58 protein-coding genes, 1 tRNA gene and 1 other RNA gene (2 of these 60 running past the window's edge) are annotated in these 55,626 nt (G+C 68.0%); 31 read left to right on the top strand and 29 right to left on the bottom strand.

What is annotated here, in order from left to right:
• The 4 genes in view from CA982_RS07545 to CA982_RS07530 are tightly spaced (at most 14 nt apart) and all read left to right on the top strand, a layout consistent with a single transcriptional unit that may run on beyond the window.
• Positions 1 to 1,256 carry the 3' portion of a propionyl-CoA synthetase gene (locus tag CA982_RS07545; RefSeq protein WP_086534691.1) on the top strand. 625 nt of this gene lie to the left of the window's left edge, so the window shows 1,256 of its 1,881 coding nt (coding positions 626-1,881); its start codon lies beyond the left edge, outside the window; its stop codon occupies positions 1,254 to 1,256.
• Between the two features lie 3 nt (positions 1,257 to 1,259).
• Positions 1,260 to 1,742, top strand: a complete 483-nt coding sequence (locus tag CA982_RS07540) for a DUF6790 family protein (protein ID WP_086534690.1) — start codon at positions 1,260 to 1,262, stop codon at positions 1,740 to 1,742.
• 14 nt (positions 1,743 to 1,756) lie between these two features.
• Positions 1,757 to 2,209, top strand: a complete 453-nt coding sequence (gene crcB / locus CA982_RS07535) for a fluoride efflux transporter CrcB (RefSeq protein WP_086534689.1) — start codon at positions 1,757 to 1,759, stop codon at positions 2,207 to 2,209.
• Complete coding sequence (locus CA982_RS07530; protein WP_086534688.1) at positions 2,206 to 2,574, top strand: fluoride efflux transporter FluC; 369 nt, start codon at positions 2,206 to 2,208, stop codon at positions 2,572 to 2,574. Before crcB ends, CA982_RS07530 begins: the two co-directional genes overlap by 4 nt.
• A 73-nt stretch (positions 2,575 to 2,647) precedes the next feature.
• Here the strand turns inward: CA982_RS07530 and CA982_RS07525 are convergent, their stop codons facing one another.
• On the bottom strand, positions 2,648 to 3,871 hold the full coding sequence (locus tag CA982_RS07525) for an acyl-CoA dehydrogenase family protein (RefSeq protein WP_086534687.1): 1,224 nt from the start codon (positions 3,869 to 3,871) through the stop codon (positions 2,648 to 2,650).
• 31 nt (positions 3,872 to 3,902) lie between these two features.
• The gene (locus tag CA982_RS07520) at positions 3,903 to 5,273 is read right to left on the bottom strand and encodes an acyl-CoA dehydrogenase family protein (protein WP_086534733.1); all 1,371 of its coding nucleotides are present in this window, start codon (positions 5,271 to 5,273) and stop codon (positions 3,903 to 3,905) included.
• A 183-nt stretch (positions 5,274 to 5,456) separates the two neighbouring features.
• Between CA982_RS07520 and CA982_RS07515 the strand changes: the two genes are divergently transcribed.
• Positions 5,457 to 5,915 carry a DUF2752 domain-containing protein gene (locus CA982_RS07515; RefSeq protein WP_086534686.1) on the top strand — a complete coding sequence of 153 codons (459 nt, stop codon included), beginning with the start codon at positions 5,457 to 5,459 and terminating at the stop codon, positions 5,913 to 5,915.
• A gap of 33 nt (positions 5,916 to 5,948) precedes the next feature.
• Positions 5,949 to 6,608, top strand: a complete 660-nt coding sequence (locus tag CA982_RS07510; protein ID WP_086534732.1) for an MBL fold metallo-hydrolase — start codon at positions 5,949 to 5,951, stop codon at positions 6,606 to 6,608.
• 295 nt (positions 6,609 to 6,903) lie between these two features.
• Here the strand turns inward: CA982_RS07510 and CA982_RS07505 are convergent, their stop codons facing one another.
• Positions 6,904 to 7,479: a TetR/AcrR family transcriptional regulator gene (locus CA982_RS07505; RefSeq protein ID WP_086534685.1), complete on the bottom strand. Its 576-nt coding sequence runs from the start codon at positions 7,477 to 7,479 to the stop codon at positions 6,904 to 6,906.
• A 150-nt stretch (positions 7,480 to 7,629) separates the two neighbouring features.
• Here CA982_RS07505 and CA982_RS07500 point away from each other — a divergent pair, with 150 nt between their 5' ends.
• Positions 7,630 to 9,327 (top strand): nitroreductase family deazaflavin-dependent oxidoreductase, encoded by a 1,698-nt coding sequence (locus CA982_RS07500; protein ID WP_086534684.1) that lies wholly within the window; start codon positions 7,630 to 7,632, stop codon positions 9,325 to 9,327.
• A 6-nt stretch (positions 9,328 to 9,333) separates the two neighbouring features.
• Here the strand turns inward: CA982_RS07500 and hisN are convergent, their stop codons facing one another.
• Positions 9,334 to 10,137: a histidinol-phosphatase gene (gene hisN / locus CA982_RS07495; RefSeq protein WP_086534683.1), complete on the bottom strand. Its 804-nt coding sequence runs from the start codon at positions 10,135 to 10,137 to the stop codon at positions 9,334 to 9,336.
• Positions 10,138 to 10,156: 19 nt separating this feature from the next.
• Between hisN and CA982_RS07490 the strand changes: the two genes are divergently transcribed.
• From CA982_RS07490 to smpB, 7 genes are all read left to right on the top strand, one after another.
• Positions 10,157 to 10,549: a hypothetical protein gene (locus CA982_RS07490; protein ID WP_086534682.1), complete on the top strand. Its 393-nt coding sequence runs from the start codon at positions 10,157 to 10,159 to the stop codon at positions 10,547 to 10,549.
• A gap of 47 nt (positions 10,550 to 10,596) precedes the next feature.
• Positions 10,597 to 11,712 (top strand): peptide chain release factor 2, encoded by a 1,116-nt coding sequence (prfB, locus tag CA982_RS07485; RefSeq protein WP_086534681.1) that lies wholly within the window; start codon positions 10,597 to 10,599, stop codon positions 11,710 to 11,712.
• Positions 11,709 to 12,665: a mechanosensitive ion channel family protein gene (locus tag CA982_RS07480; protein ID WP_086534680.1), complete on the top strand. Its 957-nt coding sequence runs from the start codon at positions 11,709 to 11,711 to the stop codon at positions 12,663 to 12,665. Before prfB ends, CA982_RS07480 begins: the two co-directional genes overlap by 4 nt.
• Positions 12,665 to 13,228: an Rv3103c transmembrane domain-containing protein gene (locus CA982_RS07475; protein WP_086534679.1), complete on the top strand. Its 564-nt coding sequence runs from the start codon at positions 12,665 to 12,667 to the stop codon at positions 13,226 to 13,228. The genes CA982_RS07480 and CA982_RS07475 overlap by 1 nt, the downstream gene beginning before the upstream one ends.
• A 90-nt stretch (positions 13,229 to 13,318) precedes the next feature.
• Positions 13,319 to 14,005 (top strand): cell division ATP-binding protein FtsE, encoded by a 687-nt coding sequence (ftsE, locus tag CA982_RS07470; protein WP_058253667.1) that lies wholly within the window; start codon positions 13,319 to 13,321, stop codon positions 14,003 to 14,005.
• A 54-nt stretch (positions 14,006 to 14,059) separates the two neighbouring features.
• Positions 14,060 to 14,968: a permease-like cell division protein FtsX gene (ftsX, locus tag CA982_RS07465; RefSeq protein ID WP_086534678.1), complete on the top strand. Its 909-nt coding sequence runs from the start codon at positions 14,060 to 14,062 to the stop codon at positions 14,966 to 14,968.
• A gap of 90 nt (positions 14,969 to 15,058) precedes the next feature.
• Complete coding sequence (smpB, locus tag CA982_RS07460; RefSeq protein ID WP_086534677.1) at positions 15,059 to 15,535, top strand: SsrA-binding protein SmpB; 477 nt, start codon at positions 15,059 to 15,061, stop codon at positions 15,533 to 15,535.
• A 1-nt stretch (position 15,536) separates the two neighbouring features.
• Here smpB and CA982_RS07455 read toward each other — a convergent pair whose 3' ends face one another.
• Together CA982_RS07455 and CA982_RS07450 are read right to left on the bottom strand one after the other, a co-directional pair.
• Positions 15,537 to 16,079, bottom strand: coding sequence for a hypothetical protein (locus tag CA982_RS07455; protein WP_086534676.1), 543 nt, complete (start codon positions 16,077 to 16,079; stop codon positions 15,537 to 15,539).
• A gap of 146 nt (positions 16,080 to 16,225) precedes the next feature.
• Positions 16,226 to 16,582, bottom strand: a complete 357-nt coding sequence (locus CA982_RS07450; protein ID WP_086534675.1) for a hypothetical protein — start codon at positions 16,580 to 16,582, stop codon at positions 16,226 to 16,228.
• 143 nt (positions 16,583 to 16,725) lie between these two features.
• Here CA982_RS07450 and CA982_RS07445 point away from each other — a divergent pair, with 143 nt between their 5' ends.
• Together CA982_RS07445 and ssrA are read left to right on the top strand one after the other, a co-directional pair.
• Entirely contained in the window at positions 16,726 to 17,307 is a 582-nt protein-coding gene (locus CA982_RS07445; protein WP_086534674.1) for a TetR/AcrR family transcriptional regulator, read from the top strand.
• Between the two features lie 61 nt (positions 17,308 to 17,368).
• Positions 17,369 to 17,742, top strand: a transfer-messenger RNA (tmRNA) gene (gene ssrA / locus CA982_RS07440).
• Between the two features lie 60 nt (positions 17,743 to 17,802).
• Here the strand turns inward: ssrA and CA982_RS07435 are convergent.
• The 5 genes from CA982_RS07435 to CA982_RS07415 are packed head-to-tail and all read right to left on the bottom strand — an operon-like array spanning position 17,803 to position 22,296.
• Positions 17,803 to 18,681, bottom strand: a complete 879-nt coding sequence (locus CA982_RS07435; RefSeq protein WP_086534673.1) for a metal ABC transporter permease — start codon at positions 18,679 to 18,681, stop codon at positions 17,803 to 17,805.
• Positions 18,678 to 19,469: a metal ABC transporter ATP-binding protein gene (locus CA982_RS07430; protein ID WP_086534672.1), complete on the bottom strand. Its 792-nt coding sequence runs from the start codon at positions 19,467 to 19,469 to the stop codon at positions 18,678 to 18,680. The genes CA982_RS07435 and CA982_RS07430 overlap by 4 nt, the downstream gene beginning before the upstream one ends.
• The gene (locus CA982_RS07425; protein WP_086534671.1) at positions 19,466 to 20,389 is read right to left on the bottom strand and encodes a metal ABC transporter substrate-binding protein; all 924 of its coding nucleotides are present in this window, start codon (positions 20,387 to 20,389) and stop codon (positions 19,466 to 19,468) included. The genes CA982_RS07430 and CA982_RS07425 overlap by 4 nt, the downstream gene beginning before the upstream one ends.
• A gap of 54 nt (positions 20,390 to 20,443) precedes the next feature.
• Positions 20,444 to 21,064 (bottom strand): class I SAM-dependent methyltransferase, encoded by a 621-nt coding sequence (locus CA982_RS07420; protein ID WP_086534670.1) that lies wholly within the window; start codon positions 21,062 to 21,064, stop codon positions 20,444 to 20,446.
• Positions 21,061 to 22,296 carry a CaiB/BaiF CoA transferase family protein gene (locus CA982_RS07415; protein WP_086534731.1) on the bottom strand — a complete coding sequence of 412 codons (1,236 nt, stop codon included), beginning with the start codon at positions 22,294 to 22,296 and terminating at the stop codon, positions 21,061 to 21,063. The genes CA982_RS07420 and CA982_RS07415 overlap by 4 nt, the downstream gene beginning before the upstream one ends.
• 195 nt (positions 22,297 to 22,491) lie before the next feature.
• Here CA982_RS07415 and CA982_RS07410 point away from each other — a divergent pair, with 195 nt between their 5' ends.
• The gene (locus tag CA982_RS07410) at positions 22,492 to 24,276 is read left to right on the top strand and encodes a long-chain-acyl-CoA synthetase (protein ID WP_086534669.1); all 1,785 of its coding nucleotides are present in this window, start codon (positions 22,492 to 22,494) and stop codon (positions 24,274 to 24,276) included.
• 19 nt (positions 24,277 to 24,295) lie between these two features.
• Here CA982_RS07410 and CA982_RS07405 read toward each other — a convergent pair whose 3' ends face one another.
• Positions 24,296 to 25,054: an alpha/beta hydrolase gene (locus tag CA982_RS07405; protein ID WP_143412531.1), complete on the bottom strand. Its 759-nt coding sequence runs from the start codon at positions 25,052 to 25,054 to the stop codon at positions 24,296 to 24,298.
• On the opposite strand from CA982_RS07405, the gene pgm reads away from it, so the two are divergent.
• The 4 genes from pgm to CA982_RS07385 all read left to right on the top strand — a co-directional run bounded on the left by pgm (position 25,053) and on the right by CA982_RS07385 (position 29,056).
• Entirely contained in the window at positions 25,053 to 26,696 is a 1,644-nt protein-coding gene (gene pgm, locus CA982_RS07400; RefSeq protein WP_086534668.1) for a phosphoglucomutase (alpha-D-glucose-1,6-bisphosphate-dependent), read from the top strand. The two genes, CA982_RS07405 and pgm, sit on opposite strands and share 2 nt — an antisense overlap.
• A 105-nt stretch (positions 26,697 to 26,801) precedes the next feature.
• On the top strand, positions 26,802 to 27,554 hold the full coding sequence (locus CA982_RS07395) for a DsbA family protein (protein ID WP_086534667.1): 753 nt from the start codon (positions 26,802 to 26,804) through the stop codon (positions 27,552 to 27,554).
• A 128-nt stretch (positions 27,555 to 27,682) separates the two neighbouring features.
• Positions 27,683 to 27,755 (top strand) — tRNA-Ala (locus CA982_RS07390).
• 182 nt (positions 27,756 to 27,937) lie between these two features.
• A complete protein-coding gene (locus CA982_RS07385) occupies positions 27,938 to 29,056 on the top strand; it encodes a class II histone deacetylase (RefSeq protein WP_086534666.1) in 1,119 nt (372 codons plus the stop codon).
• On the opposite strand, the gene CA982_RS07380 is transcribed toward CA982_RS07385, so the two are convergent.
• The 4 genes from CA982_RS07380 to CA982_RS07365 all read right to left on the bottom strand — a co-directional run bounded on the left by CA982_RS07380 (position 29,053) and on the right by CA982_RS07365 (position 31,397).
• A complete protein-coding gene (locus CA982_RS07380; protein ID WP_086534665.1) occupies positions 29,053 to 30,081 on the bottom strand; it encodes a helix-turn-helix transcriptional regulator in 1,029 nt (342 codons plus the stop codon). The two genes, CA982_RS07385 and CA982_RS07380, sit on opposite strands and share 4 nt — an antisense overlap.
• Before the next feature lie 121 nt (positions 30,082 to 30,202).
• Positions 30,203 to 30,502: a YciI family protein gene (locus CA982_RS07375; protein ID WP_086534664.1), complete on the bottom strand. Its 300-nt coding sequence runs from the start codon at positions 30,500 to 30,502 to the stop codon at positions 30,203 to 30,205.
• Positions 30,503 to 30,520: 18 nt separating this feature from the next.
• Positions 30,521 to 31,054, bottom strand: coding sequence for an SRPBCC domain-containing protein (locus CA982_RS07370; protein ID WP_086534663.1), 534 nt, complete (start codon positions 31,052 to 31,054; stop codon positions 30,521 to 30,523).
• Positions 31,044 to 31,397, bottom strand: a complete 354-nt coding sequence (locus CA982_RS07365; RefSeq protein ID WP_086534662.1) for an ArsR/SmtB family transcription factor — start codon at positions 31,395 to 31,397, stop codon at positions 31,044 to 31,046. Before CA982_RS07365 ends, CA982_RS07370 begins: the two co-directional genes overlap by 11 nt.
• Positions 31,398 to 31,681: 284 nt before the next feature.
• On the opposite strand from CA982_RS07365, the gene CA982_RS07360 reads away from it, so the two are divergent.
• Complete coding sequence (locus CA982_RS07360) at positions 31,682 to 32,410, top strand: alpha/beta fold hydrolase (RefSeq protein ID WP_086534729.1); 729 nt, start codon at positions 31,682 to 31,684, stop codon at positions 32,408 to 32,410.
• Here CA982_RS07360 and CA982_RS07355 read toward each other — a convergent pair.
• The 7 genes from CA982_RS07355 to CA982_RS07325 form a co-directional block, all read right to left on the bottom strand.
• Positions 32,391 to 33,365 (bottom strand): hypothetical protein, encoded by a 975-nt coding sequence (locus tag CA982_RS07355; protein WP_086534661.1) that lies wholly within the window; start codon positions 33,363 to 33,365, stop codon positions 32,391 to 32,393. The genes CA982_RS07360 and CA982_RS07355 overlap by 20 nt on opposite strands.
• A 109-nt stretch (positions 33,366 to 33,474) precedes the next feature.
• A complete protein-coding gene (locus CA982_RS07350) occupies positions 33,475 to 33,852 on the bottom strand; it encodes a VOC family protein (protein WP_086534660.1) in 378 nt (125 codons plus the stop codon).
• Between the two features lie 49 nt (positions 33,853 to 33,901).
• On the bottom strand, positions 33,902 to 34,759 hold the full coding sequence (locus CA982_RS07345) for an SCO6745 family protein (RefSeq protein WP_086534728.1): 858 nt from the start codon (positions 34,757 to 34,759) through the stop codon (positions 33,902 to 33,904).
• 236 nt (positions 34,760 to 34,995) lie between these two features.
• Positions 34,996 to 36,279, bottom strand: a complete 1,284-nt coding sequence (locus CA982_RS07340) for a vWA domain-containing protein (protein WP_086534659.1) — start codon at positions 36,277 to 36,279, stop codon at positions 34,996 to 34,998.
• Positions 36,276 to 37,454 carry an AAA family ATPase gene (locus CA982_RS07335; protein WP_208617908.1) on the bottom strand — a complete coding sequence of 393 codons (1,179 nt, stop codon included), beginning with the start codon at positions 37,452 to 37,454 and terminating at the stop codon, positions 36,276 to 36,278. Before CA982_RS07335 ends, CA982_RS07340 begins: the two co-directional genes overlap by 4 nt.
• Before the next feature lie 124 nt (positions 37,455 to 37,578).
• Entirely contained in the window at positions 37,579 to 38,922 is a 1,344-nt protein-coding gene (locus tag CA982_RS07330) for a hypothetical protein (protein WP_244176157.1), read from the bottom strand.
• A gap of 354 nt (positions 38,923 to 39,276) precedes the next feature.
• Positions 39,277 to 40,476, bottom strand: coding sequence for an NAD(P)/FAD-dependent oxidoreductase (locus tag CA982_RS07325; protein ID WP_086534657.1), 1,200 nt, complete (start codon positions 40,474 to 40,476; stop codon positions 39,277 to 39,279).
• Positions 40,477 to 40,612: 136 nt separating this feature from the next.
• Between CA982_RS07325 and CA982_RS07320 the strand changes: the two genes are divergently transcribed.
• Positions 40,613 to 42,274, top strand: coding sequence for an ABC-F family ATP-binding cassette domain-containing protein (locus CA982_RS07320; RefSeq protein WP_086534656.1), 1,662 nt, complete (start codon positions 40,613 to 40,615; stop codon positions 42,272 to 42,274).
• A gap of 13 nt (positions 42,275 to 42,287) precedes the next feature.
• On the opposite strand, the gene CA982_RS07315 is transcribed toward CA982_RS07320, so the two are convergent.
• Positions 42,288 to 43,658, bottom strand: coding sequence for an LLM class flavin-dependent oxidoreductase (locus CA982_RS07315; RefSeq protein WP_086534655.1), 1,371 nt, complete (start codon positions 43,656 to 43,658; stop codon positions 42,288 to 42,290).
• Between the two features lie 166 nt (positions 43,659 to 43,824).
• Here CA982_RS07315 and CA982_RS07310 point away from each other — a divergent pair, with 166 nt between their 5' ends.
• Together CA982_RS07310 and CA982_RS07305 are read left to right on the top strand one after the other, a co-directional pair.
• Entirely contained in the window at positions 43,825 to 44,196 is a 372-nt protein-coding gene (locus tag CA982_RS07310) for an ArsR/SmtB family transcription factor (RefSeq protein ID WP_086534654.1), read from the top strand.
• Positions 44,197 to 44,199: 3 nt separating this feature from the next.
• Positions 44,200 to 44,688 (top strand): SRPBCC family protein, encoded by a 489-nt coding sequence (locus tag CA982_RS07305; protein ID WP_086534653.1) that lies wholly within the window; start codon positions 44,200 to 44,202, stop codon positions 44,686 to 44,688.
• 3 nt (positions 44,689 to 44,691) lie between these two features.
• Here the strand turns inward: CA982_RS07305 and ygiD are convergent, their stop codons facing one another.
• The 4 genes from ygiD to CA982_RS07280 all read right to left on the bottom strand — a co-directional run bounded on the left by ygiD (position 44,692) and on the right by CA982_RS07280 (position 49,370).
• Complete coding sequence (gene ygiD, locus CA982_RS07300; RefSeq protein WP_086534652.1) at positions 44,692 to 45,534, bottom strand: 4,5-DOPA-extradiol-dioxygenase; 843 nt, start codon at positions 45,532 to 45,534, stop codon at positions 44,692 to 44,694.
• A 484-nt stretch (positions 45,535 to 46,018) separates the two neighbouring features.
• A complete protein-coding gene (locus CA982_RS07290) occupies positions 46,019 to 47,497 on the bottom strand; it encodes a flavin-containing monooxygenase (RefSeq protein ID WP_086534651.1) in 1,479 nt (492 codons plus the stop codon).
• Positions 47,494 to 48,426 (bottom strand): patatin-like phospholipase family protein, encoded by a 933-nt coding sequence (locus CA982_RS07285; protein ID WP_086534726.1) that lies wholly within the window; start codon positions 48,424 to 48,426, stop codon positions 47,494 to 47,496. The genes CA982_RS07290 and CA982_RS07285 overlap by 4 nt, the downstream gene beginning before the upstream one ends.
• Positions 48,423 to 49,370, bottom strand: coding sequence for an SDR family oxidoreductase (locus CA982_RS07280; RefSeq protein ID WP_086534725.1), 948 nt, complete (start codon positions 49,368 to 49,370; stop codon positions 48,423 to 48,425). The genes CA982_RS07285 and CA982_RS07280 overlap by 4 nt, the downstream gene beginning before the upstream one ends.
• 109 nt (positions 49,371 to 49,479) lie before the next feature.
• On the opposite strand from CA982_RS07280, the gene CA982_RS07275 reads away from it, so the two are divergent.
• From CA982_RS07275 to CA982_RS07250, 6 genes are all read left to right on the top strand, one after another.
• The gene (locus CA982_RS07275; RefSeq protein ID WP_086534650.1) at positions 49,480 to 50,121 is read left to right on the top strand and encodes a TetR/AcrR family transcriptional regulator; all 642 of its coding nucleotides are present in this window, start codon (positions 49,480 to 49,482) and stop codon (positions 50,119 to 50,121) included.
• A gap of 69 nt (positions 50,122 to 50,190) precedes the next feature.
• The gene (locus CA982_RS07270; RefSeq protein ID WP_086534649.1) at positions 50,191 to 50,790 is read left to right on the top strand and encodes a DUF1707 SHOCT-like domain-containing protein; all 600 of its coding nucleotides are present in this window, start codon (positions 50,191 to 50,193) and stop codon (positions 50,788 to 50,790) included.
• Between the two features lie 128 nt (positions 50,791 to 50,918).
• Positions 50,919 to 51,770 (top strand): ABC transporter permease, encoded by an 852-nt coding sequence (locus CA982_RS07265; RefSeq protein ID WP_086534648.1) that lies wholly within the window; start codon positions 50,919 to 50,921, stop codon positions 51,768 to 51,770.
• Positions 51,771 to 51,810: 40 nt separating this feature from the next.
• A complete protein-coding gene (locus CA982_RS07260; RefSeq protein ID WP_086534647.1) occupies positions 51,811 to 52,599 on the top strand; it encodes an ABC transporter ATP-binding protein in 789 nt (262 codons plus the stop codon).
• A gap of 37 nt (positions 52,600 to 52,636) precedes the next feature.
• On the top strand, positions 52,637 to 53,707 hold the full coding sequence (locus tag CA982_RS07255) for an ABC transporter substrate-binding protein (protein WP_086534646.1): 1,071 nt from the start codon (positions 52,637 to 52,639) through the stop codon (positions 53,705 to 53,707).
• Between the two features lie 43 nt (positions 53,708 to 53,750).
• Positions 53,751 to 54,845, top strand: a complete 1,095-nt coding sequence (locus CA982_RS07250; protein WP_086534645.1) for an LLM class flavin-dependent oxidoreductase — start codon at positions 53,751 to 53,753, stop codon at positions 54,843 to 54,845.
• 27 nt (positions 54,846 to 54,872) lie between these two features.
• On the opposite strand, the gene CA982_RS07245 is transcribed toward CA982_RS07250, so the two are convergent.
• Positions 54,873 to 55,626, bottom strand: partial view of a PHP domain-containing protein gene (locus CA982_RS07245; RefSeq protein WP_086534644.1) — the 3' portion only. It continues 293 nt past the right edge of the window; only the last 754 of its 1,047 coding nucleotides appear in the window; its start codon lies off the right edge, out of view; the stop codon is at positions 54,873 to 54,875.

The following is a 55,626-nucleotide window of genomic DNA, read 5'->3' as shown; positions in this document are numbered from 1 at the left end:
ACGCCGGCTGGCTGGACTGGGACCGGGAGACCGACGCCGCCGACCCGGTCGGCGCGGTGCCGGTCGCGGCGACCGATCCGCTCTACATCCTCTACACGTCGGGAACCACCGGTAAGCCCAAGGGAGTCGTCCGCGACAACGGCGGCCACGCGGTGGCGCTGACCTGGTCGATGAAGAACATCTACGACATCTCGGCGGGCGACGTGTGGTGGACGGCGTCGGACGTCGGATGGGTCGTCGGGCACTCCTACATCGTGTACGCGCCGCTGTTCGTGGGGGCCACGACGGTCATGTACGAGGGCAAACCGGTCGGCACCCCCGACGCGGGCGCGTTCTGGCGGGTCATCGCCGATCACGGGGTCAAGGCCCTGTTCACCGCGCCGACGGCGATCCGCGCGATCCGCAAGGCCGATCCCGAGGCGACCGAACTCGCCGCATACGACACGTCATCGTTACAGACACTGTTCGCCGCAGGCGAGCGCCTCGACCCCGATACGTTCACCTGGGCGTCGGAGGTGCTCGGCGTCCCGGTCGTCGACCACTGGTGGCAGACCGAGACCGGGTGGGCGATCGCGGCGAATCTCCGTGGCCTCGAACCCATGCCGATCAAGGCGGGTTCACCGACGGTGCCGGTGCCCGGGTACCAGGTGGGCGTCGTCGACGCCAAGGGCACGCTGCTGGGGGCGGGGGAGGAGGGGAACATCGTCATCAGCCTGCCGCTGCCGCCCGGAACCCTCGCCGGGTTGTGGCGCGACGAGGAGCGCTACCGCAACTCGTATCTGTCGGCGTTCGACGGCTACTACCTGACCGGCGACTCCGGTTACGTCGACGCCGACGGTTACGTGTTCGTCCTCGGCCGCTCCGACGACGTGATCAACGTTGCCGGACATCGGCTCTCGACCGGCAGCATCGAGGCGGTGGTGGCGTCGCATCCGGCCGTGGCCGAGTGTGCGGTCATCGGCATCCGCGACGACCTGAAAGGCCAGCGCCCCAGCGGATACGTGGTGCTCAAGTCCGGCGTCGACATCGAGTCCGAGACGCTGCGCAGCGAGCTCGTGTCCCTGGTGCGCAACGAGATCGGGGCCGTCGCCACGTTCCGCGACGTCACGGTCGTGCCGGCACTGCCCAAGACCCGATCGGGGAAGATCCTGCGGAAGACCATGCGCCAGATCGCCGATCACGAGGACTACACGGTGCCCTCGACCATCGAGGACCCGGATGTCCTGGCGGCGCTGGCCGAGCAGCTGAAGGGCTGAGCAGTGCTCGACGCCGCGGTGCGCAACGCGATCCGGCTCGTACCGTTCGTCGGGGTCGTCGGCACGATCATCGCCACTCTCGTCGACGCGTTCACTCCCGGCGGCGATCTGGGCCGGGATCTGCTCGAGAACTCCGTGCTGTGGATGATCGGCGTCCAGGGCTGGATGACCGGGTGCGGTCACATGTTCTTCGGTGCGCCCATCGCCGAGTCGATCGGCTGGCCACCGAAGACCCCGTGGCAGTGGGAGGTCGGTCTCGCCAGTCTCGCGACGGGTGTGCTGGGCGTGATCGCATCGGGTTTCGGTGACGAGTTCACCCTGGCCACCATCATCGCGTTCGCGGTGTTCTACCTGGGTGCCGCCGTCGGACATGTGCGGGAGATGGTGACCCACCGGAACTTCGCGGCGGGCAACGCCGGCCCCATCTTCTTCTTCGACGTGCTCGTTCCGATCTATCTGATCGTGTTGTATGTGATCGTCACGTAGCGGAGACTTGGCCCGTGCACCGAGACGAGCACCGTGAACTCCCCGTCGACCCAGACGAACGTCCGCTCCACCTCCGGGTGCACGCGCTCGCCTGGGTGTTCGCCGGGGGACTCGTCGGCACGGGCGTGCGGTACTGGGCCGAGGAGACGTTCCCCGCCCAGCACGGGCACTGGCCGTGGGCGACGTTCGGGGTCAACATCGTCGGCGCGTTTCTCCTGGGGGCGCTCCTGGAAATGCTTGCGCGACTTGGCCACGATGAGGGATGGCGCCAGCGCATACGCCTCTTCGGCGGCACCGGCATCTGTGGGGCGTTGACCACGTACAGCACCTTCGCGCTGGAGATCACCGACCTGGCACGGGCGTCCGCGGTGGTGACCGCGCTGGCCTACGCGGTGGTCAGCGTGGTACTCGGCCTCGCCGCGGCTGCCTGTGGGATCGCGCTCGCCTCCCGGGCGGCGCGGGCATGATCGCGCCGGCCGTGATGGTGGCGGGGGCGCTCGGTGCGGTCACGCGGTTCGTCGTCGACGGAGCCGTCAGACGCCGATGGCCGACGATCACGCCGTGGGGCACGTTCGCGATCAACGTCAGCGGCTCGGCGCTGCTGGGGGTGCTCGCGGGTCTCGTCGTCTTCCACGGGGTGCCACACGGGTGGCAGTCGGTTGTCGGAACCGGCTTCTGCGGTGGCTACACGACATTCAGCACCGCCGCGTTCGAGACGGTGCGGCTGGCGCAGCGGGGGGATCGGTGGCGGTCCGGGGCGTACGCCGTCGGAACGCTCGTCGCGTCGGTGACCGCATGCGCAGCCGGTATGTGGGTCGTCTGGCTCGCCTGATCGTCGTCCCACGGAACGACTCGGCCCCGCAACGGAACTCCGTCGCGGGGCCGAGAGACGTTCTGTCAGGCGATCACTTGAGCTCGGCGCTGCTCTTGTTCAGCACACGTCGCGCGATGATCAGGTTCTGGATCTGCTGGGTCCCCTCGAAGATGTCGAGGATCTTGGAGTCACGCGCCCACTTCTCGACGAGGAGCCGCTCCGAGTAGCCGAGGGTGCCGGTGAGTTCGACGACCTTGTTGGTGACGTCGGTGGCGGTGCGCCCGGCCTTGGCCTTTGACATCGACGCCTCGGTGGAGTTCGGCTTCTTGTTGTCCGCCATCCACGCGGCCCGCATCGTGTGCAGGTATGCGGCCTCGAAATCGGCTTCCATGCGCAGGAACTCGGCCGCGGCGGCATGCTGGTCGGCGGCCGGGCGGTCGTAATCGACCTCGATGCCGGCCTCGTCGAGGATCCGGCGCAGCTCCTCGAGAGCCGCCCGGGTCACACCCACGGCCATACCCGCCACCAGGGGACGGGTGTTGTCGAAGGTCTGCATGACCCCGCCGAACCCCTTCTTGGTGTCGACCTCGGGTGAACCGAGCAGGTTCTCCTTGGGGATGCGGCAGTTCTCGAAGCGGATCGCGGCGGTGTCGGAGACCTTGATGCCGAGCTTGTGCTCGAGACGCTCGACGGTCACGCCCGGATGGGTTCGCGGAACCACGAAGCTCTTGATGGCAGCCCGGCCGGCGCTCTTGTCGACGGTCGCCCAGACCACGATGTGGGTCGCGCGGGATCCCGCGGTCACATAGATCTTCTCACCGTTGATGACGTACTCGTCACCGTCGAGCGTCGCAGTGGTCGAGACGGCGGCCGAGTCGGATCCGAAACCGGGCTCGGTGATGGCCATCGCGGCCCACACCTTGCCGAATCGTTCGAGCTGCTCGTCGGTCGCGACCGCGGCGATCGCCGAGTTGCCGAGCCCCTGGTACGGGATGCTGAGCATGAGACCGACGTCGCCCCACGATGTCTCGATGACGTTGACGACGGATTGCATGTTGCCGCCGTTCACCACGGCGCCGTCGGTCTTCGGCTTCTGCTTCTTCTCCTGGCTACGACCGCCGTCGGCGCCCGCACCGGCCTGGCCGGTCTCGGACAGGCCGTCGTACAGGCTCGCGAGGGTGTCGAGTTCGACCGGGTAGTCGTGCTCGCGCAGGTCGTACTTGCGGGAGATGGGCCGGAAGATCTCCGCCGCCGCCTGATGCGCCTGGTCGACGGTGACGTGCAGCTTCTTCGGGAGTTCGAGATTGATGCTCATGAGAAGTTCTTTCGCTACGGTCCGAACGCGGTCAGAGGACGACGATGCCTTCGCCGATGCCGGCGCCGCGGAGGTCGCGGTACCAGCGCTCGACGGGGTGCTCCTTGGTGAACCCGTGGCCGCCGAGCAGCTGGACGCCGTCGAGACCGATCTGCAGGCCCTTGTCGATGGTCAGCTTGCGGGCCAGTGCGGCTTCGCGGGCGAAGGACAGGCCCTGCTCGGCGCGAGCTGCGCCACGCAGCGTGACGAGGCGGATCGAGTCGACCTCGGTCGCCATCGTGGCGACCATGAAGGCCACCGCCTGACGGTTGGAGATCGGCTCGCCGAAGGCTTCGCGCTCGTTCACGTAGGGGATGACGTAGTCGAGGACGGCGCGTGCGGTGCCCGCGGCCAGCGCGGACCAGCCGAGGCGCGACAGTCGCACGACATCGCGGTACGCCGAAGCCGCGGCGTCGGCCTCGCCGCCGATGATCGCGCTGGCCGGGACGGCGACGTCCTGCAGCAGCAGACGGCCCATACCGGCGGCGCGCACGCCCATGCCCGGATCGGCTTCGACGATCAGGCCCTTGCTGTCGGACTCGACGACGAACAGGGTCGGCTTGCCGTCGAGCTGGGCGCCGACGATGAACAGTTCCGAGGAGCCGGCGGCCGGTACGAACGACTTGACTCCGTTGAGGCGGAACCCGCTGGGTACGCGGGTTGCCTTGGTGTTCAGGGCGAAGGCGTCGAACAGGGGGCGCGGCTCGGCGATGACGACGGCCGCCTGGGGCACGTTCTCACCGGCGAAGTCGGGCAGGTAGGTGCGCTGCTGCTCGTCGGTGCCGAAGTTGGTGAGCGTGGTGGCCACCCCGCTCGGCGCGAGCAGCGGAAGGGCGAGTCCCATGTCGCCGTAGGCCATGGCCTCGGCGACCAGCGCGTTGGTCACGACGCCGCGCTCGGATGCGGCGCCGTCGAACTCCTCGGGGACGTTGATCATCGTGATGCCGAGTTCGGCCGAGCGCGCGACGAGTTCCTCGGGCGCGGCTGCCGCGGCGTCGGCGTCGTGAGCCGCCGGGCGCAGGAGTTCGGTGGCGAATTCCTTCACCGTCTCCGCGATCATCTGCTGCTCGTCGTCGGGCGTGAGGTTGAAGTAGTCCTTCGGCGCGCTGGTGAGGCGCTTGGCCTGGCTGGACCCGCCGCCCTGGGCCGCCTTGAAGGCTCGGTTCGCCGCGCCCAGGGTCTGGAATCCGGTCTTGGTGCCCTGGTAGGCGATGCGGTTGATCGGTTCGCGGATGTTGTACTTCTCGGCGAACTCCGAGCCCGTCACCGTCGTCAGGACGCGCATCGCGGTTCCGATGAAGCTGCGGGGGTGCGGGTTGCGGCCGACTGCGGAGGTGTCGCGCGGTTCGGTGTGAGTTGTCATGATCACCAGCCGTTTCTTTCCAGTCGCCCCGGTCGGGGTCTCTGCGTGGATCCACCGGAGTGGGTGGACAGGGTCGATGCGACCGATCTTACTCGGTAGTAAGTCCCAACCTTACTTCGGAGTAAGAAGTTTGTCACGCACTTGTCCGACACCGCCTGCCGACGTACCCGCTAGGCTGGCCGCATGACCGTCGATCACCGCCGCGAGCAGGGCTTATCGGCCAATCAGGTGGTGGGCGCGACGACCGTCGCGGTGGCCGGTGCCGCCGCGCTCGGTGCCGCCTGTGTGTTCACCCCGGGCGGTGTCGACGCCGGACCGCAGCTCTGCCCGTTCGCGGTGATGACCGGTCTGCCGTGTCCCGGTTGTGGACTCACTCGCAGCTGGGTGGCGCTGATGCACGGCGACGTCGGGTCGGCGTTCACGTTCAACGTGTTCGGGCCGGTGTTCCTGATGCTGACCGCCGTGACCGTGGTGGCTGCGACCCTCACCCTGGTGCGCCGTCGTGGGGCGCCGCTGTCCGGGTGGCGCGACCTCGTGCTCGGACCTGTCGGGGCCGTCCTGCTGGGGGTCTGGCTCACCTACGGTGGCGTGCGCATTCTCGACGCGGCCTTCGGGTGGGGATTCTTCCCGGTCGTCGTGTGAGCATGCCGCTCGGCGAAGGTGCACAGTGGACTCATGCAGATCACCCACTTCGGCCATTCCTGTCTGCTCGTCGAGATCGACGGGACCAAGGTGCTCTTCGATCCGGGGAATTTCTCGCACGGGTTCGACGGCATCAGCGGTCTCGACGCCATCCTGATCACCCACCAGCATCCTGACCACTGCGACGTCACGAAGTTGCCCGACCTCGTCGCGGCCAACCCCGACGCGATCCTGTATGCCGACCCGCAGACGACGAACCAGCTCAACGGCGACGCCGTGGCCGGTGAGTGGACGGCCGCTCGCAGCGGCGACCAGATCGAGATCGGTTCGCTCACCGCGCGTTTCACCGGCGGCCGGCATGCGGTCATCCACCCCGAGATCCCGGTCATCGACAACGTCGCCTATGTTCTGGGAACCGCCGAGCAGCCGGGGCAGTTCATGCACCCCGGTGATTCGTTCTACATCCCGTTCGAGCATGTCGACGTCCTCGCGCTGCCGTCGGCCGCGCCGTGGATGAAGCTCAGCGAGTCGGTCGACTATCTGCGGGCGATGGCACCCCGGGTCGCGGTGCCCATCCACCAGGCGATCCTGTCCGACGCCGGTAGTGGGATCCACTACGGGCGGCTGGCCGACATGAAGGACGACGCGACCGAGTTCACGGTGCTGGAGAAGGAGCACGCCACGCAGGTGTGAGTGTGTCCGAGGCTCTTGCTCCCTGATCCGAACGAACCACAGACGCACTCGCCCGTCCTGCTCCCTGAGGTGCGAGGAGCGATAGCGACGAGCCTCGAAGGGCCTGGTGAGACACTCTGCGAGACCCTTCGTGGCTCGCTTCGCTCGCACCTCAGGGAGCGGTAGGTCGTTTCGCTCGCACCTCAGGGAGCGGTAGGTCGCTTCGCTCGCACCTCAGGGAGCAGGAGGTCGTTGTGCTCGCGCCTCAGGGAGCGGGAGGGCGTTTCGCTCGCACCTCAGGGAGCAGGAGATCGCCTCACTCGCTCCAGGTGTCGTCCGATTCCGGTCGGTGGAGGGCGACGAGCTCGTTGAGATGAGTCGCCACCTGGATCAGCGGCGTGGTGGTCTGTGCGGCCTCGGCGAGGACCACCGCACCCTCGATCGCCGCGACGATGGTGGCGGCCAGCGAAGCGGTCACGTCGGGCGCGACGCCGTCATCCAGTAACCGGCGCTCGATCAGACCTCGCCATTCGTCGAAGACCTCGGTGGCCGCGGCCGCCGCCTCCGGTGCCGAGAGGCGGCCCAGTGCGGCGGCCACCACGGGGCACCCGCCCTCGAAGTCGGTCGCAGACAACGCTGCCGACCACATCTCGGCGAACGCCATGATCGGATCGGGCTCGGCGACGATGTCGGTGAGAAGTGCGGTGATCGTGTCGCCCACACTGCGCGTCGTCGCCGCCACCAATTCCGCCTTGCCGCCCGGGAAGTTGAGGTAGATGGATCGCCGGGCGACACCACTGCTCTCGAGGATGTCTGAGATGGCGGTGCCCGCGACGCCGTGCCGTCGCATGAGATCTGCGGTCGCCTCGATCAATTGGTCGCGCGCTGCCATCGGTGCCACTCCTCGTCGTGCCGGGGCGTCTCTGGCCACCGACGCTTGCAGTATACCAAGCGGTCTACTAGGGTGCAGGGCGGTAGACCAATCGGTATACATCGCGGTCCGTCACGCGGGGGACGCGCAATCAGTCGTAGGAGACGAAACATGACCGACACGGTGACACTGTCCGCACCCTTGACGCTTCCGTCGGGTCAGGTTCTGCCGAACCGGATCATGAAAGCGGCTCTGAGCGAGGGCCTGGGCGACGCGGACGCCGGCCCGGACGCTCGTCTGGAGCGTCTCTACTCCCGTTGGGCCGCAGGCTTTTACGGTCTCGTCATCACCGGCAACGTGATGGTCGACCGCCGGTATCTCGGGGAACCCGGGAACGTCGTGGTCGAAGACGACCGTCACCTCGACGCGCTCACGCGCTGGGCGAAGACCACCCAGGACGGTGGATCGCCCATCTGGATGCAGATCAATCATCCGGGGCGGCAGGCCAATCCGCTGACGACCGAGGGGCGTGTGGTGGCCCCGTCGGCGGTCCGGTTGGCCATCCCCGGGGTGCCGACGCCTCGTGCGCTCGCCGAGGCCGAGATCGAGGACATCATCGCGCGGTTCGCCACCACCGCCGTGGTGGCCGAGGCCGCGGGTTTCGACGGTGTGCAGATCCACGGTGCCCACGGATACCTGCTGTCGCAGTTCCTCTCGCCGCTGGCCAACCGGCGCGAGGATCGGTGGGGTGGCCCCATCGAGAACCGGGCCCGCTTCGCCCTCGAGGTGGTCCGAGCGGTGCGCGCTGCCGTCCGGCCGGGTTTCGGTGTCGGCATCAAACTGAACTCCGCGGACTTCCAGCGCGGTGGATTCTCGGAGGAGGAGTCGCGCACCGTGATCGCGTTGCTCGCGGCGGAGGCGCTCGATCTCATCGAGATCAGCGGCGGGAGCTACGAGTCCCCCGCGATGATGGGGCGACCTGTCCAGTCGGCGAGCACACGCGAGCGGGAGGCGTACTTCCTCGAGTACGCCGTCACCGTCCGCGAACTCGCCGCCGGGATCCCGCTGGCCGTCACCGGCGGTTTCCGCACGCACACGGCCATGGCGGCGGCGATCGCCGAGGGCGCCTGCGACATCGTCGGGATCGGCCGGCCCACGGTGACCGCGCCGACGGCGGCAAGGGACGTGATGACCGGTGACGTCGATCGTCTGACATCACAACAGCAGCGGTTGCCGCTTCCGGCCCGGTTGTCCAGCGCCGCGACGGCGCGGTCTCTGGAGGGGGCACTCGATCTCCAGTGGCACACCGACCAACTGCACCGGATGGCCGGCGGCGGAGACCCGGACCCCACCCGTGCGCTGTGGCGGACCGCGGTGACGACGGTACGGCGCAACGGGATCGGCGCGTTGCGGAGCACCCGGAACGTGACATCGGCCGACGCGAAGGCGGCCCGGAAGTTCCGGTTCGAGCGATGGGTCGGACGACACCTCGCCAATCCGGCTGTGGCCGCGCTCAATCGACTCGGGATCGGCACCCACCTGGCAACGGATCTGGAGACCGTCGGCCGCAGATCCGGTCTGGCTCGCACGGTTCCGGTGTCGGCCGCCTTCGACGCCGACGGCGCGTGGGTCATCAGCCAGCATGGCAAGCGCTCGGGATGGGGGATCAACATCACGGCGAATCCGACGGTGCGCATCCGCCAGGGCCGTCAGTGGCGCACGGGGACTGCGCAGTTCGTCCCCGACGACGACGTGGCCGCACGGGTGCGTTCCTTCGCGACCCGCCCCCTGTTCGCCGGTCTGACCTCCGCCGGGTTCCGCGCGCTTCAGAGTGACCCGATCTCGGTACGGATCACCTTCACCGACTGAACGTCCTCAGGTGCGGAGGGCCTCCACGACCTCATCGTGCAGCAGTCCATTGCTGGCCACCGCACTACCGCCGGCGGGTCCGGGCGTGCCGTCGAGGGCGGTGAAACGTCCGCCCGCCTCGCGCACCAGGATGTCGAGGGGGGCCAGATCCCACAGCGAGACCTCGGGTTCGGCGGTGACGTCGACCGAGCCCTCGGCGACGAGGCAGTAGTTGAAGAAGTCGCCGTAACCGCGTACGCGCCACACCCGGTCGGTGAGGTCGATGAACCGGTCCCGGATGCCGCGGTCGGCCCACCCGGACAGGCTCGAGAATGCCAGGCTCGCCGACCCGAGATCGGCGACCCCGGACACCGACAGGCGACGTACGTCGTCGCCGTCGAAGCGGGCGTGGGCTCCGAGACCCGCTGCGGCCCACCAGCGTCGGCGGAGTGCAGGTGCCGAGACCACGCCGACCGTCGGCACGCCGTCGATGAGAAGTGCGATCAGGGTGGCCCACACCGGGACACCGCGCACGAAGTTCTTGGTGCCGTCGATGGGATCGACGACCCACTGCCGTCCGGACAGTGCGGCGTCACCGCCGAACTCCTCGCCGAGAACGGTGTCGGCGGGCCGGCGGGCGGCGAGCCGTTCGCGGATCATCGTCTCGCAGGCCAGATCGGCGTCGGACACGGGTGTGAGGTCCGGCTTGTCGTCGACGCGGAGATCGACCGCCCCGAACCGATCCATCGTCAGCGCGTCGGCGGAGTCGGCGAGTGAGAGTGCGAGTTCGACGTCGTCGCTGTACTTCGTCGGGCCGGGAGGGACGGACATGCCCGGTAGGGTAGCTGTCATGTTGCTGACCGTGACGTTCACCCTGTTGATCGCGGCACTCGTGGTGGTGCTGGTGGTGCAGTGGCAGCGCGGGCGCAATCCGCAGCCGATGTCGGCGGCCAAGGCCTCCCAGTTCGTGCAGGGAACGTTCACGATCGTCGGGGTCTCCGACCGCGACGACGAGCCCACCCGGAGCGCGACCGACAAGAACGGTGACCGCTTCTGCACGATCTCCGGGACGATCGTCGGTCCCGAGACCAGCCCCACCGAGGTGTACGGAACCTTGGTGCTCGGACCGGGCGATCCTTGGCCTCAGGTCGGCGACGATCTGCCGGTCCTCTACAAACCGCAGAAGGCCGCGACGTCGTGGCGGTTCGGGGTGATGCCCGAACCGGGTCCAGGCGCCCGGTAGATCCTCCGCGGCGCTCACGCGCCGGACTGTCGGTACTCTGGATAACCGTGCATCCCGACGTGACCGCAGACCTCGAATCCCTCGACGCCACCTTGACCACCGTGGAGAAGGTGCTCGACCTCGAAGAGCTGCGCCGTCGCATCGACGAGCTCGAGATGCAGGCCTCGGACCCGGACCTGTGGAACGACCAGGACCATGCCCAGAAGGTGACCAGCGAGCTGTCGCACGCGCAGTCCGAACTCCGCAAGGTCTCCGAGCTGCGCCAGCGGCTGGAGGACCTGCCGGTGCTCTACGAGCTCGCCGACGCCGAAGAGGGTGACGACAAGGTCGCCGCCCTGGCCGACGCCGACGGGGAGCGCGAGAGCCTCCGGACCGACATCCAGGCGATGGAGGTCAAGACGATGCTCGCCGGTGAGTACGACTCCCGTGACGCGGTGGTCAACATCCGTTCGGGTGCCGGCGGCGTCGATGCGGCGGACTGGGCGCAGATGCTGATGCGCATGTACATCCGGTGGGCCGAGCAGAAGGGGTACGGCGTCGAGGTCTACGACACGTCCTACGCCGAGGAGGCGGGCCTCAAGAGTGCGACCTTCGCGGTGAAGGCCCCGTACATGTACGGCACGCTCTCGGTCGAGCAGGGCACCCATCGACTCGTGCGCATCAGTCCCTTCGACAACCAGAGCCGCCGCCAGACGTCGTTCGCCGAGGTCGAGGTGCTGCCGGTGGTCGAGACGACCGACCACATCGACGTCGACGAGAACGACATCAAGGTCGACGTCTACCGGTCGTCGGGCCCGGGCGGACAGTCGGTCAACACGACCGACTCCGCGGTCCGCCTCACGCACATCCCGACCGGCATCGTCGTGACGTGTCAGAACGAGAAGAGTCAGCTGCAGAACAAGGCATCGGCGATGCGCGTCCTGCAGGCCAAGCTCCTCGACCGCAAGCGGCAAGAGGAACGGGCCGAACTCGACGCCCTCAAGGGGGATGGCGGTTCGAGCTGGGGTAACCAGATGCGCTCCTACGTGCTGCACCCGTACCAGATGGTGAAGGACCTGCGGACCGGCGTCGAGGACAACAACCCGACGTCGGTGCTCGACGGCGAGCTGGACAAGTTCATCGAGGCCGGGATCCGCTGGCGGATGGCGACCGCCGAAGCGTGATCTCCTCACCCGCCGACCTCCTGCTGGCCGCCGAGCCGAGCCCGACCGAACTTCTCCTCGGTCGGGTCTATGTCTGGCTGGTCACCAGTGGCCTGGAGATCGTGATCTGGATTCTGGGTGCGGTCCTGCTGGCCCGTCTGATCCGCTGGTTCGCCGACAAATACGCCTCGCGGGTGGATTCGCGGTTCTCGACCAGCGATCTCATCGTGCAGACCGAGGACGCCAAGCATCGTCGGGCGCTGGTCGACGTCGTCGCCTGGACGCTGATCGTGGTGATCGCCATCATCGTGATCATCCATGCGCTGTCGGTGTTCGGCATCCCGTTGAGCGGGCTGACCGGCCCCACCGCGGTGATCGGTGCCGCGCTCGGTTTCGGCGCACAGCGGATCGTGCAGGACATCCTGGCCGGGTTCTTCGTCGTCGCGGAGAAGCAGTACGGGTACGGCGACGTGGTCAACCTGACGGTGACGGGCAATGCGCCGGCTGAGGGCACCGTGGAGGACGTGACCCTGCGGGTGACCAAACTGCGCACCGCCGAGGGCGAGGTCATCACCGTTCCCAACGGTCAGATCGTCAAGGCCACCAACCTCTCGAAGGACTGGGCACGCGCTGTCGTCGACGTCCCGGTCCCGTCCGAGGCCGACATCGGGATGGTCAACGAGACGCTGGATCGGGTCGGCCGCGAGTTCTACGCGCTGCCGCGGTGGCACGATCTGCTGCTCGACGCACCGTCCTCGCTCGGTGTCATCAGCCTCGAGCTCGACGCGATCACAGTCCGCATGGTGACACGCACCCTGCCGGGCAAGCAGTTCGAGGTGGGACGTGCACTCCGCGTCCACATCATCCGTGCGCTGGCGCGGGAGGGCATCAACGTGCCCGCCCGGGAGGTCCGCTCCGCGGGAGGTCCGCCGGCGACGCACGCCGATCAGGGCAACCGGGACGGGGGAGACTGATGGTGGACTCGAACATCCCGGGACACAACACGCCTGGCCGCGACGGGCCCGGCAAACACTCCGGCCGACCCGTCCCCGGCGCGGACGACCCGACACAGATCATCCCGACGCAGGGGATTCCCCCGCAGGATCCGCCCCCGCAGGACCCGCCGTCCGGCTCCGACCGCAGGCGGCACATCGACTGGGGTCACATCGCGCGTACGCGGATCCGGACAAGTACGGCGATCCTCGTCGCCGTGTTCCTGGCGTGCTGCGTCCTGTACGGGTACACCTCGCAGCGCTACGGCGTGGTGGCGCCGGAGCCCGCGCGGCCCGCGCCGACGACATCGCAGACGGTCGAGCCGACCTACGAGCCGCCGCCGTCCACGTCGTCGTCGACCACCACCACCGAATCGTCGACCACCGACACGACCGGTGGCGTCGATGGCACGGACGGTTCGTCGACGGACGGAACGCGGTCGCAGACGCCGAGCGCGAGTCGCGAGACCATCCCGGGGCTGCCGAACATCCCGTTGCCGAATTTCGGCGGGCAGACCCCGACCACCACGGTCCCGACACGCTGACCCAGCCGGAAACGGCTGGTCAGGCGGATGAAAGCGGCGAGGTGTCGCGCCTGAACGCTCTCTCAGGAGTCGTCGTTACACTGGCACATCGTGATCAAGCTGGAGAACGTCACGATGCAGTACAAGGCGTCCAGTCGACCCGCTCTGCGAGATCTGAGCTTCGAGGTCGACAAGGGGGAGTTCGCGTTCCTGATCGGTCCGTCGGGGTCGGGTAAGTCGACGTTCTTCCGTCTGCTCCTCAAGGAGGACCGCCCGACGAGCGGCGAGGTGTACCTCGGGGAGTTCCACGTCAACCGACTGAAGGCGCGCAGCGTGCCGAAGCTGCGGCAGTCGATCGGGTGTGTGTTCCAGGACTTCCGGCTGCTCCAGAAGAAGACGGTGGCCGAGAACGTCGCATTCGCGCTCGAGGTGATCGGCCGGCCTCGCTCCACCATCCAGCGGGTGGTGCCGGAGGTGCTCGAGTATGTCGGCCTCGAAGGCAAGCACGACCGCATGCCCAACGAGTTGTCCGGCGGTGAGATGCAGCGCGTGGCGATCGCCCGCGCCATCGTGAACCGGCCGCTGGTGCTCCTGGCCGACGAGCCCACCGGCAACCTCGACCCTGAGACCAGTGAAGAGATCGTCGACGTGCTCGACCGCGTCAACCGCCGCGGCACCACGGTGGTGATGGCCACCCACGACCGTCACATCGTCGACGCGATGCGACGACGGGTTCTCGAGTTCGACAGCGGTCAACTCGTCCGCAACGACCCGCAGGGCGTGTACGGGATCGGCTGACGCGCGGCCGGCCCCGACACACTTCCCCGAGACCCAAGGACTGTCTGAGCAGACATGCGAGCGAATTTCATCATCAGCGAAGTTCTCCACGGACTCCGCCGCAACGCGACCATGACCATCGCGATGATCATCACCACCGCGATCACACTGGGGATGTTCGGCGGTGGTCTGCTGGTGATCCAGATGGCGGACAAGAGCCAGCAGATCTTCCTCGACCGGGTGGAGATGGAGTTCTATCTCAATCCCGAGGTGACCGAACGGGATCCGCAGTGCGAATCCGACCCGTGTGCCCAGTTGCGGCGCGGCCTCGAGAACGAGCCGGGCGTGACATCGGTGACCTATCTGGACAAGGACGAGGCCTTCAAGCGCGCCAAGGAGATCTTCGCGAACAATCCCGATCTCGCCGAGAACATCGTGGAGGGCACCCTGCCGGCCTCCCTGCGTGTGCGGGTGTCCGACCCGGGGCAGTTCGATGCGGTGCTCACCAAATACGCAGCCCGCAAGGATCTGGGAGTCGACGCCTTCAAGGACGACCGCAAACTGGTGCAGCGGATCTTCAGCGTGCTCGACGGCGTTCGCAACGCGACGTTCGCCATCGCCTCGGTGCTGGCCATCGCTGCGATCCTGTTGATCATCAACACCGTTCAGGTCGCGGCCTTCACCAGACGCACCGAGGTCTCGATCATGCGCCTGGTGGGCGCCACCCGGTGGTACACGCAGCTGCCGTTCCTGCTCGAGGCGGTGGTGTCGGCTTTCGTCGGCTCGGTGTTGGCCATCGGCGGTCTGCTGCTGGCCAAGAAGTTCTTCTTCGACAACGCGTTACGCGAGTTGTACGGGGTCAGTTTCTTCGCCCGGATCGAGCTGACCGACGTGCTGTTCGTCGCACCGTGGCTGGTGCTCGGCGGAATTGTGTTGGCGGGCGCGACTGCGTATGTCACGCTTCGTGTCTATGTCCGGGAATGATCCGTCTGTTCCGGCGGTTCGGATTGTCGGTCGCCAGCACCACACCGGCCGGCATCAGGCCGGTCAGTATCACGTCGAGGAGGTGAGTGCATGCCGAAGGAAAAGGGACGCAATGTGATCGCGTCCAATCGGAAGGCGCGGCACAACTACGCGATCCTCGACGTCTTCGAGGCCGGGATCGTGCTCGTGGGCACCGAGGTGAAGAGCCTGCGGGCCGGGAAGGCGTCGCTGGTCGACGCGTTCGCGACGATCGACGACGGCGAGGTGTGGCTTCATGCCCTGCACATCGCCGAGTACGGCAACGGCTCGTGGACCAATCACTCCGTACGGCGCAAGCGCAAGCTGCTCATGCACCGACGCGAGATCGACAACCTCGTCGGCAAGATCCGCGACGGCAATCTCACGCTGGTGCCGTTGTCGATGTATTTCCACGACGGCAAGGTGAAGGTCGAGCTCGCCCTGGCCCGCGGCAAGCAGGCCCACGACAAGCGCCAGGACATCGCCAAGCGCACCGCTCAGCGCGAGGTCGAGCGCGAGGTCGGTCGTCGCGTGAAGGGGATGGGGTGAGTCAGGCGCCCGTGCCGGCCTGACCTTGCTGCTGCGTCGGCGACCCGGGCGGCGTGTTCTGACCGTCCTGCTCGTCGGACCCGGCGCCGCTCTCACCGTCTTCGTTCTGTCGGCCCGGCAGGCGGCCCATCCCGGGCTGCCCCAGCTGGGGTCCGCCCATCTGCGGTCCACCCATCTGGGGGCCGCCTCCCATGCCCGGTCCGTTGCCGCCCTGCTGCCAGACGGCTGCGGGTGTGGGCCGCTCGGAGGTCGTGTCACCGGTGATGTAGCCGGCGCCGAAACCGAGCGCGCCCGCAACGATGGCCAGTCCGGCCGCGCCGGCGATCAGGGCCGACCGGGCCGGTGCGGTCTTCGGGGCCACCGGGTGCGGTTCGGCGACCGGGCCGTGGCCGGCGGCGGAGCCGCTCGCGTCGATGGACTGGTGGGCGTTCGTTGCCGGCGTCGGCTCCGGGCTGATCGGCGTGGTGGCTGCGTCGTCAGATGGGTGAGGTGCCTGCGGGGCCGCGCGATCGGGTTCGTGCTCGCCGGGGGTCGGGGAGGTCATGTCGGTCTCGCTCTCGTCGGTCGGCCGAAGTCCGTCCTCGGCTCACGAGGTCTCCACGATGCCGGTGGCGCCTTGGCCAGGCCTGGCGGTGGGCTGTGAATGAGCTGGCAGCTCAGCGACTCCGCCATTCGCGCGGGTCGTCGGGGTCACGCGGCGCGATCTGAAGCGGTCCACTCCGTTCGGTGCATGGTCGACACGTCGGCTCTGGGGCGGTAGGTCTGCTCGTAGCGCTCGATGTCGGTTCGTCGGAGGAGTGGTGTCAGTGGATCGGCGGACACGATGTCGCCGCCGGAGATCCGCGACCGGCGGCTGAGCTCTGATTGATGCCGGAAGCACGCGACGGACGTGATCAGGAAGACGGCCATGGCGACGCCGAACGGCCACGCGGGCGCGTCGACGCCGCCGGCCAGTGCCATCACGAACAACCCGAGGAACAGAAATCCGAGAAGCAGGATCAGATATCCGGTGAAAGCCACAGATGTCGATCGAGGTGTGTCGCGCATGGAGGAGTCCTTTCGCTGAATGGTCCCGACCCTGATCGCTACAGTAACTGTAGCGCAACACTACGTGTAGCGTTTCGTGGCGCGGTAGTATTCCTGCCGACGGTCGGAACCGGGATCGGCGGGAAACGTGAGGTGACCACGACGTGGCAGGTGGCAGCGGCCCGAAGATCGTCGGTTCGACCCTGGAGTTGCTCCGGACCCGCGGGCCGGCCGGGGTCACGATCGAGAGCGTGGCAGCCCATTCCGGGGTGGCGCGTACGACGATCTATCGCCGTTACCGCAACCGGAACGAGATGCTCGGCGCAGCTCTGCTCGACGTCGCCGTCGTCGAGCCGCCTGATGCGGACCTTCCCGCAGAGGCCCGGCTGCGCTGGGTGGTGAGCCACGCGGCGTCGATGGTGCTCGACGGAATCGGTTTCGGCGGCATGGCGGCCTTGCTGACCGATTCCGATCCCGAGTTCGGCGTGCTCTTCCGACAGGTCCTGGCGCGGCACCGTGTGGAACTCCGAGAGGTCCTCGACGCGGGTAAGCGGCGCGGTCAGTTCGCGGCAACGATGGAGCCGGAGATGCTGGTCGACGCCATCGTCGGGGCGCTCGTCGCCGAACGCGCTCGCACGGGAGGTGTCGCCGATGACTGGGAGGACCGGGCCGTCGCCGCCTTCGCGCCCATGGTGTTCGCCGCCGAGAGCGACCCTCGCCGGAGGTCTCCGGGGAAACGGGAATGAACTCTGGGGAACGAGTTGTTAGACTGAAGTGCTCGCTGACTCCGGTCGGCGGGTCCTACTCGGGGCTGATCGGTTTCGACTTCGTGCGTCGAGATAGGGGAAGCGTGTCGGTGCAGGCTGGAGACCACCGTGAGCGTCGCAGCAACCAATTAAGCGCCGATTCCAATCAGCGCGACTACGCCCTCGCTGCCTAAGTAGCGACGGCTAGTCTGTCGGCCCGGGTTATGCTCCCAGACCCGGATGCCGGCATCATCCATGGGAGCTCACCGTCCTCGCCGGTCGCGGGTGAGGTCGGAACATCACACAGCGACTGGGATCGTCATCTCGGCTTGTTCGCGTGACCGAGAGATCCAAGTAGAGACATAGCGGACTGCACACGGAGAAGCCCTAACAACACGACGGAGGACCCGGGTTCAATTCCCGGCAGCTCCACGAGAAGGCGCCCCACCTGTTCAGGTGGGGCGCCTTCGTCTTCTTCGACGAATTCGGAGCAGGCTATCCGGTACTCAGCGCGTCGAGGGTGGCGCTCTCGCGGTGCTTGCGTCGTTTGGTGATGATCCCGTGGGTCGGGCTGAACAGGTACACACCGAAGAACGTGATGCCCTGGACGAGGACGACCATCCCGCCGGGGGAGGTGTCCTGGTAGTAGGAGATGTACAGGCCGACGACCCCGCAGATCGCCGAGATCGCAGGCGCGATGACCAGCATCCGGCCGAATCGGTCGGTGAGCAGTCGCGCCGTCGCGCCGGGGATGATGAGCATCGCGACCACCAACACGATGCCGACGACCTGCAGGGCTGTCACCGCGGTGAGGGCGAGCAGCGCGAGGAGGGCGGCGCCCAGCAGTCGCGGGCTCAGACCGATCGCGAAAGCGTGCGTGCGGTCGAAGGCGTAGAGGGTGAAGTCGCGTCTCTTGAGCAGCAGCAAGGTCGCCACGATCGCGCCCAGGATTGCGATCTGCACCAGATCCGACGTCGAGACACCCAGCAGGTTGCCGAAGATGATGTGGTTCAGGTCGGTCTGGCTCGGCGTCACCGAGATCAGCACCAGGCCCAAGGCGAAGAGGGTGGTGAACACGATGCCGATGGCGGCGTCCTCCTTCACCCGGCCGCCGTCGCGGACGGCGCCGATCAGGGCCACCGCCAGGAATCCGAAGATCACCGCGCCGATGGCGAACGGGACGCCGACGATGTAGGCGAGGACCACGCCCGGCAGCACCGCATGCGAGACCGCGTCGCCCATCAGAGACCAGCCGATCAGCACGAGCCAGCACGACAGCAGCGCACACACGATCGAGGCGATCAGCGTTGCCCACAGCGCGCGGGTCATGAACGCGTACGCGAACGGATCGAGAAGGATGTCGACGATGGTCACGAGACCTCCTCGTGGCGACCGGACTCGAGACGTTCGGATGTGGGACGGGCGAGTGGATCGAGACCGAACGCGCGGACGAGGTTGTCGGTGGTGATCACCTCGGCCGGCGCACCCTGCGCGATCACCCGGCGCATCAACAGGATCGCCTCGTCGGCCAACTCGGGCAGGACCTGCAGATCGTGTGTGGACACCAGGATCGTCGTCCCGGCGTCGGCGAGCTCGCGCAGCAGCGCGGTGATGGTGGCCTCGGTGCGTTTGTCGACACCGGCGAACGGCTCGTCGAGCAACAGGATCCCGGCTTCCTGCGCGATGCCGCGGGCCACGAAGGCCCGCTTGCGCTGTCCGCCGGACAACTGGCCGATCTGGCGGTCGGCGAAGTCGGTGAGCTCGACGCGTGCGAGGGCTTCGTCGACGGCGTCGTGGTCGGCCCGTTTCGGGCGGCGCGTGAATCCGAGATGGCCGTAGCGACCCGTCATGACGACGTCGCGGACCGAGACCGGGAAGCTCCAGTCGATGTCCTCGGATTGCGGCACGTAACCGAGCGCGCCGGCTCGACGCGCCGCGGTGGGGGTCCGACCGCCGAGCCGGACCGAGCCGGTCGTCGGGGTCACCGACCCCACGATCGTCTTGAACAGCGTCGACTTGCCCGATCCGTTCATGCCGACGAGACCGCACACCTGGCCGGCCGGCACTCGTACCGACGCGTGGTCGAGGGCGAGAATGTCGCCGTACCGCACGGTCACGTCCGTCACCTCGATGGCGGAACCACCTGGCGCTGAGGCGTTCACGTGTTGCTCCCGGTCAGGCCGGACGCGATGGTCGCGACGTCGTGGCGGATGAGGTCGAGATAGGTGGGTACGGGGCCGTCGGCTTCGGAGAGCGAATCGACATACAGGGTGCCGCCGAACCGGGCGTCGGTCGCGTTGACGACCTGCTTCATCGGGGCGTCGGAGACGGTGGATTCGCAGAACACACCGGGGACGCTGTTGGCCCGGACGAAGTCGATCGTGTCGGCGACCTGCTGCGGCGTCGCCTGTTGTTCGGCGTTGACCGGCCAGATGTAGCGCTCGGTGAGTCCGGCGTCGCGGGCGAGATAGGAGAACGCGCCCTCGCAGGTGACGAGGGCCCGTTCGTTGGCGGGCAGGCCGGCCAGTGCAGAGGTGAGGCCGGTCTGCACCTGTTGGAGTTGTTTCTTGTACGCCGCCGCATTGGACTCGAAGGTGGCGGCACCGTCGGGATCGAGGTCGGTGAACGCGCGAACCATGTTGTCGACGTAGATCTGCACGTTGACCGGACTCATCCAGGCATGCGGATTGGGCTTGCCCGCGTAGGCATCCGACGCGATGTCGATCGGTTCGACGCCCTCGCTGACGACGACGTGCCGGACGTCGAGGCCGTCGACGAACTGCGCGAACCAGGCTTCGAGGTTGAGGCCGTTGTCGAGGATGAGCGAGGCGGTCGCGGCGCGCCGGATGTCGCCGGGAGTGGGCTCGTACCCGTGGATCTCGGCGCCCGGCTTGGTGATCGACTCCACCTCCAGTCGGTCGCCGGCGACCTCCGCGGCGATGTCGGCGAGCACGGTGAACGTCGTGAGTACGACCTTCTCGTCGGGCAACCGGCTCGACAGCGTGCACCCGGCGACGATCGTGCAGACGGCGGCGAGGAGCGCCCCGACGGGAACGAACCGGCGACGCGTGCGCTTGGGCATGCCGACACTATAGTTTCGGCCGCCCGAACTTTCTAGTTCGGGGCCTGCTCGCCGCTATCGACGCCGTGCGAACAGGTGGAACTCGGGAAAACGATGATCGGCGTCGGCCCCGTGCAGCGTCCGCCACTCCTCGGCGAATCCTGCGTCGGCCAGCGCGGCGGACATGCGATTCGTGTGCCATCGCCACGCCGGCGCCACTCGATGATCGAACTCGACGATCTCGTCGTCGGCGCTCGTCTGACCGGCCACCAGGACAGTGCTCCCCGCGGCCATCCGCTCGGACCAGCCGGCCAGTATCTCGGGCACCGAGTCGGGTGGCACGTGGATCAGGCTGAAGCGGGCCAGTAATGCGGCGACGGTGACACCGCCGAGCTCCGGAGCGTCGAGAGTGGCGTCAACACAGATGAACCGGAGGCCGGGGTGCTTCGACCTCGCGATCCGCAGCATCTCCGAACTCGGATCGACGCCGACCACCTCGAACCCGCGTGCGGCCAGCTCGGCGGTCAGCAGCCCCGGTCCGCACCCGACATCGACCACTGCTCCGCGGACACCGCTGTCGCGGATGTGGTCGACGAATGCTCCGAAGGCGTGGCGCTGCAAGGTGTTCGTGAACGGAGAGGGAAACGTCTCGGCGTACAGCTCGGCGAGTGCGTCGTACCCGGGCTGCGAACTCACACGATTCCCGAGGCGCGTAGGTCCTCGATCTCGCCGGTCGACAACCCCAGCAATCCGCCGAAGACGGCCTCGTTGTCACAACCGGGGGCCGGTGGGCCGGCATTGCGGATGCCACCGGGGGTGTCGCTGAACTGCGGCACGACGCCGGGCCCGAGTACGGTGCGCTGCGCGCGTTCGTCGTAGTGCTCGGCGATCATCCCGCGTGCCTGCAGGTGCGGGTCGGCGACAACCTCGGCGACCGTGTTCACCGGACCCACGACAACGCCTGCAACACCGAGGATCTCGGTCAACTTCTCCGGGGAGTGCTGTCGTGACCAGTCGCCGATGAGGGTGTCGAGTTCGTCCTGGTTGCGCCCACGGGCGGCGTGATCGGCGAACCGATCGTCGGTCGCGAGTTCGGGCTGCCCCATCGCTGCGCACAGTCTCGCGAAGACCGAGTCCTGGTTGGCGGCGATGATGACGTGGGTGCCCTCGCTGGTGGGGTAGAGGTTCGACGGCGCAATGCCGTCGAGGCGGGTGCCCGACGGGCCGCGCACGACACCGCCGGCGTCGTAGTCCGCTATCGCCGACTCCTGCACCGCGACACAGGATTCGATGAGCGAGGTGTCGACGACCTGGCCCTTGCCGGTCACCGAACGTCGGTACAGCGCGGCGAGTGCGCCCTGCGCGGCGAACATGCCGGCGAGGGTGTCGCCCAGCGACAGCGCCAGTCTCGGCGGGAGTTGTCCCGGATAACCGTTCAGGTAGCGCAGGCCGCTGGCGGCCTCGGCGACGGAGGCGTACCCGGCACGGGTCGAGTCGGGGCCGGTCTGGCCGTAGCCCGAGACCCGCACCACGACGATGCCCGGGTTGCGTTCGGACAGCACGTCCGGGCCGATGCCGAGCCGCTCCAGCGTTCCGGGACGGAAGTTCTCGACGACGACGTCGGCGCGCTCGGCGAGATCGAGGAACAGGTCGCGGCCTCGTTCCGATCGCAGGTCGAGGGTGGCTGCCTTCTTGTTCCGTCCGTGCACCGTCCAGTAGAACCGGTGGCCGTCGACCTCGGCCTGGCCCCAGGTGCGGATCGGGTCGGGCTTGCCCGGCGCCTCGATTTTGATGACCTCGGCGCCCATGTCGCCCAGCAGGCGGGCGGCGTGGGGGCCGGCGATGAGCGTGCCCAATTCCAGGACGATGACGCCGTCGAGGGGGCCGGCGGTGCGTTCGCCCGTCTGTCGCGGCGAGGTGTCGGTCATCAGGACAGTGTGGCCGGTCACCCGGCGCTCGCCAAGCGTCGACGCCGACCCGGCAAGGGATCTGTGTTGCGGTGGTGCCCGTCGATCGGGCGCAGGCACGACCTGACCGGTTGAAACAATTCAGCCCTGGCGTGTCATTGGCGGCGACTTCCGGCTAGGGTGTGTGTCGTCCAACACGCAGGGAGGCTGGGAGACATGGTTGATCACGCATCGGGAACGGGGCTCCTGCCGGACATCCGGCTGGCCGACATGGTGTCGGGAGTCGCGTCGTTGCGTGGTGACGCCGGCACGATCCTGCGCGCCCTGCCGGAGATGCTGCCCAAGCCGCCGACCACGAAGATGTCCATCGGCAAGCGGTTCCAGCAGAGTGCGCAGAAGTACCCTGATCGGGACTTCCTCCGCTTCGAGGGATCGTCGATCACCTACCGCGAGGCGAATGCGCGCGCAAACCGGCTCGCGGACTTCCTGACCCGCGAGGGTGTCGGGCGCGGAGACGTCGTCGCGGTCCTGTCACGCAACCATCCCGATGTGGTGATCGCCATGTTGGCGATCGTCAAGATCGGCGCCATCTGCGGGATGCTCAACTTCAATCAGCGCGGCGCGGTGCTCGAGCACAGTCTCGGACTCATCGAGCCGAAAGTGGTTCTCCTCCAGAATGATCTGCTGGAAGCCCTGGAGTCGATACCGGCCGGGTGCCGGCCGGAGAAGGAGTACACGTTCGCCGAGCTCGCGACGCTGACCGCGCGCTGCTCGCCACTCGACCGCCCGATCACCGAATCGATCGAGGTGGGATCGACCGCGATCTACATCTTCACCTCGGGCACAACGGGTTATCCGAAGGCCAGCAAGATGAGCCACTACCGATGGCTGGTGGCCATGAACGGAATCGGTGGTCTGGGGATCCGCCTGCGCGGCGACGACGTGATGTACACGGCGCTGCCCTTCTATCACAACAACGCGCTCACGATCTCGGTCTCGTCGGTGCTCGCGTCGGGCGCGTGCCTGGCCATCGGCAAGCAGTTCTCGGCGTCGAAGTTCATCGACGAGATCATCGAGAACGACGCCACCGCGTTCGCCTACATCGGTGAGCTGTGCCGCTATCTGCTTGCGCAGCCGCCGAAGCCGACCGATCGCGCGCATCGCCTCCGGCTCGCCGTCGGCAACGGGCTGCGCCCGGACATCTGGGACGCCTTCACCGAGCGATTCGGCATCGACCGCATCGTCGAGTTGTACGCGGCGAGCGAGGCGAACATCGGATTCATCAACGTGTTCGGGTTGTCCAAGACGGCCGGGTTCTCACCGTTGCCCTACACGATCGTGGAGTACGACGAAGAGACCGGGGAGCCACTGCGCGGTCCGGACGGGCGGGTGAAGCCGGTCGGCCGGGGTGGAACCGGTTTGCTTCTGGCGCAGATCAACTCGCGTGTTCCCTTCGACGGTTACACCGACCCGAAGGCGACCGAACGCAAGATCGTCCGCGACGCGAAGCGCAAGGGCGACAAATGGTTCAACAGCGGCGATGTCGTCCGGGATCAGGGCTTTTCGCACATCGGCTTCGTCGATCGCATCGGTGACACCTTCCGCTGGAAGGGCGAGAACGTCGCCACGACGGAGGTCGAGGCCGTGCTGGATGCCCACCCGGCCGTCGAGGAAGCGGTCGTGTTCGGTGTGCCGATCCCGGGAGTCGACGGCAAGGCCGGGATGGCCGCGATCAGCCTGCGCGACGGCGAGACCTTCGACGCGGACGGGCTGGCCCGGCACGTTCGCGACGGTCTGCCCGCCTACGCGGTCCCGTTGTTCGTCCGGATCGTCCCGGCGCTGGAGCACACCTCGACGTTCAAGAACATGCGCACCGAACTCCGGAAGCAGGCCTTCGGCGAGACCGGCGCCGACCCGCTCTACGTGCTCGCCGGGGAGAAGTACGTCGAGTTCTACCCCGAGTTCGTCGACGAGCTGGCGGGTGTCCGGCCCAAGCGATGACGATCAGGCGCCGAACGTGTCAGGCGCCGCGGAGCGCGGACAGCCGTTCACCGACGAAGTCGAGCGCGCTGCGCTGCCAGAGCCCGATGTGGTCGAGCATGGCGTGACCGCCGCCGGGGACCGGGACGAACTCGGCGTCGACACCCAGTGCCGAGAGCTCGTCGATGCCCTTACGGGTCCGCTTCGCCAGCGTGCGGGTGTCCGCGTCGCCGTGCACCGCGACGACCCGCGCGCCGGGCTGGATGTGTCGCCAGTCGGCGAACTGCCACCACGGCGCCAGCCCGAGAACGCCAATGACCCGGCGGTCGGCGGCGAGATGGGCGGCCACGCGTCCGCCCATCGAGTGTCCGATCGCGACCACCGGCACGCCCGGGTGCCGTCGGCAGATATCGTCGAGTGCCGCACGGGCGGGGAGCATGGGCGAGTTCTCGTCGCCGTTCCAGCCGTACACGCGATAACCCACCTGGTGAACGCGCACCGACCGGCCGAAACGCACCCGTAGCGACCAGGTGAACGGGTACATGCGCAACGCGGACGGCTGCCAGGGACTGAAGGGTTGGTGGCTGCTGTCCGTTCCGCCCGGCAGGACGAGCACGAGCAGGCCGGGGGAGCGGCGTCCAGGTGACAACAGCCCCGGCAATCCCGAGATCAACATGTGTGCGGGCCCCTCCGATGCGGCGACGACGACCGTCTCACCGTAGCGATTCGGTTCCCGCGACCGGACGGATCGGTTCGTCAACCCGGCGAACGGCGCGTGGAGTGGCAGAATCGCGGTCATGGCACATCCTCGCGCTGGTACCTTGGCCCTGCCCGAAGACCTCGTCGATGTGGACGCCCTGGTGCGTGCCTATTACGACAACACACCCGATCCGTCAGACCCGTTGCAGCAGGTGGTGTTCGGGACGTCGGGGCACCGCGGGTCGAGCTTCGACAATGCCTTCAACGAAGCCCACATCCTCGCGACGACGCAGGCGATCGTCGACTACCGGCGGTCGGCCGGGATCTCCGGGCCGCTGTTCATCGGCTTCGACACGCACGCGCTGTCGGTGCCTGCCTGGCGCACCGCGCTCGAGGTCCTCGCGGCCAACGAGGTGACCGTCTACACCGCCGAGAGCGACTCGTTCACGCCGACGCCTGCGGTCAGTCGCGCCATCCTCACGTTCAACCGCGACAACCCCGGGGTGCTGTCCGACGGCATCGTCGTGACGCCGTCGCACAATCCGCCCCGCGACGGCGGGTTCAAGTACAACCCGCCGACCGGGGGACCGGCGGACACGTCGATCACCTCGGTGGTCGCGGCGCGGGCGAACGAGCTGCTCGAGCAGAAGCTCGACGGGGTCGCACGCATCCCGTTCGAACGGGCCCGCAGCGGCGAGTACGTGCACGACTACTCGTTCCTGCTCAACTACATCGACGGCCTCGGGGACGTGGTGGACATGAAGGCCATCCACGACGCGGGGATCCACATCGGCGCGGACCCGTTGGGCGGTGCGTCGGTCGGCTACTGGGCGCTGGTGGGACTGCGATACAACCTCGACCACCTCACGGTCGTGAACCCGACCGTGGACCCGACCTTCTCGTTCATGACCCTCGACACCGACGGCAAGATCCGGATGGACTGTTCGTCGGCCAACGCGATGGCATCGCTGATCTCCGCCCGTGACTCCTACGACATCGCGACCGGCAACGACGCCGACTCGGACCGCCACGGCATCGTCACGCCCGACGCCGGCCTGATGAACCCGAACCACTACCTCGCGGTCGCGATCGACTACCTGTTCACCCATCGTCCGCAGTGGTCGGAGTCGGCGGCCGTCGGGAAGACGCTCGTGTCCTCGTCGCTGATCGACCGAGTGGTCGCCGGGATCGGCCGCCCGCTGCTCGAGGTCCCGGTGGGCTTCAAGTGGTTCGTCGACGGCCTGCTGAACGGTCGCGTCGCCTTCGGCGGTGAGGAGAGCGCCGGGGCGTCCTTCCTGACGTTCGACGGCAGCCCGTGGTCGACGGACAAGGACGGCATCATCATGGCGCTGCTCGCATCGGAGATCCTCGCGGTGACGGGCAAGACGCCGTCGCAGCGGTATGCCGAACTCGCCGAGGAGTACGGCACGACGGCCTACGCACGGATCGACGCACCGGCCAGCCGGGAGCAGAAGGCGGTGCTGGCGAAGTTGTCGCCGGAGCAGGTGACCGCGACCGAACTGGCCGGCGAACCCATCTCGGCGATCATGACGACGGCGCCGGGCAACGGCGCCCCGATCGGTGGCCTGAAGGTGACGACCGAGAACGCCTGGTTCGCGGCGCGTCCGTCGGGTACCGAGGACGTGTACAAGATCTACGCCGAATCATTTAAGGGCGCAGAGCATCTCGCGCAGGTGCAACAGGAGGCGCAGCAGGTCGTCGACGCGGCTCTGGGGAGCTGACCGGGTCACCGCGACCGGTTCGCCACGCTTCCGCGGCGGTCACCGGCGGCCCGGGGTCGCCCATCCCTCAGACAATTTTCAGCGCGACGCCGTTATTGTCGGAATGTGAGCAAGAAGCGCAAGCCGGGAGCATCGGTGCCCCGCACCTCCAACTCGAAGTATCAGCCGAGCGCGCCGTCGAACACGATGACGTACGTGCTCGGCGGCGTGGCCATCCTCGTGATCGCGGGCCTCGTGATCGGCGGGATCTGGTGGAGCGGACGCGGCAAGGGCGAGACCGACCAGGCCGCGCTGGCGTCGAGTTCGACGATGATCGTGGGTCCGGAGACCGCTCCGCTGATCGACGTCTTCGAGGACCCCATGTGTCCGGTGTGCAAGGCCTTCGAACAGCAGTCCGGGCCGGCAATCACCAAGGCCGTCACCGAGGGCAAGCTCCGCGTGCGCTACCACACGCTGCACTTCCTGGACTCGCGATCGGCGACGGGTGACTACAGCTCGCGCGCGGCCGGCGCGCTGGCCTGTGTGGCCGACGAGCAGAACACCGATCTGTTCCTGCGGTTCCACAGCGCGCTGTTCGCCGCCCAGCCGCCCGAGGACGGCACCGGCAACATCACCAGCCCGGAACTCGCGCGCCTGGCGACCGAACAGGGCGCGACCCCGGCGACCGCGACCTGCATCACCGACAACGCGAAGGTCGCCCAGGCCAAGGAGAACGCGCAGAAGTCGACCGATGAACTGTCGAAGGCGACCGGCGGGCAGGTCGGCACCCCGACCGTGCTGCACGACGGCGAGCCGGTCAACGGGGTGCTCGAGGGCACCGGCTGGCTCGACAGCATCCTGGGCGGTGGCAACTCCTGAGGGGCAACTCCTGAGTCGCGGGACGCCGACTCGACACCAACCGGGTCGGCGTCCTGGCGATTTGGCTGGTATCGCCGAGATGGTGTAACTTCGCCAGTGCCCTTGAACAGGGCGGAACAACAAAATACGGGGCTATGGCGCAGCTGGTAGCGCACCACACTGGCAGTGTGGGGGTCAGGGGTTCGAGTCCCCTTAGCTCCACCGAACGAAGCCCGTTCCGACATCTGTCGGGACGGGCTTTTCTCATGGGCCGCTCCGACACCCGACCGTCCCGTCCGCCGGCTCCCGGCTCGTCCCGTCTCGGTATTTGTACCGATGACAGCTGTCACCGCTCCGATGATGCTGTGTCCACCGACACACGGGTTGGGACGGAAGGAACGATCGTGGCAACGACCACCGGATACATCTGGAACACGCTCTATGGGTGGGCAGACACAGGCAGCGGCGGGATCTTCCCGCCCAGCGTCGACGCACTGACGCAGCCGATCGCGCATCACGTCGCACACCCCGACACCAAACGACGGCTCCACGAGCTGATCAGTGCCTCCGGGCTGATCGACTCGCTGCGGCAACTCGAGCCGGGGCCTGCGACCCGCGAGGACATCCTCCGCGTCCACGACGCCGCTCACTACGAGCGCATCCTGAGCGAGAGCGCCCTCCCCAAGGGCGGCGACGCCGGTGACGGCGTGTCGCCGTTCGGCAACGGTGGCCACCACATCGCGCTGCTCGCGGCCGGGGGTGCAATCGAAGCCGTTCGCGCCGTCGCCGACGGTACCGTGCGAAACGCCTACGCACTGATCAATCCGCCGGGACACCACGCCGAGCGCGCCACCGGCCGCGGGTTCTGCATCTTCAACAACGGCGCGATCGCGGCGGCCCATGCGCTGGAAACGCTCGGGCTGCAACGGGTGGCGATTGTGGACTGGGATGTCCACCACGGGAACGGTGCCCAGGACATCTTCCGGGAGTCCTCGAAGGTGCTGAACATCTCGGTACACCAGGACCGCTGTTTCCCGTCCGACTCGGGATTCCGGGATGAGCGGGGTTCCGGCGACGGGTTCGGTTACACCCTCAACGTCCCACTGCCGCCCGGTGGGGGCAGCGGCGCATACGAGTACGCCTTCGACGCCGTGGTGCTGCCCGCATTGCGCGCGTACCGGCCCGAACTGATCATCGTGGCGAGCGGATTCGACGCATCGATGATGGACCCGCTGGCGCGGATGATGCTGCGCGCCGACGGATTCCGATCGCTGGCCCGCAAGATCATGGACGTGGCCGATGAGGTGGCCGACGGGAAGCTCGTCTGTCTCCAGGAGGGCGGTTACAGCCCGTACTACGTTCCCTTCTGCGGGCTGGCGGTGGTCGAGGAGCTCGCCGGCGTCTCGACCGGTACAGCCGATGCGTTCGCGCCGATCCTGGGTCCCATGGGCGGCGATGCCCTGCTCGCCCACGAGCGCGAGGCGGTCGACGCCGCGAAAGAGCTGCTGGCGGATATCACCTAGGGAAACGAGTCCCGGTAGATTCGCGCCAGTTCGGTGACGGGGGCTGTCGCGGGGCCGGGGATGACCGTGGCGGTCGCCGTCGCCCGGGCGGCCGCCTCGGTTCGCCGGTCCACCCCGAGCTTGCGTCGGATGTTCACCATGTGTGTGTGCACGGTCCGCGGACTGAGATCCAGTCCCGCGGCGATCGCGGCGTCGGTGCGCCCCACCATCAGCCCACTGAGCACTCGCACCTCCTGTCGACTCAGATGCCACACCTGCTCGGCGGTCACCGGCCAGGCGGTCACTCTGAGGTCGCCGAAGTCGCCCAGGGGTGAGAGCGTGACCCGGTACCAGGATCCCTGATGCCACCACAGGTGCCGGAGTTCACCGACGCCGCAGGCGACGACGTCGTCCATCACATGCACGAACGCGGCTTCGGCGACGAACGGAACGTCCACCGGACCCGCCGACCGGGTCCGAGCGCCCCGGCGCACGTAGACGGTGGACGGTGCCGGAGTGGCCGAGCCCGTCGGACCGGCCGACGGTGCTCGCCGAATGTCCTCGGTCACCTGGTCGGGCCGCAGGGCCAGCGCCAGCAAGCCCGACAGGTCGCGCGCCAGCGCGCGCTGCGGCGCCGCGAATGCGTCGGGGCGTCGGGCGGAGAAATGTGCGAGACCCACGTAGTCGCCACCGTCGAACAACTCGACCGTCATCCCGTCGGCGAAACCCTCGGCCCGCAGGTACTGCTCGAACAGCACGGTCCGGGTGAACTCTTCGCGGACCGTTCCGCCGACGTCGCTGATCGAGAGAGGCAGGCCGTCTGCGGGATTGAGCCGGCTGGTGAAGCCGACCTCGTAGTCACGAGGGAACAGGTGCTGCAAGGCCCAGGCCGAGCCCGCGGAGTACCCCACCCGGGACACGATCCGAGATCGTGCGCCCTCCGGCTGGTGGATGAGCAGCGCGGCGTCGAAGTGCACATGGCCCTGGAGCAGCCGCACTGCCCGCGTCAACTGACCCCGCGTCAGATCGGTTGCCGGATTGCCCATTTCGCCAGTGTAATGAGGTGGCGCAGGTGCCGCGGGAAGTCGGCGACATCAGGTCGGCGCGCTTCCCGGCAACGTACCGAGGGGTCTGCGGTCGACAGTGCTGCTGCGACGCTCTCGCCGGTCAGTCGCGTCCGATACCGACGGGCATGGGGAGTATCTCGACGCGGGCGAGACCCGAGGTGACGGCCGGGTCGGCAGCACTGATCGCCCGGACCTCGTCCTCGGAATCGGCGCGCACCACGCCCAGGCCCCAGTTCCCGGCCGGGTCGACCACCGGTCCGAAGATGACGGCGGTGCCGTCGGCGAGGAGCTTCGACCAGTACGCGCTGTGCCGACCCATGACGGCGGCCTCGTCGTCGGACATGTCCCCGGGCCCGAAGGTGGGCCTGGGCGGGACGAGTTTGTACACGAAGTGGGACATGAGTTGAGCCTTCCGAGGTCAGGGGAGGGTGGATTCGATGACGTCGACCGACGCCGCCAGGGCTGCGGCCCAGCCGTCGGAGTACGCGCCGGTGCTGTAACCGCCTGGGGCGGCGCAGTCTTCGCGCAACTGGTCCTCGGTGAGATGCTCCCAGCCACGGTGCTCCACGGACACTCGCGTCAGTGCCGGACCGAGAGCGGTGAACGCCAGCTCGACCTCGGTCGGCGCCGGGGTGTTCAACCACGACATGACAAACCGGTTCGGGGGCTCCCACACCGCGAGGCGACCCCATTCGGCGATGGTGCCGTCATCCCAGGTCTCGTAGACCCGACCGCCCGTGTACTCGTCGATCGTCACGGTGCGGGCCCGATCACCGCCGATCGACATCGGTTGCAGGGGCCACCAGACCCCGATGGTTCGGACGAACGTGGTGAAGACATGGACGAGATCACTGCGGACGGTGGTGGATTGGCGGATCGGTGGTCGTCGTAGCGGGAGAACGGCACCGCCATCGCGACGTGCGGTGTCGTCGACCTCGCGCTCACCCGGCACGGTTCGCCTCCTCGTCGTCGGTCAGCCCGCGTTCGGCCTCGACCATCTGCCGCGCGACGTCGAGGGACGACGCCCACATGCCGTCGAGCAGGTCGCGGAGTCCGTCGATGCCCTCGGGCCGGGTGCGGTAGATCCGGCGGGTTCCTTCACGCCGCTCGGCGAGCAACCCGGCATCTTTCAACACCGTGAGATGTTGGGAGATCGCGGTACGGCTGACATCGAAGCGTGCGGCTATGTCGCCCGCCGAAAGCTCCTCGCCGGACACGAGTTCGAGGATGGCCCGACGGCGAGGCTCGGCCATCGCGCGCAGGGCCTCGTCGACACCCGGCGCCTTGTCGGTCATGTCCAGAGTCCGATCGTATTGTTGCCGAGTGTCACGGCCCGGTCCAGGAGGGTCTGCAGGTCGTCGATGCGGGGGGCGTGAGAGGTGTTCTCGAAGAACACGACCGGTGCTCCCATGGTGACTCCTCGTGTCATCTTCGTCGTTAATGGCTAACGTTAGCGTTCGCTGACACATATCCGCAAGGAATCGAGGAGATCCGGTAGCCGGCGGACCGCTTGTCACGGTGGGACGAGTCGACCGGACGTACAGTGACCGTGTCGCGAGCCGATTCCGCAGGAGAAGAGATGACGACGACAGCGCCCCCGGTGTGGCTACTCCTCCCCGGAACCCCGCTGTCGCCGGCGGTCTGGGACGGGGTGCGTGCCGAGCTGTCGGGGAACGGGCACGTGATCACCCCCGAGATCGGGCCTCCGCCTGGCTATAGAGGTACCGGTCTGCAGCAACGGCTTGCCGAGGACGTCGCGGAGTCGGCCGCAACCGAAGCGCCCTGGCATGTGGTGGGCCATTCCTTCGGCGGGCAGGTCGCGCTCGAACTCGCGATCGCGCGGCCCGATCGCGTCTCGAGCCTCACCCTGTTGTGCACGCGAGACACGCCCTTCCCGGCATTCGACGCGGCGGCCGCCACCGTCGAAGCCGGGGCCGTCGATGTCGACGGCACGCTCCGACGCTGGTTCACCCCAGTCGAAGTGCGAGACGACGGGGCGGTCGTCCGGTACGCGCGCGACGCGGTGGCCACCGCGGACCGGGCATCCTGGGCGTCGGCGCTGCGCGCGATCGCGCACTTCGACTGTTCACAGCGCACAAGGTCGATCGCGTGTCCGGTTGCCATCGTCGCCGCCGAACACGACATGGTGTCCGACGTCGGCTCGATGGAGGCGATGCATCGTCGTATCACGCACTCGGAGTTCATCATCCGAGCCGGTGCCGGACACATGAGCATGTTCGACGACCCCGTCGCGCTGGCGCGGATGCTCCTCGGCGAACGGCGGGACTCTACGCAGCGTCGGAGATGATCTGTCGCTGCGCCGCGAACATCTCGGCCAGGTTGTTGTTGACCGCAGTGTCCACGGCGGGCGGGGTGTCGTCGACGGTGTTGTGCGTGACCGAGAACGACACGCCCCGCTCCTCGCCGATCACGAGAATCCCCGCGAGGTGGAGTTCCACCGTTCCGACCTCGTACTCGCCGGTCATCCGTACCGCCTTGTAGTCACTGTCGATCGGCAGGTCCACCTTCTCGAGCGTGAGCGCGACCGGCACGTCACCTTCGCCGAGTGTGAGTGTGAACGAGGAACAAGCGGACAGGATCTCGTCGAAGTCGTCGTAGCCGTTGTCGGCCGGTTTGGTGACATCGGCGCTGTAGTTGTCGAGTCCGAAGAGGATCTCGCTCGACGACGAGGTCTCGGTGAGTTCGCGCTCGGCTCGTTCGCCGGTGGTCTGCTGCGACTTGACCAGCGTCGCGCACTTCTCGTTGTCCACGGTGCTGCCGTCGTCGTCGGTGGCACCCGTCTCGGTGGTGAAATCGCCTGTGATATCGGGAAACTGGTCCTCGGGCAGAACGAGGTCGAGCGCCGAGGCGGTCGGCGTCGACCGCTCGTCCTCGCCCCCGCTCAGGGTCAGGGCCAGGACCACCGCCACGACGACGATCACGATGAGAACGAGTCCACCGCCGCCGATGAACCACCACTTCTTCCCACCGCCTGAGCGCGCGGGCGGCGGTTGCTGACCGAACTGCTGACCATACGGTTGCTGTCCGTACGGTTGCTGGCCATAGGGTTGCTGTACGTACGGCTGCTGGCCATAGGGTTGCTGTCCGTACGGTTGTCCGCCGTACGGTCCCGGGCTCGGCGGCTGGCCCGGAGTCGCCTGCGGCCCACCGGGCTGGTTGCCGCCTGCCGGCGGCCATCCGGGTTGCTGCGGCCCCTGCGGACCCATGGCGGTCGGCTGGTTGGGGTCGTAGGGACTGCCCACGGTCGGCTCCTCATGGTCGGTGACCTCGGGAGATTACCGCGTGTGGCGTGCCGGCCCATCGGGTTTCATGCGACCGAATGAGCGACGCTGCACGACCGGTCCCGAACGGTCACTGGAGGGTCGGCGGTGGGTACTTCGGCTCGTACAACGTGATCTCCCCGGCGCCGGGAACCTTGATCCCGACGGTCACGCCCCATCCCTCGTCGGTCGGAGTGCCGACGAATTCGGCGCCCCGCGCGGAGAGTTCGCCCATCGTCGACTCGAGGTCGTCGCACATGAACGACACATCGAACTTCTGATCGGTGCGGCCGGCGGTCCCTTCGTGCTCCCACTTGTCGGGGTGCGCGCCCAACTCGCTGGGGCCGGTCTGGAAGATCAGCCATCCGCCACCGGTGTCGACGTGTGGGAAGGCGAGGACATCGCGAAAAAAGGCGCGGGCGGCCTCCGGGTCGTCGCAGTAGATCAGTGTGTGTACCGCGGTGATCATGGCGGCCAGAGTAGTCGGCTCACCGGCGGAACCGGCCGGAATGCCGCGCTCAGGGGCGCGGCACCCCGATGGGATTGGGGAAGGGGATCACGCCACGATCGACGAGCGCACGTGACAGCGACCGGAGGACCCGGACGGTCCAGTCGGAGTCGGGCAGGGAACGGACGCTCGACGTGGCGAGGCGGTCGGTGGTCGCCTCGACCTGTTCGCGAAGGGCGGCGCCGCCGTCGGTCAGAGTTCCATCGCGAGAAAGGATTCCGATGTCCTCGAGGGAGCGGCGTGCGCTGTCCCACTGGTGGTCGGTCCAACCGCGATTGTCCTGGATGAGCGTCCGGTCGACGTGCCCGCCGGCGATGTGGGTCATCGACGCCTGCAGTCCGGTCAGGCCGGCGGCGGTAGCGGCCACGACATGACCGTCGCCGCGGTGTTCACGGAGAACGGTGGTGGCCAACCACAATCGCCCCAGCATCGACGCCGGTCGGGCAACGGAACTCCACGCGGCGGCCAGAGCCCGACCGTCGTGGGAGAGGGCGTCGACGGCATGTTCCAGATTGTCGGTGGCCCGGCGCAGGTCATCGGTCGATCCGGCCGACGCGTGCTCACCGAGGACTCGCTCGGCGGCGTCGAAACGAGCGTCGAGGGCACCCCGCGGAGTGATGCGAGTCCACACCTTGGGGATCGCTCGGGCGACCATCGCCGGGGCGAACCCGTAGAACAGCGCGGAGACCACTTCCGGCGGCGTCGCGCCGAGCGGGGCGGCGCGCCCGGCGAAGTAGCCGTTCCACCAGCCGGTCAGCCCGCTCTCGGCCATGACAGTCGCGAACAGCGGATCGAAGTAGCAGATCGCGTGGATCGGCTCATAGGCCCGCCACAGGATCCGCTCGGGGTTCACGTCTGACAGTGTCATCGGTTGCGTCACCTTCCCTGCGACTGGCCGCACCCAGATCTACCGGATCGTTCGGCCCCGCGTTTCGTCGGGCGGTGCTCGACGCGGATGACCATTCGACCGGGACGCGGCGGATCTGTCGGTGGTCCGGGGTTTTTCGTCCTCGTGAGCGCGCTCCGAGGGCAATATGCCCTTCGATCCTGCTGAGATGGACGGACATCGAGGAGCGGCGGGTCGTGAGGGCCCTTCGAGGCTCGTCACCGGCCCGGCTCGCCGATGCGCACGACCTGCGCCCAGTCGGGTGGCGCCGACCCGACGCCGGAATGGGCGCCACCCCCGTAACCGGACACGGGCGAGCCGGTGAGCGGGGCATACGCACGGTACTCGCGAGCGAAGAGCCCGACGATGGTGCGGCAGCCGGGCCGGTGGCTCGGCCACGGAGTGTGTCCGTCGGTCAAAGCGACGACAACGTCGGGTCGGGTGCGCAGTGCGGTGTCGAACCCGGTACGCAGGTCGGTCCCGCCGCCGCCGTGGAGCGGGATGTTCTCCGCGCGGCAGATGGGTTGCGCGACATGGGCCGCGGCGTCGCACGACACCACGGTGAGCAGATCGCGTCGGCCGCTGACGGCGCGTGAGATGGCGGCGAGCTCGACCAGCGCGCTGCCGAGTTCGGCGTCGCTGACCGATCCCGAGGTGTCGATCACGACGCTCACCTTCGGTGGGGTCCGTCGAAGGCTGGGAACGATCACACCGGTCAGCGCGACCGACCGTCTCGCCGGTCGCCCGAAGGTGTAGTCGTCGCCGACGCCGGAGGTCGACACCGCGGCCCGGATCGCGGCGCCCAACAGGGCCTGCCATGGCTGCGGCGGGTGCACGGCATCGCGTGCCCACCGGCGCCAGCCCGCCGGGACATCGCCCGCGCGGTCGGAGATCGCCGTCGCGACCGCGAACCGGACGGCGTCGCGCTCCTGGCCGCTCAGACCGTCGGCACCCTCCGGCCCCAGTTCCCACTCGCGATGGCCGCCGTGGCCTCCGCTACCGCACTCGAGCCAGGCCATCGCATCGGTTCGCGGACCCAGACTGAACCAGCGGAGGTAGTCCTCCATCAGCAACCCGGTGTCCAGGCCGAGTGCGGACGGATGCACCGCGTCGTCGGGCGTGACGAGCCCGGACCCGTACACGTCGTCGTTGATCTCGAAGTCGGCGGCGATGTTCATCCGCAACCGTTCCGCCGGGCTGTCGACGTCGTGATCCTCGGCGTACCGGTCGCACCGGCCGGCGTGATCCCGGAGCAGATGTGACACCTCGTGCACAAGGAGAGCGGCTATCTCCTCCTCGGGCCGGTTGGCGACGAAGGTCGGGGACAGGTAGCAGCGCCAGTAGCGGTCGACGCTCATGGTCCGGACGTGCGGCGACTCGATGAGGTGCAGGGCGTAGAGCGCGGTTGCCAGGTACGGCCGTGCGCGCACCGCGTGCAGGCGAGCCGCGTAGATCCGGTCCGACACCGACGGCGCCGGCACCGGTGCATCAGTCACCGTCATCGCATCCGGCCCGGTTCCGGCCGAGCCGCGACCCGCTCGGCGGCGTCGTCGGCGGCGCGGGACACCGACACCACCCCCGCCAGCTGGTCGATGGTGTCGGGGATCTGCCAGTCGTCCCGACGTAGCGTCGCCAGGGTGGTCGCCGGAACCACCACGAGATCCGGTGCGCCGGTCTGGACCGCGACGGCCAGCACCTCCCATGCGGCGTCCCATCGGGTCCGATCGGGTCGACGCCGGACCGCGGCGACGACGGCGTCGAGTGTCGCCTGACGCAGGTCACCTCGCTCGGGGAGTTGCGCCGCTGACGGATCGGCGAGCAGCGTTTCGGGATCCGGCAGATCCATGTGATCGATACTCGCCAGCAATTCGAAGCCGGGCCCGTCGCCGACCGTGCCGCGGATCAACAGCGACAGGACATCGGATGACGCGGAGGCGGCGGTGGCGAACGCGATCAGTCGCACCGTCGCGGCCCAGCTTCGCGGCGACGGCCAGGCGCCGCCCCGACGGGTCTGACTCCCGGGGAGCTTATGGACCAGCGCGGGGCGGGCCGCCAGTAACGTGCAGACGGCGCGGCGTGCGGAATCCACTGCACTGCTGAACTTCTCCGGGGCCAGCGTTGGTAGCGGCGTCGTGGGCCAGGTGCCGCCGAGGCCGCGGACCACAACGTCGTGATCGTGGGTCCAGTGCAGATGGACGAAGCGGTTGGCGAGTGGTGCACTCAGCTCCCAGCCGTCCGCCGCCGACGACGGCGGGTTGGCGGCGGCGACGATCCGCACCTCGGGAGGTAGTTGCAGGGCGCCCACTCGTCTCTCGAGCACCAGTCGCAGGAGCGCCGCCTGTACGGCGGGAGGTGCCGTGGAGAGCTCGTCGAGAAAAAGCAACCCACGGCCGGCATCGGCGAGGCGTACGGCCCAGTCGGGCGGGGCCATGGGAACGCCCCGGGTGGCCGGGTCATCGCCGATGATGGGTAGTCCGGAGAAGTCCGAGGGCTCGTGGACGCTCGCGATCACCGTCGTGAGGGGCAGGTCCAGCGAGGCGGCGAGTTGCGTCAGCGCCGCGGTCTTGCCAATCCCCGGTTCGCCCCACAGCAGGACCGGGAGGTCGGCGGCCACGGCGAGCGTGAGCGCTTCGAGCTGGTCATGGGACCGTTGTTCGGTGGTCGTCTCGTCGAGCATCGCGAGTAGGGCGGCGGCCCTGTCGAGTTGGGAGTCGACGGACTGTGCGTCGTCGGTGCTGTGTGTTGGTGTGGTCTCGGTGTTCTGGGGGAGTGGAGTCGAGGTCTGTGTGAGCACGTTTCACCTACGGGGTGTGAAAGGGAAAGGGATGACGGACGCCGGGTTCGAATGGCGTCGCGTGTCGCGGGCGAGCGCGCTGACGCCGGCCGATGTGCCCGCGGCTGCGGGGCCCGCCGGGAATGGATTGCGGGACCGGATCGATGACACCGGCGCGGTAGGCGTCGTAGATCTCCTGTTGCGCGCGGGTGGTTTCCACCGCATCGCGCAATGGTCCGTTCCGCAGGATCGCGTCCGGACCGAGTAGTCGCTCGACGATCGCCAGAGCGCCGTCGATGTCACCGAAATCGAGTCGTTCCTGTACTCCGGAGAGACAATCGGGCCGCCGGTGGGCGCGGTCGATGGCCTGTAGGCAGGCCAGGGGTGTGCCGGTGAGCGAGGCCAGCATCTGCTCGCGGCGAACCTCGTCGCGGTCATGGTCGAGTGCCGACAGGACGCCGTCCGCGATTCCGATCCGGTGTACTTCACCCCGACATCGGACCTCCTGAAAACCGGAGTCCTGAGCCATTTTTCGGGATTCTCGACGCGGATGACGGCCGGGCGCGAGTGCAGCTGCCACCAGCGGGTGTAGCTGATCGGGAGAGATCGCGCCGTGTCGGAGCAACTCGAGGTCCGGGAGAGTTCTGGTCGCGGCGTCGGGCAGCACCGGAAGAGCCGTGATCTGTCGTGATGCCGGAGCGACCACCCAGTCGGCAGCGGTGAGATCGGCGACGTCGCTGTGCAGAACCAGATCGCCCCGGGCTCCGAGTCGTATTCGTACACAACCGGATCGGCGCCCCTCGGCGCGGATCACCAAGGCGGCTTCGGCCGCCCACCGATCGACGGCGCAGCCGTCCGGCAGGTCACGCGGCGGGGGAGAAGTCGGCGGCGACGGTGATGAGTCGGCGCCGCAACGTATCCGGAACTCTCCTGCCCGGCGGACGTCCCACAGGTGTCGATGCAGGTCCAGCCGGTATCTGCGGTCCGGACGCGGGTGCGGATGTGGGTCGGGTGTCGACCCGTCCCACAGGGCCAGCGCCACTCGTTGTCCGGCGTCGGCCCACCGCGGTGGAGTTCGCGCCACGAGATACATCGAACCTGCTGTGCCGAAACGGCTTCCGGGATCGTGCCCATAGCGGGCAAGTGCGATGGTGAGGCCGGGCCGCAGGTGTCCGGCGGGACCCACCCGCGGCAGATGCCAGCGCAGCAGGTCGGGCGCGAGGTGGAGGAGGTCGTCCTGAAGGCGTTCGACCAGGTCGGAACCGGACCGTCGGCGGATGGCGTCGAGATCGACATCGGCGTCGAAACCTGCTGCGGCGCAAGCGCCGATCCAGTCACCGGCACGACGTGCAGCGGTGGCGGCTGCGATCATGGAGGGCGGTACCGCGAACTGACGGGCGCGGAGCCAGGGGGAGAGGCGGGGAGGTATTCCAGTCGTGGGCGGGAGGTGCATCAGCACTCACCGCGCACGACGTGGACCCCCAATCTTTGTTCAGAGGAAGTCAACACCTGACGAAATATACCGTGTCGCAGTCCTCTTGGCCAGAGGGGGAGGGTCCGATGCTCACTTCGTCATCGCTCGAGGCGTCCGCCGACCGCCTTCTGGACGAGCTTCGCGATGGTCTCCTCGGCCTGCGTGTCGATGGTGTCGACAGCGAAAGACGTGGTGCCTGGCGGGGAATGCGGCTTCTCGATTCCGAACCGATCACGGTGGGTGGACGCGCATTCACACCCGTCCACGCAGGATCGCGTTCCAGTAGAGGCGAGGAAGCACGTAGCGGTCGAAGGCCCACGCGCTCCGACGCGGTGTCAGCGGGTCGATCACCGACGGCAACGACGACGTGATGGTGCCCTCTCGGTCGAACTCGGCGGCGATCAGATGGTGGGCGTCGGTCGCGATCGGGGCGACCGTGTACCCGTCGTACGCCGTCAGTTCTTCGCCGGCCCGCGCGGCGGCGAGATTGTCGACGAGGATCGCGACCTGGCGTCGCAGACCGCCTCCGGACGGGTCGGTGGCGATCGCAGCACCGTCGCCGGCGCCCCAGATCGACGGATGGGTCCGGTGGCGGAGCGTATGGGGGTCGATGTCGACGAGTCCACGGTCGCGGGTGCCGGACAGACCCGAGTCGCTCACCAGGTCGGCTCCGCGGAACGGCGGGACGAGATGCAACATGTCGTACTGCACCTCCTCCGTCTGCGAGCCCGTCACCACGGTGACCCGACGATCAACCGGGTGCAGCCGGACGGCGCTGTCGAGCCGGACGCGGACGCCGAGTTCGTCGAGGCACTCCGACAGACGTGCGTCGAGGCCGTCGACGCCGAGCAGATGCGGCCGGTCGACGGTCAGGGTGATGTCGAGGGACTCGAGGATGCCGGCCCGCCGCCACTGGGCGGCGGCGAGGAACAGCGGTTTGAGTGTGGTGCCGGTGCAGCTGACCGGCGGTCGCGGGACGGTGAACACGGCCCGGCCGCCCCGCGGCATCGAGGTCACGAGGTCCCAGGTCTGTTCGGCTCGGTCGAGATAGTTGCTGGCGACCGCGGGGTCGGCGATCGCGAGATCGATTCCCGGCATCGCGTCGTGATCCGGCACGAGTCCGACGGCCAGGATGAGGTCTCGGTAGCCGATGTCGGCGCCGGAGGCACAGCGGATCGTCCGCTTGGCCGCATCGACGACGACGGCCGTGTCCCGAAGCCAGGTCACGCCGTCCGGCGTGACCGAGCGCTGGGTGCGCTCGGCATCACGAAGCGTCGCCTGGCCGCCGCCGACGTAGGAGAGGAGTGGACGGTAGGTGTGTACGGCCTGCGGTTCGATCACCGCGACGTCGGGGAAGCCCAGACGCAGCAGGCGCGCCGCGGCGCTGAGGCCGGCATTCCCGCCGCCGATGACGACGACGTCGAAGTGTCGGGTCTCGCGAGTTGAGGTCATGCGGGCGGATACCCGATGGGCAGGCCGGGAAAACGGGGTCGGGGAAGCCGGGCGGCCCGGAGAACGACGGGGCCCGGAGAACGCGGGCTCGTCTGCCGGCTCCGGACGGCCGAGGACGTGGTGCGACCATGGACCGATGACCGCCACGCTCGTCGCCAAGGACGTCGCCGGGGGATACGCCCACCGCGTCCTGTTCGATCACCTCGATCTCACCGTGGCGCCCGGGGACGTGATCGGCGTGGTCGGTGCGAACGGTGCCGGGAAGACGACACTTCTGCGGGTGCTCGCCGGTGACCTCGCACCCTTGGAGGGCACGGTCACGAGGGCGCCGAGCGATGCCTTCGTCGGATGGCTGCCACAGGAGCACGAGCGACTCCCCGGGGAGGTCGTGCGCGCGTATGTCGCACGTCGTACCGGGTGCGCAGCGGCCACCGCGGCGATGGACGCCGCGGCCGACGCGCTGGCCGATCCGGGCGCGGCGACGTCGGCAGATCCGGCCGAGGTGTACGCGGCCGCGCTCGACCACTGGCTGGCCACCGGGGCGGCCGATCTCGACGAGCGGCTCCCCGCCGTTCTCGCCGATCTCGGTCTCGGCGACGGCGTCATCGATCCGGACGCCACGTTGATGACGGATCTGTCCGGCGGCCAGGCCGCCCGGGTCGGGCTCGCCGCGCTGCTCTGCTCCCGGTTCGACATCGTGCTCCTCGACGAACCGACCAATGACCTCGATCTCGACGGTCTCGCCCGACTCGAGGAGGTCGTGGCGGGGATGCGTGGCGGCGTCGTCCTGGTCAGTCACGATCGAGAGTTCCTCGCGCGCAGCGTCACCCGGGTGCTCGAACTCGACCTCGCGCAGCACACCAGCACCGTGTACGGCGGTGGCTACGAGAGCTACCTCGAGGAACGTGCCGTCGCCCGTCGTCACCGCCGCGAGGAGTACGAGGAGTTCGCGGCCAGGAAGGCCGATCTCGTCGCCCGGGCGCGTACGCAACGCGAGTGGTCGAGTCAGGGTGTCCGCAACGCGATGCGCAAGGCGCCGGACAACGACAAGATCCGACGCCGCGCCGCAACGGAATCCAGTGAGAAGCAGGCGCAGAAGGTCCGGCAGATGGAGAGTCGGATCGCACGGCTGGACGAGGTCGCCGAACCGCGCAAGGAGTGGGTGCTGGAATTCACCATCGGCTCGGCGCCCCGCTCCAGTTCGGTGGTCGCCACCCTCAACGAAGCGGTGGTGCGGCAGGGCGATTTCGTACTGGGCCCGGTGTCGATACAGGTGAACGCCGGCGAACGCATCGGCATCACCGGCCACAATGGTGCCGGCAAGACGACGCTGCTGCGGCTGTTGCTCGGGCGGGTCGACCCCGACGAGGGGACCGCGCAACTCGGCGCCAACGTCGCGATCGGTGAGATCGACCAGGCACGTGGCCAGTTCACCGGTACCCGGCCGCTCGCCGAACGGTTCGAGACCCTCGTCCCCGAATTCTCCACCGCCGACGTGCGCACGCTGCTCGCCAAATTCGGCCTGCGGGCCGATCACGTCGATCGCCCGGTCGGTGAGCTGTCACCGGGCGAGCGCACCCGGGCCGGCCTGGCCCTGCTCCAGGCGCGTGGCACCAATGTCCTCGTCCTCGACGAGCCGACCAACCACCTCGACCTGCCGGCCATCGAACAACTCGAGGCCGCACTCGATTCCTACGACGGCGCAGTGCTTCTCGTGACCCACGATCGGCGCATGCTGGAAAACGTGCGTGTCGACCGACACTGGGACGTCGACGGCGGCCGGGTCGCTGAACGCTGAGGTCCTCCCCGCCTCAGCCCGCGAGCCGGGTGTCGACTCCGCGCACGTCCGCGGGCAGATCCTCCTCGGCACTCCCGAGTCCGAGGTGATCGCGCAGGGTCGTGCCCTCGTACTCCGTACGGAACAGGCCGCGGCGCTGTAACTCCGGGACCACGTAATCCACGAAGTCGTTGAAGGTCCCGGGCGTCTGGGCACTCGACACGATGAACCCGTCGGCCTCGCCGCCGGAGAACGACGCCTCGATCTGGTCCGCGACGTCGGCGGCCGTGCCGACGAACTGCGGCAGCAGGACTCCCTGCGCATAGAGCTTGCCGATGTCGCGGAGGGTGAGACTGTCCCGCTCGGAGAGGCGGCGGGCGACGTCGAACAGCCCCTGGGTGCCGCTCACCTGGATGTCTTCGACGGGGGCGTCGAGATCGTAGGCGGAGAAATCGTGGTCGGTGTGGACCGACAGCGTGATCAGGCCCGAGATCGGATCGGCGAGTTCGTTGTGGAAGGCCTGCTTCTCCCGGGCGATCGACTCGGTTTCGCCGATGAACGGGATGAAGGAGGGGAAGATCTTGACGTGGTCGGGGTTTCGGCCGAAGTTCACCGCCCTCGACTTCACGTCGTCGTAATAGGCGCGACGCCCCTCCGGGGTCGGGTCGATCTCGAAGATGGCCTCGGCCCACCGCGCGGCGAAGTCCTTGCCGGTGTTCGACGACCCCGCCTGGATGAGGACCGGCCGATGCTGCGGTGAGCGCGGCTGGTTGAGCGGACCCCGCGTGCGGTAGTGCGTGCCCTCGTGGTCGACGGTGTGGATCTTCGACGGGTCCGCCCAGACGCCGGACTCCTTGTCCGCCGTGACGGCATCGGCATCCCAGCTCGACCACAGCTTGATCGCCGTGCTCACGAACTCCTCGGCGCGCACGTACCGCTCGTCGTGTTCCACGTGCTCGTCGAAGCCGAAGTTCTGGGCCTCGGCCTGTGACAGCGACGTCACGATGTTCCAGGCGATGCGCCCGCGGGTGAGGTGGTCGAGGGAGCCGAAGACGCGCGCGAGCTCGTAGGGGTGGAAGTAGGTGGTGGACTTCGTCACCGCGATGCCGAGCCGGTTGGTGACCGCGGCGATGCTCGCCGCCACCAGACTCGGGTCGATGGTCGCCGCGGCCTGCGTGCCGCGCCGGAAAGGTTCGGACTGATCGCCCCCGAACCGGACCGGGGCGGCGAGCAGATCGGCGAAGAAGGCGAAGTCGAACTTGCCGCGCTCGAGGATTCGCCCCACCCGGTGATAGTGGTCGGGCCCGAAATAGTCCGTCACCGAGCCGGGGTGGCGCCACGCGGCGTGCGAGTGGGTGACGGGGGAGGCGATCAAGAATCCACCGAGATGGAGCTGACGAGTCACGGGTTGGTGTCCTTCGGGTCTGAGTCGCCGGGGCGATGAGGGGCCGCCACAAGCGGAGAGACGGTCGGGACAAGTCAAGGCCCGGCGACCGCCGAGGGCCAGGGTTGAGCCCGGTGTGATCGCAACAGTCCCTTGACATACAACCGATGGGTTGTATGTTGGAGGAGTGACCGAGAACGCGGGCGACCCGAGCGACGAGGACCGGGCCGACGCTCTGTTCCACGCACTGTCGGATCGCACCCGTCGCGACATCCTGCGACGTGTGCTCGCCGGTGAACACTCGGTCTCGGTGCTGGCCGCGAAATACGACATGAGCTTCGCGGCGGTGCAGAAGCACGTCGCCGTCCTGGAGAAGGCCGGCCTGCTCACCAAGCGTCGTCACGGGCGCGAGCAGCTGGCCAGTGGCGACGTCGCGGCAGTGCGCTCGGTGGCATCGATGCTCACCGAGCTCGAACAGGTGTGGCGCGGTCGTATCGCCCGCATCGACGATCTGCTCTCACTCGAATCACCCTCACCCACAATCCCATCGGAGGAATGAACAATGCCTGTCATCGACGTGACGCCGGACCTCGACGCCCGCACCATCACCATCAATGCCGAATTCGCGGCGCCGATCGACCGCGTGTGGCAGATCTATGCCGACCCGCGCCAGCTCGAGAAGATCTGGGGTCCGCCGACTTACCCCGCCACCGTCGTCGAACACGACCTCCGCCCCGGCGGGCGGGTCACCTACTACATGACGAGTCCGGAAGGGGAGAAGTTCGGCGGTTACTGGAAGGTCGAGTCCGTCGACGAGCCCACCGGCTTCACCTTTCTCGACGGGTTCGCCGATGGGGACCTCAACCCGATCACCGACATGCCGGAGTCCCGGAACTCGTACGCGTTCATCGAGAAGGACGGCACGACGGTCGCCACGTACATCAGCACCTACGACTCGGCCGAGGCATTGCAGAAGGTGCTCGACATGGGCGTCGTCGAAGGAGCGTCGTCGGCGATCAACCAGATCGACGAGTTCCTCTCCGCATCCTGAGGCTCACAGGTTCGAGTTGAGCGTCGGAAACCCCTCGGGTAGTTCGGCGGCCGGTCCGCCGGCGCCGGACCCCGTGGGCTCGACATCGAGCCCGTGCGTGTAAGCGGCCATCGAGATCGACCCGGCGGCATGGCCGTCCACGAGTAGGTCCAGCGGTGAATCGCCGGCGAGTCCGGCGATGTAGAGCAACGGCAGGTAGTGGTCGGGAGTCGGCACGGACTTGTCGAAGTCGGGATGTCCGTCCAGGCTCAGCACGTTCGACGGATTGTCCTGCAACACGTCTCGGGCGGCGTCGTCGAACCGGTGGGCCCAGTCGAATCCGCTGTCGGACCTCGCGAAGTCGACCGCCCGCAGATTGTGCACGATGTTGCCGCTGCCGATGATCAGCACACCCTGATCTCGGAGCGGGGCGAGCTTTCGGCCCAGTTCGTAATGATGCTCGTAATCCTTGAAGGCGTTGAGCGACAACTGCAGCACGGGTATGGACGCATCCGGGAACGTGTGTACGAGGACCGACCAGGTCCCGTGATCGATGCCCCAGCTGTCGACGTCGTGCCCGCACCAGGTGGGTTTGACGACATCGGAGACCATCTCGGCGACATCCGGATCCCCCGGGGCGGGGTACTCGACGTCGAAGAGGTCCTGCGGGAAGCCGAAGAAGTCGTGGATGGTGCGCGGCCGCGGCATCGCGGTCACCGCGGTGGCGTTGGTGTACCAGTGCGCCGAGATCACCAGGATCGCGCGCGGGGTCGGCACCGATGCGCCCAGTGCCGCCCAGGCCTCGGTGTACCTGTTGCGCTCGAGTGCGTTCATCGGGTTGCCATGTCCGATGAACGCGGCCGGCATCGGTCCCGACGCCGGGCCGGTCGCATGTCCTGCTGTCATCGTCGCCCTCCTCCGTCCGCCGCACGGACTGCATCGACGCTACTCCGGATCGCCGAAGTCGCCGACAGGAGTTCAGCGCCGCCATCGCCTACGTCGCGGCCGTGCTCCCACGGGCCTGCGCGGCGTGGCGCGCCCACTGGCCGGCTGCTCGACATGCATGACGATGAGCGACCGATACACCTACGGCATGGGTGTCGTCCTCACCGACGACTGTGTCGTGCAGAACCCGTTGTTCAACGGGTATCCCGCGGTCGCGGGTCACCTGCCGTCGGAGAAGATCGCCATCGCGGTGTCGGTGACCTACGACCCCGAGGCATTCGGCCCCGACGGCTCCTATGACAACGGCGGCAACCCGATCTTCGCGCAGATCGGTGCGCTCATGGCACCCGACGCCGCGCCGCCGATTCCGCGGAACTGGCCGGTCGCGCACGCCCCCCCTGTGTGGTCACCCGTCGCCGGGAGCCGTACCGATGTGAAAGTGGCTGTGGTCGGGGGTGTCGAGCAAGGAGGCCAGCGTGCTCGGCATGTAAGGGAACAGGTCGATCGAGCCGCCCTCGATGTACCACGAGTGACAGCCGGTGTTCCATACGGTGGGTTCCATCGCTTCGGCGAGGCGACGGTTGTAGTCCTCGGTGGCCTCGTCGGTGACCTCGACGGAGGTCACGCCGCCGGCACGGAGTTGTTCGAGCCAGTGGACGATGTAGTCCGCGGTCAGTTGTGAGGTGTGCTGCAGCGAGATCGAACCGGTGGGGGAGTTGGGCCCCAGGATGGTGAACAGGTTGGGAAAGCCGGGGATCGCGGTCATCCGGTAGGCGCGGGGCCCGTCGCGCCAGGCGTCGTCGAGGGTGCGGCCGTCGCGCCCGACGATGGTCATGGGCCGCATGTAATCGTGCGCGCGGAATCCGGTGGCCAACACGATCACATCGGTGGGGTGCTCGCGGCCATCGGCAGTGCGGATGCCGCGCGCGGTGACCTCGGTGATCTGCTCGGTGACCAGGTGGGCATGGGGTTGTTGGATGGCACGGTAATACGTTCCGGACACGACTTGTCGTTTACACAGTGGTTCGTAGTCGGGCGTCAGTCGATCTCTCAGATCCCGGTCGCGGACCTGCAGGCGGAGAGACATCCGGGCGTAGGTCTGCACCGCCCGGCGCCGCCAGGAGGGACGGGTGGTGATGTCGGCGAGAATCGCCGACCCGCGGAGCAGGATCTTGTGGAGGCCGGCATGCGCGGCGGGAAGCGTCTCCAGGAGTCTGGCAACACATCGGCTCTGCCGCAATGACATCGGTGCCCACAGGACCCACTGCGGTGAGCGTACGTAGTGGGTCAGTCCGCAGGCGTCGTCGACGAGGGCGGAAACGACCTGCACCCCTGTCGATCCGGTGCCGATGACCGCGATGTGTCGTCCGCTGGTGGTCACGGTCGGGTCCCAGCGTGCCGTGTGCACCACCTCGCCGGCGAAGGTGTCGAGGCCGGCGATCTCGGGGTAAGCGGGGTGGTGCAGCACACCCGTGGCGCAGACCACCACCTCCGCGGTCAGCGTCTCACCGTCGGCGGTTCGCACGGTCCAGCTCGAGGTGGCCGCTTCCCACCGGGCGTCGACGACTTCGGTGTTGAGCTGGATGTGGTCGCTGAGTCCCAGTTCGTCGACAACCGCGCGGTGGTAGCGCTGGATCTCCGCCCCGCCGGCCCAGATGTGGGACCAGTCGGGTTTGGGTGCGAAGCCGAATTGATAGATCTGGGAGGGCACGTCGCAGGTCAGCCCGGGATAGCGGTTCCAATGCCACACTCCCCCCACATCAGCGCCCTTCTCGAGGACCTTCACGTCGGTGAAGCCGCGGCTGCGGAAGGTGTGCAGGGCGGTGATTCCGGCGACACCGGCGCCGATGATGATCACCCGAGGTCGGGTGTTGGTGGTGGTCAAGCGTGACTCGCGTTCTCGCTCAGGGCCGCTCGCACGGTCACCGGGACGGTGGTCATCGCCGCTTCGAACGCGGCACGCCGGTGGCTGCGGCGCATGAAGTTCGCGCCCAGCCCTCGCAGGTCGTCAGTGCTGGGCACAATCGGTATCACCGAGGTGCCGGTGGAGCGCAGCACAGCGATCTCGCGGGTGAGGGTCGCCGACATCGGCCGGCGCAGTATCCGATCCTCGATCACGCCGCCGAGTCCGGGTGGACGCTGCCCGGGGACGGAAGCCATCGGCGCGATCACATACGCGAGGTCGATGTTGTCGTCGACGAGCAGGTCCACCGATGCGGTGGACGCGGCGCCCCCGTCGACGAGTACCGACTCGCCGAGCCGAACCGGCGGCATCCATCCGGGGATCGCCCACGACGCCCGCAGCGCCTCGCCCACCGATACCGGTGGCGCGGTCGGTGCGCCGAGGGCCACTCGCTCGCCTGTGCCGACGTCGTAGGCGATCATCCGTGCGTCGGAGTGTGGCAGCCAACCGTCCTCGGTGGTGAATGCCTCGCCCAGCCGTTGTAGCCAGGCGGCGTCGCCGCGGCCGGTCGGTGCCAGGCCGGTCAGTCCGGCGAGACCGGGCCGGCGCCGCACCAGAGCGGGGTGCAGTGGTCGCGGGCTCGGTAGCGGCGGCAATCCCGGTGGGGTGGCGGCGATGTGGTCTCGAAGACGCCGGTCGCCGGCGTGGCCGCGGTGCATGGCGACGAGTTCGTCGATCGACGTTCCCGAGGCCAGCATCGTGACCAGTTCGGCGCCGGCCGACGTGCCCTGGAGTAGGTCGACCTCGCTGGGGTTCAGGCCGGTCTCGCCGGCAAGGGCGGCCAGCGCGGCCACGATCCAGGCGCCGCCGATCGTGCCGCCGCACCCGATCACCACCGCGGTTCGTGTCACGACCCGGCCTCTGTCGGTGCTGTGGTCGGCGACCATGACGCTGTGTCCGCCCCCGACGGCACTCGCGGCACCTTCGGCCGGGGGGACGCGAAGTGTGCGTGCTGTTCGGTCTGTCTGGCGATTCGCTCCGTGTAGGTGCGGCGCTGCGAGTCGTCAACCGACGTCAGTGCTCGCCGGTCATCGAGCAGGCCGCGGACGAACCCTTCGACTCGCTCGGGGACCAGTGCATCGATCAGCGACCAACCGGGCGCCACCCACGCCGGCACCGAAACCCGTCGCGCGCCGGTACGGGCGGTACGGGCGATCGCCTGAGCCACGTCCTCGGGGTCAACGGTCGGTAGTCCACCACCCAGGGTGGCTCCGGAGGCCAGTTCGGTACGGACCGCGGCCGGCAGGATCGCCGACACCGTGACGCCGGTGCCGGCGTACTCGCGCCGTGCCGCCAGCGAGGCACCCAAGGCCGCGAACTTGCTGGCGTTGTAGGTCACCATTCCCGGGATCGGGATCATCCCGGCCATCGAAGCCACGTTGACGACTCGACCACGACCCCGAGACACCATGTGCGGGATGACCGCTCGCATACCGTTGATCACGCCGCGCACATTGACATCGAGGATCAGGTCGGTGACGTCGCCGGTCTCGGCATCGAACTCGCCCAGCGGCATCACGCCGGCGTTGTTGACCAAGACATCGATGCGACCGTCCTCGGCGAGGACCGAGTCGATGAATTGCTGCCAGGACGCGCCATCGGTGACATCCAGACGCAGCGCACGAGCGCTCCGAATGCGCGACGCCGTGCGCTCGGCCTCCTCGGCATCGATGTCACCGATCCAGACCCGCGCGCCGAGCCCCGAGAACAGCTCAGCGGTCGCCGCTCCGATACCTCGCGCCGCGCCGGTCACGACCACTACCGATCCGTCGAAACGACGACGTCCAGATGGCATGTCCCACATCCTGTCGACAGGAGGCGGACGGACCCACCCCATTCGGATACCGACGGTATTTGAGTACTGTCGGTATGTCAATCATGGCCGTTCTCGTACACTCGAGCCCATGGCGCGGATGACCCGAGGTGAGCGGCAGGCGGCTACCCGCGGGGACATACTCGCCGCGGCGCAGGCCAGGTTTCTCCAGGACGGCTATGCGTCGACCAGCCTCGAGCAGATCGCGAACGACGCCGGGTACTCCAAAGGGGCGGTGTACTCGAACTTTCGCGACAAGCCCACCCTCTGTCGCGAAGTGCTGAACGCTGTTCACGAGGACAAGCTCACCGAGGTCGCTGCGATCGTCGCATCGAACGCCACCGTCGAGGACATGATCGACGCCATCGAGTCATGGTTCGAGCGGACTCTCGGCGACGTCGGGTGGACGATGCTGGAGATGGAGTTCGCGGTCGTCTCTCGCAACAACGCCGACATGGCGGAGATGATCACGACGGTGCACCGCGGACTGAAGGCCACCATCGTCAACGCGCTGCAGATGGTGAGCACAGAAATGGGCATCGGAGCCGGGAGCGACACACTGGTCACCGAATTCGCCGACCTCATCGTGGCCACCACGTTCGGACTCGGCGTGCAACGAGCTGTTGATCCCTCGATATCCATCCGGCCTGCGGTCCGAATCCTCGAGACCTTCGCCGAGGCGATACGCACGCTCGACGCCCACAACGCCGATTCCGTGGGCGCGGAGAATTGACGCCGCGTCAGCCAGGAGAGGTGTCACGCGTTCGCGCCCGTCGTGACGCGGTGCAATAGGGTGGCAGACATGGTCGACCGCCTCCCCGACGACGATCTACGGGTCGGAAACCCGGAACGCGAACGTGCCGTCACCCTGCTCAACGACGCCTTCTCCGCCGGATACCTGGAGATCGCGGAGTTCGAGGAGCGATCCGGCCTGGTGTACGCCGCCAAAACCCGCGCCGATCTCCGCGCCGTCCTGGAGAACCTGCCGAACGCCGGCCGCCTGTTCAACGAGCCGACCCACGCCGTGCCCGCGACGCCGGGAGTCGCCGTGCCGACGACGCCGCCGTTGCACCTCGAGGCCGAGTGGGACACTGTTCGACGCAAGGGGACCTGGGACGTCCCGCCGTCGACCCTCGTCACCGGCAGCATGGGCACCGTCGACCTGGACTTCACCCACGCGTCGTTTCCCGGGCCGTCGACGACGCTCCAATTCCAGGTGTCCATCACCACGGTGAAGCTGCGGATCGGTCCCGACCACGAGATCCGATACGGCGACCTGCAACTGTCCGGATGGTCGAAGGTGAAGGACAAGGCCGGTGCGCCGACGCGTCCGGGCGGACCGGTGATCGAACTGACCGGATCGGCGTCGGGGATGACCGGGATCGTCATCAAACGGAGTTGACTCAGCGAGCGATGCCGAACGCGTGTTGACCGCTCGCCGGTACGCGACCGGTGGGCCGGCGGCCTACTTGTGCTCACGTTGAACTCAACGGTGTCGCGAGTGTTTCCCGATTCGTAACGTTGTCGCACGTGGCCGACCGAACACTCAGTATCAACGCGCCCGGCGACCCGCGGGCAGTGGATCCGGGTTCGACCGACGCCTCGTCGGCAGCCGCCAAGGCGGGCAGATCGTCCCGGCTGCACACGATCCTGCGCGCGCTCTCGCCCATCGCCGTCCTCGTGCTCTGGCAGGTGGGCAGCGCGATGGGGATCATCCCGCAGGACAAGCTGCCCGCACCGTCGCTGATCGCCGAGGCCGGGTGGGAGGTTCTGGGCAACGGGCAACTCCTCGACGCCATCGCGGCCTCGGCGCAGCGGGTCGCGATCGGACTGACCATCGGCGTCGCGGTCGGAATCGGCCTCGGTCTACTGGTGGGCCTGAGCAAGTTCGCCGACTCGGCCATCGACCCGAACATGCAGGCGATCCGCGCACTTCCGCTGTTCGGGCTGATCCCGTTGTTCATCCTGTGGTTCGGCATCGGGGAGATGCCCAAGGTCCTGCTCGTGTCGCTGGGGGCGCTGTTCCCGCTCTACCTCAACACCTCTGCCGCGATTCGCCAGATCGACGGCCGGTTGGTGGAAACCGCACGAGTGCTGGGCTTCTCTCGTCTGACCACCATCCGGGACCTCGTCATCCCCGGAGCCATGCCGCAGATCCTGGTCGGCCTGCGACAGGCCCTGGCCATCGCCTGGCTGAGCCTGATCGTCGCCGAGCAGATCGCGGCCACCTCCGGACTGGGGTACCTGATCAACAACGCTCGTGACTTCCTGCGCACCGACATCATCTTCTTCGGCCTGATCGTCTACGCCGCACTGGGATTGATCACCGACGCCATCGTGCGGGCGCTGGAGCGGTATACGACGCGATACCAGAACCGGTGACGGCCCCATCCCGCACAGCCCGAGTCAAGGAGGCCCGACCATGACCGCCATCGCCACCCGAGATCTCGAGGTCCCGCTCGCCGACGAGCGTGCCGAAACGCTCACCTTCGCCGCCGAAGTCGAGCATGCGAGCCTGAGCTACGGGGACAATCCCGTGCTTCGGGACGTCACCCTGCGAGTCGGAGCGCACGAGATCGTTGCGCTCATCGGACGCAGCGGCAGTGGCAAGTCGACACTTCTGCGACTGCTCGCCGGCCTGTCGACCACCGAGTCGGGCAGCGTGCGGACCGCAGGCCACCCGGCGGTGTCGTTCCAGGAACCCCGACTCTTCCCCTGGCGGACGGTGCTGCAGAACGTCGCCTTCGGCCTCGTTCGCGAAAAGCTCGGCAAGTCGACAGCCCGCGACCGCGCGCGGCGCACCCTCGAGGAGGTCGGGCTCAGCGACAAGACGGGTGCCTGGCCGGCACAGCTCTCGGGCGGCCAGGCGCAACGGGTCTCGCTCGCCCGTGCCCTCGTGGCGCGTCCGCAACTCCTCCTGCTCGACGAACCGTTCGGTGCGCTCGATGCACTCACCCGACGCACGATGCACGAGCTGCTCATCAGTCTGTGGCGCGACAACGGGTTCGGCGCGCTGCTCGTCACCCACGACGTCGACGAGGCGTTGCGGCTCGCCGACCGCGTCGTCGTCCTCGCCGGCGGTGAGATCGTCGAGGACCTCGCCGTGCCCCGCCCACGGCAGGCCGGCGAGCCCGACGACCCCGACTCCGACATCCCGCGTCTGCGAGCCGAATTGCTGACCGCTCTCGGCGTCGCCGATCCTGCTCGCTGACCGCCGCACCACTCGTCCCCTGAACCGAAGGCACCCGATGACCGACGACCGTTTCTCCGTGCGCGCAACCCGGCCCCGGCGCCGTGTGCTCGCCGCCGTGCTGGCCACCGCCGCCCTGACCCTGGGTCTCGCGGGATGCGTGCAACGCGAGGACAACGCCGAATCGATCGCGAACGAGACGGTCGACGTCGCCTCACTGCGGGACCTCACCCTTCGTGTCGGCGACCAGAAGGGCGGCACCGAAGCCCTGCTCCGCGCCTCCGGTGAGCTCGAGAAGCTCCCGTTCACCGTCGAGTTCTCCACCTTCACCTCCGGCCCGCCGCAGATCGAGGCCGCGACGGCAGGCAAGATCGACTTCGCCGTCACCGGGAACACGCCGCCGATCTTCGGCGCTGCGGCGAACGCGAAGGTCAAGATCGTCACCGGCTACGCGAACAATGCGAGCGGTGATGCGATCCTGATCCCGGGCAACTCACCGCTGACCTCGGTCGCCGATCTGAAGGGCAAGAAGGTCGCCGTCGCCAAGGGCAGCTCGGCACACGGACATCTGCTGCTGCAACTGAACAAGGCCGGTCTCACCCTCGGGCCCGGCAAAGACGTCGAGCCGGTGTTCCTGCAACCCGCGGATGCGTTGTCGGCGTTCACATCCGGCAACGTCGACGCATGGGCGATCTGGGATCCGTACACCGCGATCGTGCAGCTCGAGAACAATCCGAAGACGCTCGTCACCGCCGAAGGCGTCTCCAACGGCTTCGGCTTCGGCATCGCCGGTGACGAGGCGCTGGCCGATCCGCGTCGCAACACCGCGGTTCGAGAACTCGCGATCGGCATCGCGCGCGCCGCGAACTGGGCCACGGCCAACCCGGACGCGTGGGCCGAGCAGTACTCCGCCGAGGTCGGTATCGATCCGCGGGCAGGCAAGGTCGCGCAGGGCCGTAGCCTGCGACCCGCCATCGCACTCGACGACAGCGTCGTGGCGTCGGAGCAGAAACTCGCTGACGCCTTTGCCGATTCCGGACAGCTGCAGGTGCAGGTCGACTTCGCGTCGTTCGTCGACAACCGTTACGACGAATCCCTGGCACCGCTGTTCGGCACGCCCCAGTCCTAGTGCTGCCCTTTCCATCGCCCGCCCCCCGGAAGGGAACACACCCATGAGTCATTTCCACTGGTTTCTGCCGACCGCCGGTGACAGTCGCGGAATCGTCGGAGCCTCCCACGCGTCGGCGACGAAACGGCACCCTCCGGGCTATCGGGCGCCGGACCTGCCGTATCTCATCGACGTCGCACGTACGGCCGACCGGCTCGGCTACGAGAGCGTCCTGACCCCGACCGGAACCTGGTGTGAGGATGCGTGGCTCACCACCGCCGCCGCCATCACACACACCGGCCGGCTCAAGTTCCTCGTGGCGTTCCGTCCCGGCCTGATCTCGCCGACCCTCGCCGCACAGCAGACCGCGACGCTGCAGCGCTTCTCGGATGGGCGGGTCGCGGTCAACATCGTGACCGGCGGCGACGAGGTCGAACAACGACGATTCGGTGACTGGGTCGACCACGACCGCCGATACGCGCGCACCGACGAATTCGTGCAGATCGTCGAAAGGCTCTGGGCCGGAGAGACGGTCGATTTCGACGGCGAGTTCTATCAGATCGCCGGCGCGTTCCTGCCGGACCCGCCGGCGGTCAAGCCGCAGATCTTCTTCGGCGGCTCGTCGGACCCGGCGCTGACGGTTGCCGCATCACGGGCCGAGGTCTACCTCACGTGGGGGGAACCGCCTGCGGTGGCCGGGCAGAAGATCGCCGAGGTGGCACGCCGCGCGGCGACAGTCGGCCGGTCGCTGGAATACGGGGTGCGACTCCATGTCATCGCACGAGAGACCTCCGAGGAGGCGTGGCGGGTCGCCGACACCCTGCTGCAGGGGATCTCCGACGAGGAGATCGCGACGGCCTTCGCCCTGCACTCGGCCTCGGACTCCACCGGTCAGCGCCGGATGGCCGAACTGCACGGCGGCCGGCGAGACGCTCTCGAGATCCACCCCGGCCTGTGGGCGGGCGTCGGCCTCATCCGCGGGGGAGCCGGCACCGCACTCGTGGGCAGCTACGACGAGGTCGCGTCGCTGATCGGGGAGTACGAGTCCGAAGGGTTCTCACACTTCATCCTGTCGGGATATCCCCACATCGAGGAGGCGCACTGGTTCGCCGAAGGTGTGCTGCCGGTGATCCGGGACCGGGTGGGTGCCCTGAGCTGACATCCTGCCTGCCCGCTGATCACCCGGTCATCGGGAGAGCCACTCCGACAACCGCTCCGACGACCAGGTCGTGACGATCCGGTCCGGGTCGATACCGCGCGCCGCGGCCCGGCGTGCGCCGAGGATCTTGAAGTCGAGTTGTCCGGGTGCGTGCGCGTCGGAGTCGATCGCGAACAGACAACCGGCGTCCCGGGCGATATCGATCAACTCGTCGGGCGGGTCGACCCGCTCCGGACGAGAGTTGATCTCGACGACGGTGTCGTGGGCGGCGCACGCGGCGAACACGGCTTCGGCGTCGAAGGTCGAGGGCGGGCGGTGGCCGCGGCCGCTCAACACCCGACGTCCCGTGCAGTGACCGAGGACGTGTACCCGGGGGTCGGAAACCGCGGCGACCAACCGGGAGGTCATCGCAGCGTGCGCCATCCGCAGATGGGAATGCACCGACGCGGTCACGACGTCGAGCCGCGAGATCATCTCGTCGGTCTGATCGAGCGCGCCGTCGTCGAGGATGTCGATCTCGATCCCACGGAAAAGATGAAAAGTGCTGGCATGAGCGGAGTTCCAGGCATCGATCGCCTTGATCTGGGCGGCGAGCCGTTCCGCGCTCAGCCCGTTCGCGACCGTGAGGCGCGGCGAATGGTCGGTGATGGCGAGCCAGTCATGACCGGAGGCCTCCGCGGCGGCGGCCATCTCGTCGATCGGCGCCCCGCCGTCGCTCCAGTCGGTGTGGGCGTGCAGGTCCCCGACCACGGCCTCGACGAGACCGGCGGCATCATCGGGG

This window comes from Gordonia lacunae, from assembly GCF_002149015.1.
Classification (GTDB): Bacteria; Actinomycetota; Actinomycetes; order Mycobacteriales; family Mycobacteriaceae; genus Gordonia; species Gordonia lacunae.
The sequence above is the reverse complement of the archived record's forward strand: the minus strand, read 5'-3'. Positions and strand labels throughout refer to the sequence as shown.

Bases quoted from the DNA above. Each gene is read 5' to 3' on its own strand.
- CA982_RS07425 (WP_086534671.1), bottom strand. From the start codon at position 20,389: ATGCCCAAGCGCACGCGTCGCCGGTTCGTTCCCGTCGGGGCGCTCCTC.
- CA982_RS07335 (WP_208617908.1), bottom strand. From the start codon at position 37,454: ATGCTCGACGAGACGACCACCGAACAACGGTCCCATGACCAGCTCGAA.
- CA982_RS07330 (WP_244176157.1), bottom strand. From the start codon at position 38,922: ATGATCGCAGCCGCCACCGCTGCACGTCGTGCCGGTGACTGGATCGGC.
- CA982_RS07525 (WP_086534687.1), bottom strand. From the start codon at position 3,871: ATGAGCATCAATCTCGAACTCCCGAAGAAGCTGCACGTCACCGTCGAC.
- CA982_RS07520 (WP_086534733.1), bottom strand. From the start codon at position 5,273: ATGACAACTCACACCGAACCGCGCGACACCTCCGCAGTCGGCCGCAAC.
- smpB (WP_086534677.1), top strand. From the start codon at position 15,059: ATGCCGAAGGAAAAGGGACGCAATGTGATCGCGTCCAATCGGAAGGCG.
- CA982_RS07415 (WP_086534731.1), bottom strand. From the start codon at position 22,296: ATGACCGACACCTCGCCGCGACAGACGGGCGAACGCACCGCCGGCCCC.
- CA982_RS07280 (WP_086534725.1), bottom strand. From the start codon at position 49,370: ATGCCATCTGGACGTCGTCGTTTCGACGGATCGGTAGTGGTCGTGACC.
- CA982_RS07255 (WP_086534646.1), top strand. From the start codon at position 52,637: ATGACCGACGACCGTTTCTCCGTGCGCGCAACCCGGCCCCGGCGCCGT.
- CA982_RS07325 (WP_086534657.1), bottom strand. From the start codon at position 40,476: ATGACCTCAACTCGCGAGACCCGACACTTCGACGTCGTCGTCATCGGC.
- CA982_RS07340 (WP_086534659.1), bottom strand. From the start codon at position 36,279: ATGACGGTGACTGATGCACCGGTGCCGGCGCCGTCGGTGTCGGACCGG.
- CA982_RS07250 (WP_086534645.1), top strand. From the start codon at position 53,751: ATGAGTCATTTCCACTGGTTTCTGCCGACCGCCGGTGACAGTCGCGGA.
- CA982_RS07455 (WP_086534676.1), bottom strand. From the start codon at position 16,079: ATGACCTCCCCGACCCCCGGCGAGCACGAACCCGATCGCGCGGCCCCG.
- CA982_RS07380 (WP_086534665.1), bottom strand. From the start codon at position 30,081: ATGGGCAATCCGGCAACCGATCTGACGCGGGGTCAGTTGACGCGGGCA.
- CA982_RS07375 (WP_086534664.1), bottom strand. From the start codon at position 30,502: ATGTCCCACTTCGTGTACAAACTCGTCCCGCCCAGGCCCACCTTCGGG.
- CA982_RS07275 (WP_086534650.1), top strand. From the start codon at position 49,480: ATGGCGCGGATGACCCGAGGTGAGCGGCAGGCGGCTACCCGCGGGGAC.
- CA982_RS07260 (WP_086534647.1), top strand. From the start codon at position 51,811: ATGACCGCCATCGCCACCCGAGATCTCGAGGTCCCGCTCGCCGACGAG.
- CA982_RS07360 (WP_086534729.1), top strand. From the start codon at position 31,682: ATGACGACGACAGCGCCCCCGGTGTGGCTACTCCTCCCCGGAACCCCG.
- CA982_RS07405 (WP_143412531.1), bottom strand. From the start codon at position 25,054: ATGACCGCGATTCTGCCACTCCACGCGCCGTTCGCCGGGTTGACGAAC.
- CA982_RS07365 (WP_086534662.1), bottom strand. From the start codon at position 31,397: ATGACCGACAAGGCGCCGGGTGTCGACGAGGCCCTGCGCGCGATGGCC.
- CA982_RS07505 (WP_086534685.1), bottom strand. From the start codon at position 7,479: ATGGCAGCGCGCGACCAATTGATCGAGGCGACCGCAGATCTCATGCGA.
- CA982_RS07475 (WP_086534679.1), top strand. From the start codon at position 12,665: ATGGTGGACTCGAACATCCCGGGACACAACACGCCTGGCCGCGACGGG.
- CA982_RS07490 (WP_086534682.1), top strand. From the start codon at position 10,157: ATGTTGCTGACCGTGACGTTCACCCTGTTGATCGCGGCACTCGTGGTG.
- CA982_RS07515 (WP_086534686.1), top strand. From the start codon at position 5,457: ATGACCGTCGATCACCGCCGCGAGCAGGGCTTATCGGCCAATCAGGTG.
- CA982_RS07320 (WP_086534656.1), top strand. From the start codon at position 40,613: ATGACCGCCACGCTCGTCGCCAAGGACGTCGCCGGGGGATACGCCCAC.
- ftsX (WP_086534678.1), top strand. From the start codon at position 14,060: ATGCGAGCGAATTTCATCATCAGCGAAGTTCTCCACGGACTCCGCCGC.
- CA982_RS07500 (WP_086534684.1), top strand. From the start codon at position 7,630: ATGACCGACACGGTGACACTGTCCGCACCCTTGACGCTTCCGTCGGGT.
- ygiD (WP_086534652.1), bottom strand. From the start codon at position 45,534: ATGCCGGCCGCGTTCATCGGACATGGCAACCCGATGAACGCACTCGAG.
- CA982_RS07510 (WP_086534732.1), top strand. From the start codon at position 5,949: ATGCAGATCACCCACTTCGGCCATTCCTGTCTGCTCGTCGAGATCGAC.
- hisN (WP_086534683.1), bottom strand. From the start codon at position 10,137: ATGTCCGTCCCTCCCGGCCCGACGAAGTACAGCGACGACGTCGAACTC.
- CA982_RS07410 (WP_086534669.1), top strand. From the start codon at position 22,492: ATGGTTGATCACGCATCGGGAACGGGGCTCCTGCCGGACATCCGGCTG.
- pgm (WP_086534668.1), top strand. From the start codon at position 25,053: ATGGCACATCCTCGCGCTGGTACCTTGGCCCTGCCCGAAGACCTCGTC.
- CA982_RS07530 (WP_086534688.1), top strand. From the start codon at position 2,206: ATGATCGCGCCGGCCGTGATGGTGGCGGGGGCGCTCGGTGCGGTCACG.
- CA982_RS07350 (WP_086534660.1), bottom strand. From the start codon at position 33,852: ATGATCACCGCGGTACACACACTGATCTACTGCGACGACCCGGAGGCC.
- CA982_RS07305 (WP_086534653.1), top strand. From the start codon at position 44,200: ATGCCTGTCATCGACGTGACGCCGGACCTCGACGCCCGCACCATCACC.
- CA982_RS07450 (WP_086534675.1), bottom strand. From the start codon at position 16,582: ATGCGCGACACACCTCGATCGACATCTGTGGCTTTCACCGGATATCTG.
- CA982_RS07270 (WP_086534649.1), top strand. From the start codon at position 50,191: ATGGTCGACCGCCTCCCCGACGACGATCTACGGGTCGGAAACCCGGAA.
- CA982_RS07345 (WP_086534728.1), bottom strand. From the start codon at position 34,759: ATGACACTGTCAGACGTGAACCCCGAGCGGATCCTGTGGCGGGCCTAT.